This is a genomic window from Bordetella bronchiseptica (assembly GCF_900636925.1).
Taxonomy (GTDB): domain Bacteria; phylum Pseudomonadota; class Gammaproteobacteria; order Burkholderiales; family Burkholderiaceae_B; genus Bordetella; species Bordetella pertussis.
This window is the reverse complement of record NZ_LR134326.1, coordinates 2,166,299-2,220,044: the sequence shown is the minus strand read 5'-3', so window position 1 is coordinate 2,220,044 and position 53,746 is coordinate 2,166,299. Positions and strand designations below refer to the sequence as shown.

Annotated in this window: 57 protein-coding genes (2 of these 57 cut by a window edge); 33 read left to right on the top strand and 24 right to left on the bottom strand. The window is 70.8% G+C overall.

Annotated features, from left to right (window positions below):
* Together EL288_RS10325 and EL288_RS10320 are read left to right on the top strand one after the other, a co-directional pair.
* On the top strand, positions 1-31 hold the 3' end of the coding sequence (locus EL288_RS10325) for a TRAP transporter small permease (protein ID WP_003812139.1). The gene continues 461 nt to the left of window position 1, outside the view; the window shows 31 of its 492 coding nt (coding positions 462-492); its start codon lies off the left edge, out of view; the stop codon is at positions 29-31.
* Complete coding sequence (locus tag EL288_RS10320; RefSeq protein ID WP_003812141.1) at positions 24-1,316, top strand: TRAP transporter large permease; 1,293 nt, start codon at positions 24-26, stop codon at positions 1,314-1,316. Before EL288_RS10325 ends, EL288_RS10320 begins: the two co-directional genes overlap by 8 nt.
* Here EL288_RS10320 and EL288_RS10315 read toward each other — a convergent pair.
* Positions 1,240-2,241 carry a LysR family transcriptional regulator gene (locus tag EL288_RS10315; protein ID WP_003812144.1) on the bottom strand — a complete coding sequence of 334 codons (1,002 nt, stop codon included), beginning with the start codon at positions 2,239-2,241 and terminating at the stop codon, positions 1,240-1,242. The two genes, EL288_RS10320 and EL288_RS10315, sit on opposite strands and share 77 nt — an antisense overlap.
* A gap of 114 nt (positions 2,242-2,355) precedes the next feature.
* Here EL288_RS10315 and EL288_RS10310 point away from each other — a divergent pair, with 114 nt between their 5' ends.
* Both EL288_RS10310 and EL288_RS10305 read left to right on the top strand, forming a co-directional pair.
* Positions 2,356-3,318, top strand: a complete 963-nt coding sequence (locus tag EL288_RS10310; protein WP_003812148.1) for a 3-hydroxyacyl-CoA dehydrogenase family protein — start codon at positions 2,356-2,358, stop codon at positions 3,316-3,318.
* Positions 3,315-4,178 (top strand): BKACE family enzyme, encoded by an 864-nt coding sequence (locus EL288_RS10305; RefSeq protein WP_003812150.1) that lies wholly within the window; start codon positions 3,315-3,317, stop codon positions 4,176-4,178. Before EL288_RS10310 ends, EL288_RS10305 begins: the two co-directional genes overlap by 4 nt.
* A 132-nt stretch (positions 4,179-4,310) precedes the next feature.
* Here the strand turns inward: EL288_RS10305 and EL288_RS10300 are convergent, their stop codons facing one another.
* From EL288_RS10300 to EL288_RS10290, 3 genes are read right to left on the bottom strand one after another with little or no spacing between them, the layout of a single operon-like run.
* Positions 4,311-4,778: a DNA-deoxyinosine glycosylase gene (locus tag EL288_RS10300; protein ID WP_015063693.1), complete on the bottom strand. Its 468-nt coding sequence runs from the start codon at positions 4,776-4,778 to the stop codon at positions 4,311-4,313.
* A 53-nt stretch (positions 4,779-4,831) separates the two neighbouring features.
* Positions 4,832-5,455 (bottom strand): class I SAM-dependent DNA methyltransferase, encoded by a 624-nt coding sequence (locus EL288_RS10295; protein WP_003812158.1) that lies wholly within the window; start codon positions 5,453-5,455, stop codon positions 4,832-4,834.
* Positions 5,456-5,515: 60 nt separating this feature from the next.
* Complete coding sequence (locus tag EL288_RS10290; RefSeq protein ID WP_003817018.1) at positions 5,516-7,372, bottom strand: phosphoenolpyruvate carboxykinase (GTP); 1,857 nt, start codon at positions 7,370-7,372, stop codon at positions 5,516-5,518.
* Positions 7,373-7,559: 187 nt separating this feature from the next.
* Here EL288_RS10290 and EL288_RS10285 point away from each other — a divergent pair, with 187 nt between their 5' ends.
* The 4 genes from EL288_RS10285 to EL288_RS10270 are packed head-to-tail and all read left to right on the top strand — an operon-like array spanning position 7,560 to position 11,556.
* Positions 7,560-8,942 (top strand): MATE family efflux transporter, encoded by a 1,383-nt coding sequence (locus EL288_RS10285; RefSeq protein ID WP_033451420.1) that lies wholly within the window; start codon positions 7,560-7,562, stop codon positions 8,940-8,942.
* 29 nt (positions 8,943-8,971) lie between these two features.
* Complete coding sequence (locus EL288_RS10280) at positions 8,972-10,234, top strand: Zn-dependent hydrolase (RefSeq protein ID WP_010926512.1); 1,263 nt, start codon at positions 8,972-8,974, stop codon at positions 10,232-10,234.
* A 57-nt stretch (positions 10,235-10,291) separates the two neighbouring features.
* Positions 10,292-10,627 (top strand): YbbN family protein, encoded by a 336-nt coding sequence (locus tag EL288_RS10275; protein ID WP_003812166.1) that lies wholly within the window; start codon positions 10,292-10,294, stop codon positions 10,625-10,627.
* Positions 10,628-10,629: 2 nt separating this feature from the next.
* Positions 10,630-11,556, top strand: coding sequence for a DMT family transporter (locus tag EL288_RS10270; protein WP_003812167.1), 927 nt, complete (start codon positions 10,630-10,632; stop codon positions 11,554-11,556).
* 102 nt (positions 11,557-11,658) lie between these two features.
* On the opposite strand, the gene EL288_RS10265 is transcribed toward EL288_RS10270, so the two are convergent.
* Positions 11,659-12,369, bottom strand: a complete 711-nt coding sequence (locus tag EL288_RS10265) for a GNAT family N-acetyltransferase (RefSeq protein WP_003812168.1) — start codon at positions 12,367-12,369, stop codon at positions 11,659-11,661.
* A gap of 76 nt (positions 12,370-12,445) precedes the next feature.
* On the opposite strand from EL288_RS10265, the gene pdxR reads away from it, so the two are divergent.
* Positions 12,446-13,927 carry a MocR-like pyridoxine biosynthesis transcription factor PdxR gene (gene pdxR / locus EL288_RS10260; protein ID WP_033459669.1) on the top strand — a complete coding sequence of 494 codons (1,482 nt, stop codon included), beginning with the start codon at positions 12,446-12,448 and terminating at the stop codon, positions 13,925-13,927.
* A 10-nt stretch (positions 13,928-13,937) separates the two neighbouring features.
* Here the strand turns inward: pdxR and EL288_RS10255 are convergent, their stop codons facing one another.
* The 3 genes from EL288_RS10255 to EL288_RS10245 are packed head-to-tail and all read right to left on the bottom strand — an operon-like array spanning position 13,938 to position 15,372.
* Positions 13,938-14,633 (bottom strand): glutathione S-transferase N-terminal domain-containing protein, encoded by a 696-nt coding sequence (locus tag EL288_RS10255; RefSeq protein WP_003812170.1) that lies wholly within the window; start codon positions 14,631-14,633, stop codon positions 13,938-13,940.
* A gap of 40 nt (positions 14,634-14,673) precedes the next feature.
* Positions 14,674-15,051 carry a DUF2784 domain-containing protein gene (locus tag EL288_RS10250; RefSeq protein ID WP_003812171.1) on the bottom strand — a complete coding sequence of 126 codons (378 nt, stop codon included), beginning with the start codon at positions 15,049-15,051 and terminating at the stop codon, positions 14,674-14,676.
* 24 nt (positions 15,052-15,075) lie between these two features.
* Entirely contained in the window at positions 15,076-15,372 is a 297-nt protein-coding gene (locus EL288_RS10245; protein ID WP_003812172.1) for a hypothetical protein, read from the bottom strand.
* Between the two features lie 174 nt (positions 15,373-15,546).
* Here EL288_RS10245 and gorA point away from each other — a divergent pair, with 174 nt between their 5' ends.
* The 3 genes from gorA to EL288_RS10230 all read left to right on the top strand — a co-directional run bounded on the left by gorA (position 15,547) and on the right by EL288_RS10230 (position 18,986).
* Positions 15,547-16,899, top strand: coding sequence for a glutathione-disulfide reductase (gorA, locus tag EL288_RS10240; RefSeq protein ID WP_003812173.1), 1,353 nt, complete (start codon positions 15,547-15,549; stop codon positions 16,897-16,899).
* A 213-nt stretch (positions 16,900-17,112) separates the two neighbouring features.
* A complete protein-coding gene (locus EL288_RS10235; RefSeq protein ID WP_033448454.1) occupies positions 17,113-17,745 on the top strand; it encodes a LysE family translocator in 633 nt (210 codons plus the stop codon).
* Positions 17,746-17,867: 122 nt separating this feature from the next.
* The gene (locus tag EL288_RS10230) at positions 17,868-18,986 is read left to right on the top strand and encodes a 3-deoxy-7-phosphoheptulonate synthase (protein WP_003812176.1); all 1,119 of its coding nucleotides are present in this window, start codon (positions 17,868-17,870) and stop codon (positions 18,984-18,986) included.
* 7 nt (positions 18,987-18,993) lie between these two features.
* On the opposite strand, the gene EL288_RS10225 is transcribed toward EL288_RS10230, so the two are convergent.
* Positions 18,994-20,007: a pyridoxamine 5'-phosphate oxidase family protein gene (locus EL288_RS10225; RefSeq protein ID WP_033459677.1), complete on the bottom strand. Its 1,014-nt coding sequence runs from the start codon at positions 20,005-20,007 to the stop codon at positions 18,994-18,996.
* Positions 20,008-20,093: 86 nt separating this feature from the next.
* On the bottom strand, positions 20,094-20,999 hold the full coding sequence (locus EL288_RS10220; RefSeq protein WP_033459673.1) for a LysR family transcriptional regulator: 906 nt from the start codon (positions 20,997-20,999) through the stop codon (positions 20,094-20,096).
* Positions 21,000-21,155: 156 nt separating this feature from the next.
* On the opposite strand from EL288_RS10220, the gene EL288_RS10215 reads away from it, so the two are divergent.
* The 5 genes from EL288_RS10215 (at position 21,156) to EL288_RS10195 (ending at position 26,404) form a co-directional block, all read left to right on the top strand.
* On the top strand, positions 21,156-21,500 hold the full coding sequence (locus tag EL288_RS10215; protein WP_003812179.1) for an I78 family peptidase inhibitor: 345 nt from the start codon (positions 21,156-21,158) through the stop codon (positions 21,498-21,500).
* A 157-nt stretch (positions 21,501-21,657) separates the two neighbouring features.
* A complete protein-coding gene (locus EL288_RS10210; RefSeq protein ID WP_003812180.1) occupies positions 21,658-22,116 on the top strand; it encodes a (2Fe-2S)-binding protein in 459 nt (152 codons plus the stop codon).
* 13 nt (positions 22,117-22,129) lie between these two features.
* On the top strand, positions 22,130-24,343 hold the full coding sequence (locus EL288_RS10205; protein WP_033455093.1) for a xanthine dehydrogenase family protein molybdopterin-binding subunit: 2,214 nt from the start codon (positions 22,130-22,132) through the stop codon (positions 24,341-24,343).
* The gene (locus tag EL288_RS10200; protein WP_003812183.1) at positions 24,340-25,401 is read left to right on the top strand and encodes an XdhC family protein; all 1,062 of its coding nucleotides are present in this window, start codon (positions 24,340-24,342) and stop codon (positions 25,399-25,401) included. Before EL288_RS10205 ends, EL288_RS10200 begins: the two co-directional genes overlap by 4 nt.
* 28 nt (positions 25,402-25,429) lie before the next feature.
* A complete protein-coding gene (locus tag EL288_RS10195) occupies positions 25,430-26,404 on the top strand; it encodes an AraC family transcriptional regulator (protein WP_003812185.1) in 975 nt (324 codons plus the stop codon).
* Here EL288_RS10195 and EL288_RS10190 read toward each other — a convergent pair.
* Positions 26,356-27,174, bottom strand: coding sequence for a ParB N-terminal domain-containing protein (locus EL288_RS10190; RefSeq protein ID WP_010930753.1), 819 nt, complete (start codon positions 27,172-27,174; stop codon positions 26,356-26,358). The two genes, EL288_RS10195 and EL288_RS10190, sit on opposite strands and share 49 nt — an antisense overlap.
* Positions 27,175-27,186: 12 nt before the next feature.
* On the bottom strand, positions 27,187-27,795 hold the full coding sequence (locus EL288_RS10185; protein ID WP_003812191.1) for an LON peptidase substrate-binding domain-containing protein: 609 nt from the start codon (positions 27,793-27,795) through the stop codon (positions 27,187-27,189).
* A 150-nt stretch (positions 27,796-27,945) separates the two neighbouring features.
* On the opposite strand from EL288_RS10185, the gene EL288_RS10180 reads away from it, so the two are divergent.
* Genes EL288_RS10180 through EL288_RS10170 form a run of 3 tightly spaced genes read left to right on the top strand, consistent with a single transcriptional unit; the run spans position 27,946 to position 30,199 of the window.
* Positions 27,946-28,365, top strand: a complete 420-nt coding sequence (locus EL288_RS10180; RefSeq protein WP_010926507.1) for a VOC family protein — start codon at positions 27,946-27,948, stop codon at positions 28,363-28,365.
* A gap of 18 nt (positions 28,366-28,383) precedes the next feature.
* The gene (locus EL288_RS10175; protein ID WP_010926506.1) at positions 28,384-29,823 is read left to right on the top strand and encodes a DHA2 family efflux MFS transporter permease subunit; all 1,440 of its coding nucleotides are present in this window, start codon (positions 28,384-28,386) and stop codon (positions 29,821-29,823) included.
* 28 nt (positions 29,824-29,851) lie between these two features.
* Positions 29,852-30,199 (top strand): GFA family protein, encoded by a 348-nt coding sequence (locus EL288_RS10170; protein WP_010926505.1) that lies wholly within the window; start codon positions 29,852-29,854, stop codon positions 30,197-30,199.
* Between the two features lie 18 nt (positions 30,200-30,217).
* On the opposite strand, the gene EL288_RS10165 is transcribed toward EL288_RS10170, so the two are convergent.
* The gene (locus tag EL288_RS10165; protein WP_003812201.1) at positions 30,218-30,412 is read right to left on the bottom strand and encodes a YqaE/Pmp3 family membrane protein; all 195 of its coding nucleotides are present in this window, start codon (positions 30,410-30,412) and stop codon (positions 30,218-30,220) included.
* Between the two features lie 54 nt (positions 30,413-30,466).
* On the opposite strand from EL288_RS10165, the gene EL288_RS10160 reads away from it, so the two are divergent.
* From EL288_RS10160 to EL288_RS10150, 3 genes are all read left to right on the top strand, one after another.
* Complete coding sequence (locus EL288_RS10160) at positions 30,467-31,018, top strand: GNAT family N-acetyltransferase (protein WP_003812203.1); 552 nt, start codon at positions 30,467-30,469, stop codon at positions 31,016-31,018.
* Positions 31,019-31,101: 83 nt separating this feature from the next.
* Positions 31,102-32,919, top strand: coding sequence for an ABC transporter ATP-binding protein (locus tag EL288_RS10155; RefSeq protein WP_003812205.1), 1,818 nt, complete (start codon positions 31,102-31,104; stop codon positions 32,917-32,919).
* 73 nt (positions 32,920-32,992) lie between these two features.
* Entirely contained in the window at positions 32,993-33,625 is a 633-nt protein-coding gene (locus tag EL288_RS10150; RefSeq protein WP_050486048.1) for a hypothetical protein, read from the top strand.
* Positions 33,626-33,637: 12 nt separating this feature from the next.
* Here EL288_RS10150 and EL288_RS10145 read toward each other — a convergent pair whose 3' ends face one another.
* Complete coding sequence (locus tag EL288_RS10145; protein ID WP_015063687.1) at positions 33,638-34,567, bottom strand: ZIP family metal transporter; 930 nt, start codon at positions 34,565-34,567, stop codon at positions 33,638-33,640.
* Positions 34,568-34,736: 169 nt separating this feature from the next.
* Between EL288_RS10145 and EL288_RS10140 the strand changes: the two genes are divergently transcribed.
* From EL288_RS10140 to EL288_RS10130, 3 genes are all read left to right on the top strand, one after another.
* Entirely contained in the window at positions 34,737-35,195 is a 459-nt protein-coding gene (locus EL288_RS10140; protein ID WP_003812211.1) for a hypothetical protein, read from the top strand.
* 248 nt (positions 35,196-35,443) lie between these two features.
* Positions 35,444-36,124: a GntR family transcriptional regulator gene (locus tag EL288_RS10135; RefSeq protein WP_010927987.1), complete on the top strand. Its 681-nt coding sequence runs from the start codon at positions 35,444-35,446 to the stop codon at positions 36,122-36,124.
* 48 nt (positions 36,125-36,172) lie between these two features.
* Positions 36,173-37,864 (top strand): SulP family inorganic anion transporter, encoded by a 1,692-nt coding sequence (locus tag EL288_RS10130; protein ID WP_033459714.1) that lies wholly within the window; start codon positions 36,173-36,175, stop codon positions 37,862-37,864.
* Positions 37,865-37,879: 15 nt separating this feature from the next.
* On the opposite strand, the gene EL288_RS10125 is transcribed toward EL288_RS10130, so the two are convergent.
* Both EL288_RS10125 and EL288_RS10120 read right to left on the bottom strand, forming a co-directional pair.
* On the bottom strand, positions 37,880-38,431 hold the full coding sequence (locus EL288_RS10125; RefSeq protein WP_003812218.1) for an SRPBCC family protein: 552 nt from the start codon (positions 38,429-38,431) through the stop codon (positions 37,880-37,882).
* A complete protein-coding gene (locus EL288_RS10120) occupies positions 38,428-38,799 on the bottom strand; it encodes an ArsR/SmtB family transcription factor (RefSeq protein ID WP_003812220.1) in 372 nt (123 codons plus the stop codon). Before EL288_RS10120 ends, EL288_RS10125 begins: the two co-directional genes overlap by 4 nt.
* A 112-nt stretch (positions 38,800-38,911) precedes the next feature.
* Between EL288_RS10120 and EL288_RS10115 the strand changes: the two genes are divergently transcribed.
* Positions 38,912-39,748: an alpha/beta fold hydrolase gene (locus tag EL288_RS10115; RefSeq protein ID WP_003812222.1), complete on the top strand. Its 837-nt coding sequence runs from the start codon at positions 38,912-38,914 to the stop codon at positions 39,746-39,748.
* 10 nt (positions 39,749-39,758) lie between these two features.
* Here EL288_RS10115 and EL288_RS10110 read toward each other — a convergent pair whose 3' ends face one another.
* On the bottom strand, positions 39,759-40,283 hold the full coding sequence (locus EL288_RS10110; protein WP_003812224.1) for a DUF302 domain-containing protein: 525 nt from the start codon (positions 40,281-40,283) through the stop codon (positions 39,759-39,761).
* Between the two features lie 97 nt (positions 40,284-40,380).
* Here EL288_RS10110 and EL288_RS10105 point away from each other — a divergent pair, with 97 nt between their 5' ends.
* Positions 40,381-40,560, top strand: a complete 180-nt coding sequence (locus tag EL288_RS10105) for a DUF3008 family protein (RefSeq protein ID WP_003812228.1) — start codon at positions 40,381-40,383, stop codon at positions 40,558-40,560.
* Between the two features lie 124 nt (positions 40,561-40,684).
* Here the strand turns inward: EL288_RS10105 and EL288_RS10100 are convergent, their stop codons facing one another.
* Positions 40,685-41,659 carry a GlxA family transcriptional regulator gene (locus EL288_RS10100; protein ID WP_033448438.1) on the bottom strand — a complete coding sequence of 325 codons (975 nt, stop codon included), beginning with the start codon at positions 41,657-41,659 and terminating at the stop codon, positions 40,685-40,687.
* 130 nt (positions 41,660-41,789) lie between these two features.
* Between EL288_RS10100 and EL288_RS10095 the strand changes: the two genes are divergently transcribed.
* Positions 41,790-42,146: a DUF1428 domain-containing protein gene (locus tag EL288_RS10095; protein ID WP_003812232.1), complete on the top strand. Its 357-nt coding sequence runs from the start codon at positions 41,790-41,792 to the stop codon at positions 42,144-42,146.
* Here EL288_RS10095 and EL288_RS10090 read toward each other — a convergent pair.
* Positions 42,136-43,011 (bottom strand): PhzF family phenazine biosynthesis protein, encoded by an 876-nt coding sequence (locus tag EL288_RS10090; RefSeq protein WP_003812234.1) that lies wholly within the window; start codon positions 43,009-43,011, stop codon positions 42,136-42,138. The genes EL288_RS10095 and EL288_RS10090 overlap by 11 nt on opposite strands.
* Positions 43,012-43,109: 98 nt before the next feature.
* Here EL288_RS10090 and EL288_RS10085 point away from each other — a divergent pair, with 98 nt between their 5' ends.
* Positions 43,110-43,994 (top strand): LysR substrate-binding domain-containing protein, encoded by an 885-nt coding sequence (locus EL288_RS10085; RefSeq protein ID WP_003812237.1) that lies wholly within the window; start codon positions 43,110-43,112, stop codon positions 43,992-43,994.
* Between the two features lie 21 nt (positions 43,995-44,015).
* Here EL288_RS10085 and EL288_RS10080 read toward each other — a convergent pair whose 3' ends face one another.
* Both EL288_RS10080 and EL288_RS10075 read right to left on the bottom strand, forming a co-directional pair.
* Complete coding sequence (locus EL288_RS10080) at positions 44,016-45,311, bottom strand: DUF445 domain-containing protein (protein ID WP_003812238.1); 1,296 nt, start codon at positions 45,309-45,311, stop codon at positions 44,016-44,018.
* Positions 45,308-46,234 (bottom strand): LysR substrate-binding domain-containing protein, encoded by a 927-nt coding sequence (locus EL288_RS10075; protein ID WP_003812240.1) that lies wholly within the window; start codon positions 46,232-46,234, stop codon positions 45,308-45,310. The genes EL288_RS10080 and EL288_RS10075 overlap by 4 nt, the downstream gene beginning before the upstream one ends.
* Before the next feature lie 131 nt (positions 46,235-46,365).
* Here EL288_RS10075 and EL288_RS10070 point away from each other — a divergent pair, with 131 nt between their 5' ends.
* Positions 46,366-47,016: a flavodoxin family protein gene (locus tag EL288_RS10070; protein ID WP_003812242.1), complete on the top strand. Its 651-nt coding sequence runs from the start codon at positions 46,366-46,368 to the stop codon at positions 47,014-47,016.
* A 160-nt stretch (positions 47,017-47,176) separates the two neighbouring features.
* Here EL288_RS10070 and exaC read toward each other — a convergent pair whose 3' ends face one another.
* Positions 47,177-48,706 carry an acetaldehyde dehydrogenase ExaC gene (gene exaC / locus EL288_RS10065; RefSeq protein ID WP_010926498.1) on the bottom strand — a complete coding sequence of 510 codons (1,530 nt, stop codon included), beginning with the start codon at positions 48,704-48,706 and terminating at the stop codon, positions 47,177-47,179.
* A 257-nt stretch (positions 48,707-48,963) separates the two neighbouring features.
* On the opposite strand from exaC, the gene EL288_RS10060 reads away from it, so the two are divergent.
* Both EL288_RS10060 and EL288_RS10055 read left to right on the top strand, forming a co-directional pair.
* Positions 48,964-50,832 (top strand): sigma-54-dependent Fis family transcriptional regulator, encoded by a 1,869-nt coding sequence (locus EL288_RS10060; RefSeq protein ID WP_033471441.1) that lies wholly within the window; start codon positions 48,964-48,966, stop codon positions 50,830-50,832.
* Between the two features lie 42 nt (positions 50,833-50,874).
* Positions 50,875-51,720 carry an aldo/keto reductase gene (locus EL288_RS10055; RefSeq protein WP_003812250.1) on the top strand — a complete coding sequence of 282 codons (846 nt, stop codon included), beginning with the start codon at positions 50,875-50,877 and terminating at the stop codon, positions 51,718-51,720.
* On the opposite strand, the gene EL288_RS10050 is transcribed toward EL288_RS10055, so the two are convergent.
* Both EL288_RS10050 and EL288_RS10045 read right to left on the bottom strand, forming a co-directional pair.
* Entirely contained in the window at positions 51,721-53,481 is a 1,761-nt protein-coding gene (locus tag EL288_RS10050; protein ID WP_003812251.1) for an alkaline phosphatase D family protein, read from the bottom strand.
* Between the two features lie 59 nt (positions 53,482-53,540).
* Positions 53,541-53,746: the end of a CerR family C-terminal domain-containing protein gene (locus EL288_RS10045; protein WP_003812253.1), read on the bottom strand. Its footprint extends 442 nt past the window's final position; the window shows 206 of its 648 coding nt (coding positions 443-648); its start codon lies off the right edge, out of view; it ends in the stop codon at positions 53,541-53,543.

Below are 53,746 nucleotides of genomic sequence, written 5' to 3'. Positions count from 1 at the left end.
TACGCAGCCGGAACCGACCCAAGATGATTGAATCCCTGTCCGCCCTGGGCGCCATGCTGGCGCTGGTTTTCATGCGCGTGCCCGTGGCCTTCGCCATGGCGCTGGTCGGCTTCGTCGGCCTGGGCCTGCTGCGCGGCTGGCCGCCCGCCTACGCCATGGCCGGCTCGGTGATCTACGAAAGCGGCTTCCAGTACCTGCTGTCGGTGCTGCCGCTGTTCATCCTGATGGGCAACTTCGTCACCGAATCGCGCATGTCGCGCGAACTGTACGCCGCCGCCCACGCGCTGCTGGGCCACCGGCGCGGCGGCCTGGCGATGTCCACCATCGCCGCCTGCGGCGGTTTCGGCGCCATCTGCGGCTCCAGCCTGGCGACGGCCGCGACGATGGCCAAGGTCGCCTATCCGGAAATGCGCCGCATGGGCTACAGCGAGAAGCTGGCGGCCGGTTCGATCGCCGCCGGCGGCACGCTGGGCGTGCTGATTCCCCCCTCCATCATCATGGTGGTGTATTGCCTGCTGACCGAACAGAGCATCGGCAAGATGTTCGCCGCCGGCGTGCTGCCCGGCGTGCTGGCGATCCTGTGCTACATGGCGGCGGTGGCCTGGGTGGTGCGCCGCGATCCGGCCGCGGGGCCGCGCGGCCCGCGCAGCACCTGGCCGCATACCCTGCACGCGCTGCGGCAGGTCTGGATGGTGCTGGCGCTGATCGGCATGCTGCTGGGCGGCATCTACGGCGGCCTGTTCACGCCGGCCGAGGCCGCCGGCGTCGGCGCCTTCCTCAGCTTCCTGTTCGCCTGCAGCCGGCGCGCCATGACGTGGCGCCGCTTCCTGGACGTGGTGGTCGAATCGGCCAAGACCACCGGCATGATCTTCGTGGTGATGATAGGCGCGCTGATGCTGGCCAATTTCATCAACTTCACCTCGCTGCCGCAGGACTTGCTGGACGTGGTCGCCCGCCACCAACTCAGCCCGCTGACGGTGATCCTGGCCATCTGCGTCATCTACATCGTGCTGGGCTGCGTGCTGGAGAGCATGTCCATGATCCTGCTGACGGTGCCGGTGTTCTACCCGCTGGTGCAGAGCCTGGGCTTCGACCTGATCTGGTTCGGCGTCATCGTGGTGGTGGTCACCGAGATCAGCTTCATCACGCCGCCCTTCGGCATGAATGTGTTCGTGCTGCGCGGACTGCTGCCCGGCGTGTCCACGCCCACGATCTTCCGCGGCGTCATGCCGTTCGTGGTCAGCGACGTGGTGCGCCTGGCGATCCTGGTGCTGTTTCCCTCGATCTCGCTCTTGCTGCCGTCGTACGTGCGCTAGGGGCCGCCGGCGCGGGCTTGTACGCCGAGGCGGCCAGGTGCTCGCGCAGCTGCGCCACCAGCGCGGCCGCCGCCGGCGACAAGGTACGGTTGCGCGAGGTCACCAGGCCGATGGAGCGCTCGGCCACCGGCCCGGTCAGCGGGCGCTCGACGATGCCGCTGTGCGCCACCGCGGCGGCGGCGATCTCCGGCAGGGCCGCCACGCCGAAGCCGCACTCCACCATGGCGACGATGGTGGCCAGGTGCTCGGCCTCGAAGGCGGGCTGGAAACGGATGCGGTTCTGCAGGAAGGCCCACTCCGCGTACTGGCGCACGCTGCTCGGATGCACCATCGACACGTGCGGCGCGGCCAGCGTATCGGCCCAGCGCAGCGGCCCCTTGCCGCGCGCCAGCGCGTGGTCCTGCGGGATCAGCAGGATGAAGCTGTCGGACATCATGGGCACATAGTGCAGGTCCGCCTGCTGCGGATCGGCCGCGGTCAGCGCGAAGTCGACCTCGCCGGCGCGCACCAGGTCGAACGCCGGGCCCGACAGCGTGTCGTGCACTTTCAGCGCCACCCCGGGATGGGCCTGCCGGTACGCCATCAGCACGCGCGGCAGCAGGCGCGCGGCCAGCGACGGCAGCGCCGCCACCGCCACCTGGCCGTGCTCGGCGCTGGCGATGCCGCTGACCGCGTCGATGGCCTCGCGAAACGCCACCTGCAGCGAGGCGGCCTGCTGCATGAACACCTCGCCGGCGGCCGTCAGCCGCACGGTGCGCGTGGTGCGGTCGAACAGGCGCACGCCCAGCGCCTCCTCGATGCGCAGCACCTGGGTCGACAATGCCGATTGCGACAGGTGCAGCTGCGCCGCCGCCTGCCGGAAATTGAGCGTGCGGCCCAATACCAGGACGGTCTCGATATCGCGCATGGACAGATTGATCTTCACGGCGCCTCACTGATCTAATTTATCGATCATTCTATCCAAAAAATCTGATTCATCAATCAAAGCCGTTTCCCTACACTGGCTGGCATTGCGAACACTCCTGCGAGAAGGAACAACATGAGCTCTCCCGATTCCGCGCTGGGCCGTCCCGGCGCCAGCCATGCGGTCGTCATCGGCGGCGGCACCATGGGCGCCGACGTGGCGGTGGTGCTGGCGCGCGCGCTGTGCCGCACCACGGTGGTGGAACCCGACGCCGCGCGCGCCGCCGCGCTGCCGCGCCGCGCCGCCGACAACCTGGCGCAGGCCGGCCGCGCCGAGGGCGCCGCGCACATCGCGGTCGTGCCCGGCCTGGACGCGGTCGAATGGGACTCGGTCGGCCTGGTGATCGAATGCGTTCCCGAGCGCCTGGACATCAAGCAGGCGCTGTTCGCCGAGCTGGCGCGCCGCGCGCCGGCCCACGCCATCCTGGCCAGCAACAGCTCCAGCTTCCCGATCAGCGCCATCGGCGCCGGCCTGCCCACGCGCGAGCGCATGCTGGGCCTGCACTTCTTCATGCCGGCGCACCTGGTGCCGCTGGTCGAGGTGGTGCTGTGCGAGGCCAGCGACCCGGCCTGCGCCGACGTCCTGATCGCCTTCATGCGCCGCTGCGGCATGGTGCCGGTCAGGGTCGCGCAGGACCTGCCGGGCTTTCTGGCCAACCGCCTGCAGCACGCCCTGTCGCGCGAAGCCTTCGATCTCATCGACCGCGGCATCGCCTCGCCCGAGGACGTGGACGCGGCGGTGCGTTTCGGTTTCGGCTTCCGCTTCCTGGCCGCCGGCCCGGTCATGCAGCGCGACCATGCCGGCATCGACGTGCACGCGGCCGCCGGCGCGACCATGTACCCGACGTTCTGCAACGCCGATACGCCGGCGCGCTGCCTGACCGAGCGCGCCGCCGACGGCCGCCACGGCATGAAGGCCGGCACGGGCTTCTATGCATGGACGCCCGAGACCATCGCCGCCGAGCGCGCCCGCTACGACCGCCTGCTGCGCGCCGGGCTGGACCTGCTCGGCGCCGAGCTGCCGGAGATCCAGCCATGAGCCCGTCGCTGTTCGCCGCGGGCGCGCAGGCCGCGCTGGCCGACTCGCCCCTGATCGTCACGGTGGCGCCCAATGGCGCCTACAAAACCGCCGCCGACCACCCCGCCGTGCCGCTGACGGCGGCGGCGCTGGCGGCCGAGGCGCGCGCCTGCCTGGACGCCGGCGCGGCCATGATGCACATGCATGTGCGCACGCCCGAAGGCCGCCATTCGCTGGACGTGGCGGCCTACCGCGAGGCGCTGGCGGCGGTGCGCCAGGCCGTGGGCGAAGAACTGCTGGTGCAGGTCACCAGCGAAGCGGCCGGCGTCTACCGCGCCGCCGAGCAGATGGCCATGGTGCGCGAACTGCGCCCCGAAGCCGTTTCGATGGGCCTGCGCGAGATCGCCGTGCCCGAGATGCCGGAACGCGAGCTGGCCGACTTCCTGGCCTGGGTCGCAGCCGAACGCATCATGGCGCAGATCATCCTGTACGACGCCGCCGACGTGGCCAGGTGGCAGGCGCTGCGCGCGCGCGGCCTGGCGCCTGAAGGAGCCTGGTCGGTGCTGTTCGTGCTGGGCCGCTACTCGGCCGGCCAGGTGTCCTCGCCGCGCGACCTGCTGCCCTTTCTCGAGGTCTACGACGGATCGCTGCCCTGGGCCGTGTGCGCCTTCGGCCGCGAAGAGAACGCCTGCGTGGCCACCGCGGCCGCGTTCGGCGGCCATATGCGGGTGGGCTTCGAGAACAACCTCAAGCTGAGCGACGGCGCGACCGCGCCGGGCAACGCCGCCCTGGTGGCCCAGGCCGCGCAGGCTGGCCGCGTGCTGGGCCGGCCCATCGCCACCGCCGCGCAGGCGCGCGAGATCTACGGACGCCTGGCATAGCCAGCGGTGCCTGTCCCAGCGGGGACAGGCACACGCACGGACAGACGCCGTGAAATCTTGCAGGTGCCTGTCTCCGCAGGGTGCCTGTCCCCGCAGGGGGACAGGCACCCTGGCCGCAGGCGTCGTTCCCCCCTACGGGGACAGACACGCCGAAGGGTCGGATGACGCCGGCGCGATCGCGCGCCAGGCCCGCAGCTTGGCGGCGAAATCCATCGCTGCATGGGCCGGGCTGGTCGACGGCAGCGCCACGTAGCGCAGATGCGCCAGGCCGTGCAGGCGCGGCAGCACGTGGCGGCGATACAGCATCGCGGCGGCCGCGCCGTTCAAGCCCACGCAGGCGATGCCCGGATGCGCGGCGAAGAAGGCCTGGAAATCGTTCGGGCGCACGCTATCGGCGACGATGGCGGCGTCCAGGCTGCCCGGGCGCTCGCAGGCCTGCAGCACGTCCCACAGGGCCACGCCGGCCCGCTGCAGGGCCTGCACGCGGTGGGCATAGGGCTGCGCGGCGTCCAGGCCGAACAGCTCGGCGGCGATCGGCCAGAATGCATTGCGCGGATGCCCGTAGTACTGCTGCGCCCGCAGCGAAGCCACGCCCGGCATGCTGCCCAGCACCAGCACGCGCGCGTCGGCGCGCGCCAGGGCCGCGAACCCCGCTACCTGCGCCATACGCTGGCCAGCCATTGCTGCTGCTCGCGCGGCAGCCCGGCGGGCCGGTAATAGTGCTCCAGGGCCTGGAAGCCCGCCGCTTCCAGCAGCGCGCGCCACGACTCCCAGTCATGCCACACCCCATAGCGGCCGCGCGACCAGCCCTCTTCGTTGCCGCCGCGCGGGTTGGAGCAGAACAGCACGCCGCCCGGCTTGAGCGTGTCGCGCAGCTCGCCCAGCACGCGCGGCAATTCCTGCGTCGGCACGTGAAACAGCGACGCGTTGGCGAAGATGCCGTCGAAACGCCCGGCCGGCAGCGCCAGCCGCAGGAAATCCTGCTGCCACACTTCGCAGCCGGTGGCCTGATGCGCCATGGCCACGAAGTGCGCCGCGCCGTCCAGGCCGACGGCCGCGTGCCCCAGCGCCGCGAACGTCTTGAGGTCGCGGCCCGGGCCGCAGCCGAAGTCCAGGATGGCATACGGCGGATCGCCCTGTATATGGCGCAGCAGGGCCGCGATGTTCTGGCTTACGTCGTGGTCGCGCGTGCCGACCTCGAACGAGACAGCGTTGTCGTCGTAATGGGCCAGCGTCAGCGCCGCGATCTGGCGCAGGTCGTCGGAAGTCAAGGTCATGGCGCGATTGTGCCGCAAAGCGGCGCCGGCGCGGCGGCGAAACGCCGCGCCGCTCCGGCCTCAGGCCGCCATGCGCCGCTCGATGGCGGTACGCGTCAACGGCAGATCCTCGGGCAGGCGCGCGGCCAGCTGGGTGAACAGCTCGTCGTGCAGCGCCAGCTCGGCGCGCCATGCCGGCAGGTCCACCGAGATGACCTGCTCGAACTTGTCGGGGCTGAATTCCAGCCCGGTCCAGTCGATATCGCCGTAGGCCGGCGAGATGCCGAACACCTGGTCGACCCCGCCGGCCTGCCCATCCAGGCGGCCCAGCATCCAGCGCAGCACGCGCATGTTCTCGCCGAATCCCGGCCACACGAACTTGCCGTCCGGTCCCTTGCGGAACCAGTTGACGCAGTAGATGCGCGGCAGCGTGGCGCCGGTCTCTTCGAGACGGCGGCCCAGCTTGAGCCAGTGGTCGAAGTAGTCGCTCATGTTGTAGCCGCAGAACGGCAGCATGGCGAAGGGGTCGCGCCGCACCACGCCTTGCTGGCCAGCCGCGGCGGCGGTGGTTTCCGAGCCCATGGTGGCGGCCATGTAGACGCCCTCGACCCAGTTGCGCGCCTCGGTGACCAGCGGCACGGTGGTCGAGCGGCGCCCGCCGAAGATGAAGGCGTCGATCGCCACGCCCTTGGGGTTTTCCCATTCGGGGTCGATGGACGGGCACTGCGCGGCCGGCGCCGTGAAGCGGGCGTTCGGGTGCGCGGCCTTGCGGCCGGTCTCGGCGGCGATGGCCGGCGTCCAGTCCTGGCCCTGCCAGTCGATCAGGTGCGCCGGCGGCGTGTCGGTCATGCCTTCCCACCACACGTCGCCGTCGTCGGTCAGCGCCACGTTGGTGAAGATCACGTTGGCCTTGAGCGTGGCCATGGCATTGAAATTGGTCTTCTCGCTGGTGCCCGGCGCCACGCCGAAGTAACCCGCCTCGGGATTGATGGCATGCAGCCGGCCGTCCGGGCCGGGCTTGATCCAGGCGATATCGTCGCCGATGGTGGTGACCTTCCAGCCGTCCATGCCGTGCGGCGGGATCAGCATCGCGAAATTGGTCTTGCCGCAGGCCGACGGGAACGCCGCGGCCACGTGGTATTTGCGGCCCTTGGGCGAGGTCACGCCCAGGATCAGCATGTGCTCGGCCAGCCAGCCCTCGTCGCGGCCCATGGTCGAGGCGATGCGCAGCGCGAAGCACTTCTTGCCCAGCAGCGCGTTGCCGCCGTAGCCCGAACCGAAGCTCCAGATCTCGCGCGTCTCGGGGTAGTGCACGATGTACTTGGTGGGGTTGCACGGCCACGCCACGTCCTGCTGCCCTTCGGCCAGCGGCATGCCCACGCTGTGCACGCACGGCACGAAGGCGCCGTCGCTGCCCAGCACGTCAAAGACCTTGCGGCCCATGCGCGTCATGATGCGCATGTTCACCACCACATAGGGGCTGTCGCTCAGCTCCACGCCGATGTGGGCGATGGGCGAGCCCAGCGGCCCCATCGAGAACGGCACCACATACATGGTGCGGCCGCGCATGGCGCCGTCGAACAGGCCGCCGAGCGTCTCGCGCATGGCCTGCGGGGCGGCCCAGTTGTTGGTGGGGCCGGCGTCTTCCTCGCGCTCGGAACAGATGAAGGTGCGGTCTTCCACGCGCGCCACGTCCGAGGGATCGGAACACGCCAGGTACGAGTTGGCGCGCTTGGCCGGATTGAGGCGGCGCATCGTGCCGCCCTGGACCATCTGTTCGCACAGGCGGTCGTACTCCTCCTGCGAGCCGTCGCACCACACCACGCGGTCCGGCTTGGTCAGGGCAGCGATCCGTTCCACCCACGCGATCAACCCGCTGTGCTTGACATAGTCGGGCACGTTGAGCGCGACGGGTTTGACTTCGGATGGCTTGTTCATCGGTAGGGTCTCCTGCGGTGTAACAACGCTGGCCGGGGCATGGCCGGGCCAGCAGCATTGGAATGGGCCTCATCATACTTGCGACCTCCGGCCCCACCAACTCGGCCAGTTGCATGAGCCGGGGACAAACCCGGGTTTACCCTAGGAAAAAAGGTAATATCCCGATTCAAAATCAATGGGAGGGCGCATGCCCCGATCGACAGCCCGCGCCGCCTGGAAGCGCGAGCTCGCCGCCACGCTGGCGCTCGGCCTGCCGCTGGTGCTGACCAATCTGGCACAAATGGCCATGACTGTTACCGATGTGATCTTCATCGGACGGCTCGGATCACAGGCGCTGGCTGCCAGCGCCCTGGGCGCCAACCTGTTCACCGCCATCGAATTCTTCGGCCTGGGCCTGGTCGCGGCCACCGCGCCGATGGTCGCGCATGCGCTGGGCCGGCGCGGCAACGCCGTGCGCGACGTGCGCCGCACGGTGCGCCAGGGCCTGTGGACCGCGGTGATCTATTCGGTGCCGGGCTGCCTGCTGCTGTGGCACGGCGAAGCCATCCTGCTGGCCATCGACCAGCCCCCCGAGCTGGCCGCGCAGGCCGGCGCCTACCTGCGCGCGCTGATGTGGGCCATGCCGCCCTTCCTGGGATTCCTGGTGCTGCGCTCGTTCGTGGCGGCGCTGCAGCGCCCGCGCTCGGCCTTCCTGATCGCGCTGGCCGCGATCGTGCTGAACGTCTTCGGCAACTGGGTGCTGGTGTTCGGCAACCTGGGCGCGCCGGCGCTGGGCCTGGTGGGCGCCGGCCTGGCCAGCGCGCTGGCCACGCTGGGCCTGTTCCTGGGCATGGCCGGCGTGGTCTGCCTGGACCGCCGCTTCCGCCGCTACCATCTGTTCGGCGACGTCTGGCAGCCGGACTGGCAGCGCCTGGCCGAGTTCTGGAAACTCGGCCTGCCGATCGGCGCGGCCACCGCGTTCGAAGTCACCATCTTCAACGCCGCGGCCTTCCTGATGGGCTGGCTGGGCGAACCGGAGCTGGCCGCCCACGCGATCGCCATCCAGATCGCCAGCGTCACGTTCATGATTCCCTACGGCATTGCCCAGGCGGCCACGGTGCGCGTGGGACACGCGTACGGCGCGCGCCAGCCCGACCAGGTCGCGCGCGCCGGCTGGTGTGCCTTCTCGCTGGGCATCGGCAGCATGGCGATCGCCGCGGCGCTGATGCTGCTGGCGCCCGGCCTGCTGGTGTCGGCCTTCCTGGACATCGGCGACCCCGCCAATGCCCAGGTCCTGCGGCTGGCCACCGCCTACCTGGCGGTCGCCGCCCTCTTCCAGATCGTCGACGGCGCGCAGGTGCTGGGCGCCGGCATGCTGCGCGGCCTGCACGACACCCGCGTGCCCATGCTGTACGCGGCGCTCGGCTATTGGGGCGTGGGCCTGCCCAGCGGCGCGGCGCTGGCGTTCTGGGCCGGCTGGCGCGGCGTGGGCGTCTGGAGCGGGCTGGCCATCGGCCTGGCGCTGGTGGCCGTGCTCATGATGCAACGCTGGCTGCGCCGCGACCGCGTGGGGCTGCTGCGGCGCGCCTAGCCGCCCTTCTCTCTTTTCAGGACATTCCCATGACCACGACATTTCCTCCCCTGAACGCCGAGCGCCTCTGGTCGCGCGTCGAAACCCTGTCGCGCATGACCTTGCCGGACGTGCCCTGGACGCGACGCGCCTTCTCGCCGCTGTTCGAGCAATCGCGCCAATGGCTGCGCGCCGAATTCGAGGCGGCCGGCCTGGCGGTGCGCCTGGATGCCGGCGGCAACCTGGTGGGCACGCGCCCCGGCCGCGACGCCGCCCGCCGCCCCATCGCCACCGGCTCGCATTGCGACACCGTGATGGCCGGCGGCCGCTTCGACGGCATCATCGGCGTGCTGGCCGGCATCGAAGTGGCGCACACCCTGCACGAGCAGGGCGTGACGCTGGAGCACCCGTTCGAAGTCATCGACTTCCTGTCCGAAGAGCCGAGCGACTACGGCATCTCCTGCGTGGGCAGCCGCGCGCTGAGCGGCCAGTTGACGCCCGACATGCTGGCCGCGCGCAACGCCGATGGCGAGACGCTGGCCGAGGGGCTGCGCCGCATCGGCGGCGACCCGGACGCGCTGGGCGCCCCGCTGCGCGGCCCCGGCCAGACCGCCGCCTTCGTCGAGCTGCACATCGAACAGGGGCCCGTGCTCGAAAGCCGCGGCCTGCCGATCGGCGTGGTCACCAACATCGTCGGTATCCGGCGCGTGCTCATCACCGTGCACGGCCAGCCCGACCACGCCGGCACCACGCCCATGGATATCCGCCGCGACGCGCTGGTGGGCGCGGCGCGCGTCATCGACGCGGCGCACCGCCGCGCCAGCACGCAGAGCGGCAAGCCGCACTACGTGGTGGCCACCATCGGCCGCATCGCCATGACGCCCAACGCGCCCAACGCCGTGCCCGGCATGGTCGAACTGATGCTGGAAGTGCGCAGCGACAGCGACGCCGTGCTGGACGCGTTTCCCGAGGCCATCATGGCGGAAGTGGCGGACGCGCTGGCCGCGCTGCGCCTGTCGGCCGCAATGGCGCCGGTCAGCCGCGCCCACCCCACCGATTGCGCGCCGCTGGTGATGGATGCCGTCGAAGACGCCGCCACCCGCCTGGGCTATGCCTCGATGCGCCTGCCCAGCGGCGCCGGCCACGACGCCGTCTACATGGCGCCCACCGGCCCGATCGGCATGATCTTCGTGCCCTGCCTGAACGGCCGCAGCCACTGTCCCGAGGAGTGGCTGGAGCCGTCGCAGCTGCTCGACGGCACGCGCGTGCTGTACGAAACCGTGCTGGAACTCGATCGCCGCCTGTCGCGCTAGCTGCGGCCGGCGGGCCGGCGATGCGGTAGCATAGCCGGCCCGCCCCCGAGTTTCCCCATGGACCAGATCGAACTGACCGACGGCACCGCCGACCGCTACCTGCTGGATGCGCCGGGCCTGTCGCTGCTTGTCTTCCACAGCCGCACCTGCGCCACCTGCGGCGTGGCGCGCCAGCGCCTGCCCGAGTTCGACCTGCCGGTCGACCGCCTGTGCTGGATCGACGCCGGCGAGAACGGCGGGCTGGTGCAGCGCTATGAAGTCTTCCACCTGCCGGCGCTGTTCGTCACGCGCGACGGCGCCTACTACGGGCCGGTCAGCGCGCAACTGGCCGACTGGGACCTGCGCCAGCAGATCAGCCTGGCGCTGGACAGCTACCCGGCCGAACTGCCATGACCATGGCCGCCGCCGCGCCGCTGCGCCGTCCGCTGGACGGTTTCGCCACTTACGTCATGCTGGCGCTGTGCATCTGCTGGGGCTTCCAGCAGATCGCCATCAAGCTGGTGGCCGCCGATGTCTCCCCCACCCTGCAGATCGGCCTGCGCTCGGCCTTCGCCGCGGTGGTGCTGATCTGGGTGGTGCTGCGCCACGAAGGCCTGGGCGCGTTGCGCGACGGCACGCTGGGGCCCGGCCTGGCGGTGGGCGCGCTGTTCGCGCTGGAATTCCTGCTGGTCGGCGTGGGCCTGGAGTACACCACCGCCTCGCACATGGCGGTATTCCTCTACACCGCGCCCATCTTCACGGCGCTCGGGCTGCACCTGCTGCTGCCCGACGAACGCCTCAAGCCGCTGCAGTGGCTGGGCGTGGCGGTGGCCTTCGGCGGCATCGCCACCGCCTTCCTGGGCAAGGGCCACGCGGCCGTGCCCGGCATGCTGCTGGGCGACCTGCTCGGCGTGCTGGCCGGCGCGGCCTGGGGCGCCACCACGGTGGCGATCCGCAAATCCTCGCTGTCCGAGGCGGCGCCGGCCAAGACTCTGTTCTACCAGATGCTGATGGCCGGACTGGCCCTGCCCGCCTTTCATTTCGCCAGCGGCGGCGCCGCGCCCGTCTGGTCCGGCGCGGCCCTGGCCAGCCTGGGCTTCCAGTCGGTGGTCGTGGCGCTGTCGAGCTACCTGGCCTGGTTCTGGCTGCTACGCCGCTATCTCGCCACCCGCCTGGCGGTGCTGTCGTTCATGACGCCGCTGTTCGGCGTCACCTTCGGCGTGCTGATCCTCGACGAGCCGCTGGACTCGGGCTTCGTCATCGGCGCGGTGCTGGTGCTGGCCGGCATCACGCTGGTCAGCGGCGCCGAGCTGCTGCGCGAGAAGCTGCGGCGCCGGACATAAGGCTGCCCCCGCAGGAATGCCGGTGCCTGTCCCGGCATGGGGACTGGCGCCTGATTTCATGGCGTATGACGGGGTGCCTGTCCCGGCGGGGACAGGCACCGATTACGGCTGGCGGCAGGCATCCAGCCGCTTGCGCTGGCGGCCCGCCGCATCGAAGTTCTCCGGCGCCAGCCACCGCTCGAACGCCGCCCGCAGCGCCGGCCATTCGCTGTCTATGATGGAGAACCACGCGGTGTCGCGCGTACGCCCCTTGTAGACCAGCGCCTGGCGGAAAATGCCCTCGAACAGGAAACCCAGGCGCAGCGCGGCCGCGCGCGAGGGCGCGTTCAGGCTGTCGCACTTCCATTCGTAGCGGCGGTAGCCCAGTTCGTCGAAGGCGCGCCGCATCAGCAGGTACTGCGCCTCGGTCGAAGCCGGCGAGCGCCGCAGCGCCGGCGCGAAGTTCACATGCCCCACTTCGATCACGCCGTTGGCCGGATCGATGCGCATCAGCGACAGCGTGCCGATCGCGCGCCCGCTGGCCAGGTCGATCACCGCGTGGTGCAGGGGATCGGCGCTGTCGGCCGCCTTGCGCAGGTATTCATCGTAGCCGGCGCGGTCGGCGAACGGGCCAGCCGACAGATAGGTCCAGCCGCTGGCCGCGTCGGGCACCGCAAAGGCCGCGTACAGATCGTCGCCGTGGCGCGCGGCGTCGAGCGGTTCGAGCCGGCAATAGCGGCCCTCGGCGGGATCGCGCGGGGGACGCGGCCGCGCCTGCCATTGCGGCATGGCCTGGCCGATGGGTTGACCGAATTCGTTGACGCGGGCTGACATGGACGGCTTCCTTTGCGGGTGGGCGGCGCGCCACCACGGCGCGCCCGCCATGGCATCAAGATAGGCGATTCGTGGCATGATAAAAAGTGCCACGAACCGCCTTTTTGATAGAGCCATGGATTTTGCCGCGATCCTCCAGCAAGCGCCGCCGGCCGGCGCGCGCCTGCCCCTGCAGCGCCAGTTGCTGCAACGCTTCAAGAACGCCATCCTGGATGGCCGCCTGGCGCCGGGCAGCCGCCTGCCCGCTTCCCGCGCGCTGGCGCAGCAGCTGGGCATTTCGCGCAACACCGTGCTGCTGGCCTACGAACACCTGGCCGCCGAAGGCTATGTGCGGGCCGACCGCCAGGGCACGCGGGTAGCGGGGCTGGCCCGCGCGGGCATGCCGGCGCGCGCGTCCGCGGCGTCCAGCGCCGGCCCGACCGCGCGGCGCCTGGCCGCGCTGAAGGCCAGCGCGCCGCGCACCGACACCTACCTGCCGCTGCGGCCCGGCACGCCGGCCCTCAACCATTTTCCCGCCAGCGCCTGGCGCAACGCGCTGGAACGCGCCCTGCGCGAGGCGCCCGCGGCCTTGCTGGGCTACGGCGAACCCGCCGGCGAACCGCGCCTGCGCCAGGCCATCGCCACCTACCTGGCGGCCGCGCGCGGCGTGCGCTGCGAGGCGCGCCAGATCGTCATCACCGAAGGCGCCCAGGAAGGGCTGGCGCTGTGCGTGCGGCTGCTGGGCAACGCCGGCGACACCGCATGGGTCGAAGACCCCGGCTACCGCGGCGCCAAGACGGCGCTGCGCTGCGGCGACATGCGGGTGGTGCCGGTGCGGGTGGACGCCGCTGGCCTGCTGGCGCCGCCGCAGGCCTGGCGCGACGCGCCGCCGCGCCTGATCTATGTCACGCCGTCGCACCAGTACCCGACCGGCGCCGTGCTGCCCGTCACGCGCCGGCTGGCGCTGATCGAGCAGGCGCGCCGCGCCGGCGCCTGGATCATCGAAGACGACTACGACAGCGAATTCCGCCACCAGGGCGAGCCCATCGCGGCCATGCAGGGCCTGGTGCCCGATGCGCCCGTGCTGTACGTGGGCACCTACAGCAAGACCATGTTCCCGTCCTTGCGGCTGGGCTTCGTGGTGCTGCCCACGGGCGTGGCCGACGAGGCCGCCGAGGCGCTGGCCGAGATGCTGCGCGGCGGCCATCGCCACGAACAATGGGCCCTGGCCTCCTTCATCGAAAGCGGCCAGTTCACCCGCCACCTCAACCGCATGCGGCGGCTCTACCGCGAGCGCCAGCAGGCCCTGCGCGCCGCCCTGGCGCGCCACCTGCGCGTGCCGCACGAAGTGCTGGGCGGCCACTGCGGCCTGCACCTGACGCTGCGGCTGCCCGCGGCGCTGGACGACCGCGCCATCGCCGCCCAGGCGCTGCGCCTGGGCATGGCGCCGCAGGCGCTGTCCGGCTTCGCCATCGCGCCGCGGCCGGAGGACACCGGACTGGTGCTGGGCTACGGCAACACCTCGGCCGAGCTGTTCGAACCGCTGATCGAGCGGCTGGCCCGGCTGATCCAGGCCTAGCCCGCGCCGCCTAGCGCGGCGCGCCCGGCTGGCCGAACAGTACGGCCCGTTCCTCGTCCGACATGGGCGCCTTGGGCCGGTAGCTGTCGCCGGCCTCCTTATAGGCGCGCGCCGTGGCGGGCCGCGCGGCGATCGCCTCGAACCAGCGGCTCAGGTGCGGGAAATGGGCCATCTTCTGGCCGTGCGCCTCGTGCGGCACGACCCAGGGATAGCAGGCGATATCGGCGATCGAGTACTCGCCCGCCAGGAACTCGCGCTCGGCCAGGCGCCGGTCCATCACGTCGTACAGGCGCGCGGTTTCAGCCGTGTAGCGTTCGATGGCGTACGGCACCTTCTCGGGGGCATAGACGTTGAAATGCCCATTCTGGCCGGCCATGGGCCCCAGCCCGCCCATCTGCCAGAACAGCCACTGCAGGACTTCGGCGCGGCCGCGCACGTCGGCGGGGATGAAGCGGCCGATCTTCTCGGCCAGGTACAGCAGGATGGCGCCGGACTCGAACAGCGAGATCGGCGCGCCGCCGCCAGCCGGCGCCTGGTCGACGATGGCGGGAATGCGGTTGTTGGGCGCGATCGCGAGGAATTCGCGCTGGAACTGCTCGCCCTTGCCGATGTTGATCGGGTGCTCGGTATAGGGCAGGCCGGCCTCTTCCAGGAAGAGTTTTATTTTCAAACCATTGGGCGTGGCCCAGAAATACAGATCAATCATGAATGGGACTCGCCTGAGTTGCAAAACAGTCCAGCATAACTCATCGGCCGATTCCGCCGCGCCGCCGCCGGCGCCACAGCGCCGCATAGACGAGCGCATTGCCGGCCAGCGCCAGCGCGCCCAGCACGGTCTGCGCCGTCCGGCTCAGCCCCTCGGGATAGATCGCCGCCAGCAGATAATGGGCGATGAAACCGTCCTCGTAGCCCTGCTGGCCGGCCTGCGCGCGCCAATGGTTTTCCAGCGGGGTCAACGGGCAGACGGCGCCGGCCAGCATGATGCCCGCCCCCCACAGGGCCGCCGGCACATGCAGCCAGGCCAGCCGCGGCCAGCGCAGCGCCAGCAGCCCGCCCAGCACGGCGAAGGCCACGAACAGCGCATGCAGCGCCAGCACCAGATCGGCCAGGAAGCGGTAAAGCATGGCGCCGTCCCTGCCCTGGCCGCGCTAGCCGATCAGGCCGCCCAGCAGCAGCATCGCCAGCACCAGCCAGAAGATCCCGGCCACGATGGCGCGCCCCATGAAGGCGCGCACCGCGGTCCACAGCAGGAGCAGGCCCAGCACCAGCAAGGCAAAATTGAACACCGACGGGCTCATGCCCAGCGCCGAGGCCAGGCCACCGAAGAAATCGCCCAGCGCCCGCCCCAGCCCGCCGAACACATAGCGCAGGCCATCGACGATGGCGCGTATCACCGCGCCCAGCATGGCGCCCAGCGAGCCGAAAAAACTGTCTTCGTTCTGCATCTCGTTCCGTGACGCGTGCGTCGTGCATGGCGGCCGGCCATCCAGCCGCGCTGACTGCTGTTATATCCGATTCGGCGCGCCCGCCAAGCAGAGCGGCCCGGTTGGTTGTTTAATACGGCTTCCAGATGTTTACACGCGCGGCCGCCTCGGACGGCCGCGGAAGGACCGACAGACATGGCATTTGATTTCGATTTGTACGTCATCGGCGCCGGCTCCGGCGGCGTGCGCGCGGCGCGCTTCGCGGCCGGCTACGGGGCCCGCGTGGCGGTGGCGGAAAGCCGCTACCTGGGCGGCACCTGCGTCAACGTGGGCTGCGTGCCCAAGAAGCTGCTGGTCTACGGCGCGCATTTCCACGAAGACTTCGAGCAGGCGGCCGGCTTCGGCTGGAACCCGGGCCGCCCGGAGTTCGACTGGCCCACGCTGATCGCCAACAAGAACCGCGAAATCGAACGCCTGAACGGCATCTACCGCAACCTGCTGGTCAACAGCGGCGTCGCGCTGCACGAAGGCCACGCCCGCATCGTCGACCCGCACACCGTCGAAATCAACGGGCAGCGCCACAGCGCGCAACACATCCTGGTGGCCACCGGCGGCTGGCCGTTCGTGCCCGACATCCCGGGCAAGGAACACGCCATCACGTCCAACGACGCCTTCTTCCTGCCCGAGCTGCCGCGCCGGGTGCTGGTGGTGGGCGGCGGCTACATCGCGGTGGAATTCGCCTCCATTTTCAATGGCCTGGGCGCGCAGACCGTGCAGGTCTACCGGCGCGAACTGTTCCTGCGCGGCTTCGACGGCAGCGTGCGCGAGCACCTGCGCGACGAACTGGTCAAGAAAGGCCTGGACCTGCGCTTCAATACCGACGTCGAACGCATCGACAAGCGCGCCGACGGCGTGCTGGCGGTCACGCTGTCCGACGGCTCGGTGCTCGAAACCGATTGCGTCTTCTACGCCACCGGCCGGCGCGCCATGCTCGACGACCTGGGCCTGGAGAACACCGGCGTGCGGCTGGCCGAGTCCGGCTACATCGAGGTGGACGACGAATACCGCACCAGCGAGCCGTCCATCCTCGCCATCGGCGACGTGATCGGCCGCGTGCCGCTCACCCCCGTGGCGCTGGCCGAAGGCATGGCCGTGGCGCGCCGCCTGTTCCGCCCGCAGGAGTACCGCAAGGTCGACTACGACCTCATCCCCACCGCCGTCTTCAGCCTGCCCAACATCGGCACGGTCGGCCTGACCACCGAGCAGGCCCTCGAACGCGGATTTCGGGTCACCCGCTACGAAAGCCGCTTCCGGCCCATGAAACTGACCCTGACCCAGAGCCAGGAAAAGACCCTGATGAAGCTGGTGGTCGACGCCGACAGCCAGAAAGTGCTGGGCTGCCACATGGTAGGCCCGGACGCCGGCGAAATCGTCCAGGGGCTGGCCGTGGCTCTCAAGGCCGGCGCCACCAAGCAGGTCTTCGACGACACCATCGGCATCCACCCCACCGCCGCCGAGGAATTCGTCACGATGAGAACGGCAACCTAACCCCCGGGTGCCTGTCCCCACTGGGGGACTGGCACCCGCCAATTGCTTGCCAGTCCCCACTGCGGGGACAGGCACCTGCAAGATTTCATGGCGTCTGCCCGTGCGTGTGCCTGTCCCCGCCGGGACAGGCACCAAAAATTCCCCCTGTTACGCAACAGTTCTGCGCTAGAGTGATAACCGCGCGCCATCCGCGCGTCCACCTTGCGTGCCGCCATGCCCGAACCGACCCAACTGCTTGCCTTCGCCCTGATCTGCCTGGGCATGACGCTCACGCCCGGCCCCAACATGATGTACCTGGTGTCGCGCTCGCTGTCGCAGGGCTACCGCGCCGGGCTGGTTTCGCTGGCCGGCGTGGCGCTCGGGCTGGTGTTCTACGTGCTGTGCGCCGTGCTGGGCATCACGGCGCTGCTGATGGCGGTGCCGCTGGCCTACGAAGCGCTGTGCGTGGCCGGCGCCATCTACCTGATGTACATGGCCTGGCAGGCGCTGCGCCCGGGCGGGCAGTCGCCATTCCAGGTGCGCGCCCTGGCGCCCAGCCCGCCGCGCCGCCTGTTCGCCATGGGGCTGTTCACCGCCCTGCTCAATCCCAAGATCGCCGTGCTGTACCTGTCGCTGCTGCCGCAGTTCATCGACCCGCAGCAAGGCAGCGTCCTGACCCAGTCGCTGGCCCTGGGCTTCACCCAGGTCGGCATCAGCATCTGCGTCAACGCGCTGTTCACCGTCATGGCCGGCGCCATCGCGGTATTCCTGGCGCGCCGGCCCATGTGGATGGTGGCGCAGCGCTGGCTGATGGGTTCGGTGCTGGCCGGCCTGGCGGTGCGCATGGCCCTGGACGCCCGCCGCTGAGCCCCCCAACCGTGGCGCCGCGGCGCCGCCCGGCTGTCGCTGCCGGCCCGGCCCCCCTGGCGCCGCGCGGCAAAGTGCGATAATTGCCTGTTGCGCCGCCGGGGCGCACCGGAGAAATTGCCTTGACCCGTATCGATGACCCGCTGCACGATCGCGAGGCCGGCCAGGCCGACGCGACGCAAGACACCACCCGCATCGACGACGTGCGCATCGGCGCCGTGCGTCCCCTGATTTCGCCCGCCCTGCTGCAGGACGAACTGCCGGTATCGGCGCCGCTACAGGCGCTGGTCGAGGACAGCCGCGCGCGCATCGCCGACGTGCTGCACGGCCGCGACGACCGGCTGGTGGTGGTGGTCGGCCCCTGCTCCATCCACGACCACGAACAGGCCATGGAGTACGCGCGCCAGCTCAAGGAGGCGGCCGACACGCTGGCCGACGACCTGCTCATCGTCATGCGCGTGTACTTCGAGAAGCCGCGCACCACCGTGGGCTGGAAGGGCTACATCAACGATCCGCGCCTGGACGGCAGTTTCCGCATCAACGAAGGCCTGCGCCGCGCGCGCCACCTGCTGCTGGAAATCGGCGCCCTGGGACTGCCCATCGCCACCGAATTCCTGGACCTGCTCAGCCCGCAATACATCGCCGACCTGATCGCCTGGGGCGCGATCGGCGCGCGCACCACCGAAAGCCCCAGCCACCGGCAACTGGCCTCGGGCCTGAGCTGCCCGCTGGGTTTCAAGAACGGCACCGACGGCGGCATCCAGGTGGCGGCCGACGCCATCGTGGCCGCCAGCGCCCCGCATGCCTTCATGGGCATGACCAAGATGGGCACCGCCGCCATCTTCGAGACGCGCGGCAACGACGACACCCACGTCATCCTGCGCGGCGGCAAGCAAGGCCCCAACTACGACGCGGCCGCCATCGACGCCTGCTGTGCGGCGCTGGCCAAGGCCGGCCTGCGCGAGCAGGTCATGGTCGACTGCTCGCACGCCAATTCGAACAAGTCGCACGCGCGCCAGGTCGACGTGGCGCGCGACCTGGCCCGGCAGCTGGCCGGCGGCGACCGCCGCATCATCGGCATCATGATCGAAAGCAACCTCGAGGAAGGCCGCCAGGATCTCAAGCCCGGCGTGCCGCTCAAGCGCGGCGTGTCCATCACCGACGCCTGCCTGAGCTGGGCCCAGACCGAGCCGGTGCTGGCCGAGCTGGCCCAGGCCGTACGCCAGCGCCGCGAAGGCTGAGCCTGCCTCAGGCCGGCGGCTCGCCGGCCCATTGCCCCACGGCCGCCAGCTGCGCGGCATACTCGCCGAACCCGGCCCGCAGCCCCAGCGCCGCGGGCCGGCGCACCGCCCGCTCCACGTGGACGCGCCACAGGCGCTGGGCGCCCGGATACGCCGCGGGCGCCCCGGCCTCGGCCAGCACTTCGGCGCGCCCGCACAGCTGCAGCAAGTCGCCGCGCGCGAAATCCACGAACACCAGGCCGGCGCGCGGATTGGCCAGCAGATTGCCCAGGGTATTGAAGAAGCGATTGCCGGAGAAATCCGGCATCGTCAGCGTATCGCCGCGCAGGTGCACGAAGCCGGGCGGCCCGCCCCGATGCGACACGTCCACCGCGTGCGGGCCGGCCTGGCGCGCGTAGCTGGCCACGAACAGCGTATCAGCCTGCCCGACCAGCGTGCGCGCGGCCGCGTCCAGGCCCGCCAGCCAGCGCGCCGGCTGCGGCGCGGGCGCGGCCTGACGCGCATGGCGGGTCTGTATGTATTGCGGGCAGTTGCCGAACGACTGCGTCACCACCACGCAGAACCCCTGTCCGTCCAGCGCGGCGACATGGCCGTTGACGCGATTGCGCCGCCGCGTGGACAGCTCGATGCCCAACATGCCCACGCCGGCGCCATGCGCCAGGCCGGCGCGCGCGGGGTCGTCGCCGGCGGGCCAGGCATCCAGGCGCAAGGTGCGCTCGTCGGGGCTGTGCGCGAAACCCGGCGGCCCCTCCAGCACGCTGGCCCAGGGGTCGCCTTGCGCATCGACCGTGGCCAGCAGCATGAACGGCAGCTGGGCAAAGAAATCGCGATGTTGCTGCGGCATGTAGTCGCGGATGACGCGCGGCCCCAATTGCGCCATGCGTTCGCGCGCGCCGGCGCGCTCCTGCATGGCCAGCTCGCCGCCATGCCAGGGGCCGTCGGCCAGGCCAGGGAGATCGGTATGGAAAACCAGCGAATCGCTCATCAAGGCACCGGGAATGTCGTATCGAACAACCGCCATGATGCCCGCCGCGCGGCCCGCGCGGCGCCGGCGCAAAACAGTGTTGCAGCCGCCGCAATGCCGTGCCCGCTGGTACGGCAGCGCCGTCAGGCCGGCAGCTCGGCCAGTTCGGCGCGCAGGCGCTCCACGCAGAATTCCACGAAGCTGCGCACCTTGGCGGCGCCCTTGCGCCCTTCCGGATACACCACATGCACCGGCAGGGGCGGCGGCTCGAATTCGCGCAGAACCACCTGCAGCGCGCCCTCGCGCAGCGCACCGGCGGCCTGGTAGGACACCACCTGCGCCAGGCCCCAGCCCTGCACAGCGGCGCGCACCGCGGCCTGCGACGACGTCACGGTAAGTTGCGCCTGCACGTCCAGGTCGCGGGCATGGCCGTCGCAGACAAAGCGCCAGCGGTCCATTTGCCCTTCCATCACCACGCTGACCGTGCAATAGCGCGGCAGCATGTCCGGATGCGACGGCACGCCGGCGCGCGCCAGGAAATCCGGCGCCGCGCACACGATGCGGCGCACGTCGCCCACATGGATGGCGGTCAGGCTGGAGTCGGGCAGGCGGCCGATGCGCACCGCCACATCCACGCCTTCGTCGAGCAACCGCACCACGCGATCGACCAGCAAGGCGCGCAGCCGCACCCGCCGGTGCTGGCGCAGGTAATCGACGATGGCCGGCATCACGTGCAGTTCGCCGAACAGCGCCGGCGCCGTCACCGACAGTTCGCCGCGCGGCTGGACCCGCCCGCCGGCGGCCGCCTCCTCGGCCTGCGCCAGGCTGTCCAGCACCGCGCGGCAATCGTGCGCGAACTGTTCGCCGGCGTCGGTCAGGCGTACGTGGCGCGTGGTGCGCACCAGCAGCAGGATGCCCAGGCGCGCCTCCAGCGCCGCCACCGCGCGCGTCACGGTCGAGGCCGACAGGCCCAGCCGCCGGCCCGCGGCGGCGAAGCTGCGCGCCTCGGCCACGGCCAGGAACAGGCTTACCTCCTGGAATTTGTCCACTGCGCCTTCTCCGGCTGCGCCCCAAAGCGCGCATCATCCCGCGTCGGCGCCGCGCCGTCCAGCCGGCCCGGCGCCCGCGCGCGGCGCGCGCCCCAACCGTGCCCGGCCTCAACTATCATGGACATTCCGTCTGTTCCCAGTTTTAAGGAGTTGCCCATGATCTGGAAGTTGATCCCCATTGCACTGCTGGCCGGCCTGACCGCCTGCGCCTCCGGCACCCGGACGGACTCCAGCCCGCCGGCCTCCAGCCAGACTTCCTCCAGCGCCGCGCCCGGGTCGGCAACGACGCCCAGCGGCCCGGACTGCGACGCCCAGCCGGTGCAGAACCTGGTGGGGCAGAAATATTCGGACTCGGTCGGCAACGACGCGCTGCGGCGCTCGAACTCGGGGTCGATGCGCCTGCTCAAGCCCGGCCAGGTCATGACCATGGAATACAACGCGCGCCGCCTGAACATCATCCTGGAGGGCAACGGCAGCATCAGCGCCCTGCGCTGCGGCTGATGCCCGCTGGCCCCGGCGCCGCCGGGGCCGCACTCTCGCAGGATCAGGCAAGAATCCTGCAGCAATCGGCATTGCCGCCACGGGCCTCGGTTTCCTATTCTTTGCGGGTCGTGCGCGCCGCCAGGGCGCGCCCCCGCTCATCGGAAGGAAACCCCCAATGCCGACGCTCAATATCAATGGCAAGGACACCGTACTGGACGCCCCCGGCGAAATGCCGCTGCTGTGGGCCCTGCGCGATGTGGCCGACCTGACCGGCACCAAGTACGGTTGCGGCATGGCGCTATGCGGCGCCTGCACCGTGCACGCCGACGGCCAGCCCATCCGCGCCTGTATCACGCCCGTGCAGGCGGTCGCCGGCCGCCGCATCGTCACCATCGAAGGCGTGGCCGCCGACCGCGCCGGCCAGGCCGTGCAGCAGGCCTGGCGCGAACTGGATGTGGCCCAGTGCGGCTACTGCCAGTCGGGCCAGATCATGTCCGCCGCCGCCCTGCTGCGCGCCAATCCCGCCCCCACCGACCGCGACATCGACGACGCCATGAACGGCAATATCTGCCGTTGCGCCACGTACGTGCGCATCCGCGCCGCCATCCACGCCGCCGCCGCGGCCCTGGCCTGAGGGAGCAAGCATCATGCGCATCGCCATCCAGAACCTGAGCCGGCGCCGTTTCGTGCAAGGCGCCGGCGGCCTGCTGCTGGGCCTGTCGCTGCCGCCGCTGGCCCGCCGCGCCATGGCCGCCGGCCCGCAGGCGGGCGACGGTTTCGCCGCCAACGCCTTCGTGCGCATCGGCGCCGACGGCCGGATCACCGTCCTGGCCAAGCACCTGGAGATGGGCCAGGGGGCCTATACCGGCCTGGCCACGCTGCTGGCCGAGGAGCTCGACGCCGATTGGCGCCAGGTGCGCGTCGAGGGCGCCCCGGCCGACAGCGCGCGCTACGGCAACCAGGCGCTGGGCGGCCTGCAGGGCACCGGCGGCAGCACCGCCATGTTCGACTCGTGGGAACCCATGCGGCGCGCCGGCGCCACCGCGCGCGCCATGCTGGTGCAAGCCGCCGCGCAGCGCTGGCAAGTGCCGGCCGACACGATCGAGGTGGCCGAGGGCGTGCTCAGCCACCCGGCCTCGGGACGCCGCGCCGGCTTCGGCGAGCTGGCCGAGGCCGCCGCGCGCTCGCCCGTGCCCGAGGACGTGCCGCTCAAGGACCCGGCCCGCTTCCGGCTGATCGGCAAGCATCGCCTGCCGCGCGTCGACAGCGCCGCCAAGAGCGACGGCAGCGCCCTCTACACGCAGGACATGAAGCTGCCCGGCATGCTGGTGGCGGTGGTGGCGCATGCGCCGCGCCTGGGCGCGGCGGTGGCGCGCGTCGATGACGCCGCCGCCCGGGCGGTGCCCGGCGTGCGCGCCGTGGTCCGCTTCGGCGGCGCTGCGCTGCGCCACGCCGGCGTGGCCGTGCTGGCCACCAATACCTGGGCCGCGCGGGCCGGGCGCGATGCGCTGCGGATCGAGTGGGACGAGGGCCTGGCCTACCGCCAGGGCAGCGCCGACATCCTGGCCCGGTACCGCGAGGCCGTCGGCCGGCCCGGCAGCATGGCGGCGCGCAAGGGCGACATCGACGCCGCCTTCGCGGGCGCGGCCAAGGTCATCGAGGCCGAATACACGTATCCGTATCTTGCGCATGCGGCCATGGAGCCGCTGAACTGCCTGGTGCGGCTGGACGACGAACGCTGCGAGATCTGGAACGGCGAGCAGTTCCAGACGGCCGACCAGCGCGCCATCGCGCAGTATCTCGGCATGCCGGCCGAGCGCATCACCTTGACCCAGCTGTACGCCGGCGGCAGCTTCGGCCGCCGCGCCAGCTCGCATGCCGACTACCTGCTGGAGGCGGTCGCCATCGCGCGCACCGCGCGCGCCCAGGGCCTGAACGCGCCGGTCAAGCTGGTGTGGATGCGCGAGGACGACATGCGCGCCGGCTACTACCGGCCGCTCAACCTGCACCGCGCGCGGCTGGCGCTCGGCGCCGACGGCGCGCTGCAGGCGGTGCACGTGCGCATGGCCGGCCAATCGATCCTGCTGGGCACGCCGCTGGCGGACTGGGTGCGCGACGGCGTCGACCCGGTCTCGGTCGAGGGCCTGTCCGACCTCGCCTACGCGGTGCCCAACCTGCAGGTGGAGCTGCATACGCCCACCGATGTGCCCGTGCCGGTCCTGTGGTACCGCTCGGTGGGGCACACGCATACGGCGTTCTCCGCCGAAACCCTGATCGACGAGGCCGCCGTGGCGGCCGGCCAGGACCCGGTGGCCTATCGCCTGGCCCTGCTGGCCGCGCACCCGCGCCACCGCGAAGTGCTGCAACTGGCGGCCGCCCGCGCCGGCTGGCGCGAACCGCTGGCGGCCGGCGCGCCAGGCACGCGCCGCGGCCGCGGCGTGGCGGTGCATGAATCGTTCCGCTCGGTGGTGGCGCAGGTGGTCGAAGTGACCATTGCCGCCGACGGCGCGCTCAAGGTGGACCGGGTCGTATGCGCCGTGCATTGCGGCCTGGCCGTCAATCCGGACGTGGTGCGCGCGCAGATGGAAGGCGGCATCGGCTTTGCCCTGTCCACCGCCCTGCACGGCGCCATCACGCTGAAGGACGGCGCGGTCGAGCAGAGCAACTTCCACGACTACCCGGTGCTGCGCCTGGCCGAAATGCCGGCCGTCGAAGTGCATATCGCGCCGTCCACGCAGCCGCCCACCGGCGTGGGCGAGCCGGGCGTGCCGCCGCTGGCGCCGGCCCTGGCCAACGCCATCGCCCAGGCCACCGGCCAGCGCCTGCGCACGCTGCCGCTGGGCACCACCGTCAAGGCATGAGGAGCATCGCCATGCAAGCCGCCGACCTGTACGTGCTGCAGACCGCCCAGTCCTGGCTGGACGCCGGCCAGGCCGCCGTGCTGCTGACCGTGGCGCGCACCTGGGGCTCATCGCCGCGCCCGCCCGGTGCCATGATGGCCATCCGCGCCGATGGCGCGGTGGCCGGCTCGGTGTCGGGCGGCTGCATCGAGGACGACCTGATCGACCAGATCCGCCAGCGCGGCATCGCCGCGCTGTGCCCCGGCGCCCGCCCGGCGCTGGCCACCTACGGCGTGGACGGCGAGCAGGCGCGCCGCTTCGGGCTGCCCTGCGGGGGCACGCTGCAGCTGGTGCTCGAGCCGCTGGGCGCGCACAGCCGGCTCGCGGACCTGCTGGCCCGACTGCGCGCGCACCAGACCGTGCGGCGCAGCGTGCGCCTGGCCGACGGCGCGGTCACGCTGGAGCCTGCCGCCGCCGACGCCGAGCCGCGCCTGGACGGCGCGGGCTTTGCCAGCGTGCTCGGGCCGCGCCACCGGCTGCTGGTCGTCGGCGCCGGCCAGCTGTCGCGCTACCTGTGCGAAATGGCGATCGCGCTGGACTTCGACGTCACGGTCAGCGATCCGCGCCAGGAGTACCGCGCCGGATGGCAGGTCGAGGGCGTGGCGCTGACCACGGCGATGCCCGACGACATGGTGATCGCCGCGCGGCCCGACGCGCGCACCGCCGTCATCGCGCTGACCCATGACCCCAAGCTGGACGACCTGGCGCTGATCGACGCCCTGCAGACGCCGGCCTTCTACGTCGGCGCGCTGGGCTCGCGCGCCAACCATGCGCGGCGCGTGGCGCGCCTGCGCGAACATTTCGGGCTGACGCCGGCGCAACTGGCGCGCCTGCGCGGCCCGGCCGGCATCTACATCGGCAGCCGCACGCCGCCGGAGATCGCCCTGTCCATCATGGCCGAGATCGTCGCCGGCAAGAACGGCGCGCCGCTGCCGCCCGCCGCCAGCGTGGCCGCCGGCAAGGCCCGCCAGCCCGGCGGCGCCGGCGTGATCCAGGCGGGCCTGTGCGCTACGCTATAGGCATGCCAGTCCAGCCCGCCCCCCACCGATGAGCGCCCTGCCCGACTCCCCATCCGCCAGCCCGCCGCCGCGCCACGACGAACTGGCCAGCCTGATCGAACGGCATACGCCGGCCGACGGCAGCACCGCGACCGCCCTGCCGGGCCTGAACTTCTACCGTTCGTCCAGCCCGACCGAACTGAACGTCAGCTTCTACCGGCCGTCGCTGGCGCTGCTGGCGCAGGGCGCCAAGCGCGTGCAGCTGGGCGACGACGTCTACGAATACGACACCTCGCACTACCTGCTGACCTCGTTCGACCTGCCGGTGGCCTCGCGCGTCACGCTGGCCACCCCGGGCACGCCCTACCTGTGCTTTGCGCTCGACCTGGATCCGCACCGCATCGCCGGCCTGATCAGCGAGCTGGGCGCCCCGCCGGCCGGCCAGCCGCTGCGCCGCGGCCTGACGCTCGCGCGCCTGACCGAGCCCTTGCTCGACGCCGTGCTGCGCCTGGCGCGCCTGCTCGACACGCCGGCCGACATCCCGGTGCTGGCCCCGTTGATCGAGCGCGAAATCCACTACCGCCTGCTGTCCGGTCCGATGGGCGGGCGGCTGCGCCACATCGCGCGCGCCGAGGGCACGGCGCTGCAGATCGCGCGCGCCATCGACTGGCTGCGCCGGCACTACGCGCAGCCGCTGCGCGTGGAACACCTGGCCACGACCGTCAACATGAGCGTGTCGTCGCTGCATCACCATTTCAAGGCCGTCACCGCGCTCAGCCCGCTGCAATACCAGAAGCAGCTGCGCCTGCACGAGGCGCGCCGGCTGATGGTGGCCGAAACCCTGGACGCCGGCGCGGCCGCCCACCGGGTCGGCTACGAAAGCGCGTCGCAATTCAGCCGCGAATACAGCCGCCTGTACGGCGCGCCGCCGCTGCGCGACGCGGCGCGCTTGCGCGGCACGGCCCCGGCCGACGCTCAGTCGCCCGGCTTGGCGCGCGCCTCGGCCAGCGCCACGGTCAGCTGAACCACTTTCTTCTTCAGAGCGTCGCGCTCTTCGGCCAGTTGCGCCACCAGGCGGTCCAGCCGCGCCACCTCGGCGGGATAGTCGTCCACCACGCGCAGCTCGGCCGCGGGCGCCGGTTCGGCTTCGGGCGCCCGGCGTACCGGCAGGCGCGCCTCGCGCACCTGGCGCGCGGCGGCGCGCAGCTCGCCGCGCCCGCCCGCGGCCGCGGCCGCCTGCTGCGGCGCCGGCAAGGTCGCCACCGCCGCGGCGGCATTGATGGAAATCTCGCCGCTTTGCACCGCGCGCACCAGTTCGGGCGCGGCCTGCTGGCGGATTTTCTCGATCTGGCCCAGGGTCGCGCTGCTCAGGCGCGCCTGGCGCGCCAGCGTCTGGCGCGTCAGCGGCGCAGGCCCGTCGCCGCCGGCCGGCGCGGCGTCCCCTTCGCCGGCCTGGCGCCGGCTTTCCAGGATCTCCTTCTTGCGCAGGGCCAGCACCCCGCGCTGGAAGTCCGACACACTGCGCCGCCCCAGGTGGTTGTCTATCATCCATAGCCGTACATCGTCCATGGACTGCAGGCGCGTGTTCTGCACCGTATTGAAAGCGATACCGTGCTTGCTGCAAATGGCGTGGCGGTTGTGGCCGTCGACCAGCAGGTCGCCCCACAGCACCAGCGCGTCGCGGCAGCCCTCGGCCAGCAGGCTTTGCTCCAGCGCCGCGTATTCGTCAGGCGTCAGCGGGTCGATGTAGGCCCGCAGTTCTTCGTCGATCCGGATGGTCATGGTTCCCGTCATGTTGGGCCTGGCTCAGGCGTGCCCGTCGGCGGCCAGCACCGCGTCGATCTCGCGCAGCCTGTCCAGCGGCGGCAACAATAGCAGACGCGCCTTGTCGGCCGGCGGCAGCGACAGCATCTCGGCCCAGCGGTCGGCCACCCAGCCGCAGTCGTCGAGCCGGAACGGCGCGGCCATGGGCATGATGTGAGGCGGCACGCCCTCGCGCTGCAGGCGGGCGATCAGGCGCCCCAGCGCCGAGGCGCTGCGCGCCAGTTCCGGCGGCACTTCCAGCGGCGCATCGTCGGGCACCGGCTCGGCCTGGCCGGTCCACAGGCCGTACTTGCCCTGGGTACAAGCGTGCAGCCGGAATCGCCCGGTACCGGTGCAGGCCAGTTCCAGCAGCGCCGGCATGGGCGCTTCCCAATGGTCGATGCGCGCCATGGTGCCGGCGCGCGCCAGCACCTCGCGGCCATCGGGGCGGCGCACTTCGGTGCCCTGCTCCAGCACCACGACGCCGAACTCGGAGCCGTCGGCGATGCAGCGCCTGACCATGTCGAGATAACGGATCTCGAACACCCGCAGGCGCAGCACGCCCGCAGGAAACAAGGCGTTGCTCAATGGAAATAATGGAATCTCGGCCATGGGCCTATGATGACACGATCGCCCCGCCACGTGCGCCGCGGCGCCGCTTGCCGTCCTGAAATTACTAGCAATTTAGGACTAACCTGTATTAAATTAGCACTTCAAAAGGCCCGCCCCACGAGACGTGGCCACCTTCCGGAGGATGACACCATGCCGCAAATTTCCGCGTATCTCATGTTCGACGGCGATTGCGCCGAGGCCATGCGCCTGTACGAGCGCATCCTGGGCGGCAAGCTGGACGCCTTGATCACCTACGGCGAAAGCCCGCCCGAGATGCCCTGCGAGCCGCAGGACCGCGATCTGATCATGCACGCGCGCCTGCGCCTCGATGACCAGCTGCTGATGGCCTCCGACAGCAACAGCCAATGCCCGTACGAAGGCAAGAAAGGCTTTTCGCTGTCGCTCGTCTACCCGACCGTCTCCGACGCGCAGCGCATCTTCAACGCGCTGGCCGAGGGCGGCCAGGTCACCATGCCGCTGCAGAAAACCTTCTGGGCCGAAATCTTCGGCGTGCTGGTCGACCGCCACGGCACGGCGTGGATGATCAGCGGCGGCCAGATGAACAGCTGACCTCCAGGAATCGCATCCATGCCCCACACTCTCGACGAACGCAAGCGCTGGCTGGCCCTCATGGTGCTGTGCCTGGGCGTGCTGATGATCGTGCTGGACACGACCATCGTCAACGTCGCCCTGCCGTCCATCAAGGCCGACCTGGGCTTTACCGAAGCGTCGCTGGTGTGGGTGGTCAACGCCTATATGCTGACCTTCGGCGGCTTCCTGCTGCTGGGCGGACGGCTGGGCGATCTGCTGGGCCAGCGCCGCATGTTCCTCGCCGGCCTGACGCTGTTCACGCTGGCCTCGCTGGCCTGCGGGATGGCCCAGGGGCAGGCCATGCTGGTGGCCGCGCGCGCGGTGCAGGGCCTGGGCGGCGCGGTCGTCTCGGCCGTGGCCCTGTCGCTGATCATGACGCTGTTCACCGAGCCGGCCGAGCGCGCCCGCGCCATGGGCGTCTACGGTTTCGTCTGCGCCGGCGGCGGCAGCATCGGCGTGTTGCTGGGCGGCCTGCTGACCAGCTCGCTGAGCTGGCACTGGATCTTCCTGGTCAACCTGCCCATCGGGGCGCTGGTCTACGCGCTGTGCCTGCCGCTGCTGCCGGCCAGCCAGGGCCCGACGGGCCATCCACGGCTGGACCTGGCCGGCGCGGCAGCCATCACCGCCTCGCTGATGCTGGCCGTCTACGCGGTGGTCAACGGCAACGAGGCCGGCTGGACCTCGCCCCAATCGCTCGGGCTGCTGGCGCTGGCGGTCGCGCTGCTGGCGCTGTTCCTGCGCATCGAGGCGCGCGTGCCGGCGCCGTTGATGCCGCTGTCGCTGTTCGCGCTGCGCAACGTCGCCACCGCCAACATCGTCGGCGTGCTGTGGGCCGCGGCCATGTTCGCCTGGTTCTTCATCTCGGCGCTCTACATGCAGCTGGTGCTGGGCTACACGGCCATGCAGGTGGGGCTGGGCTTCCTGCCGGCCAATATCATCATGGCGGCGTTCTCGCTGGGGCTGTCGGCCAGGCTGGTGATGCGCTTCGGCATCCGCGCGCCGCTGGTGTGCGGCCTGCTGGTGGCGGCGCTGGGGCTGGCGCTGTTCGCGCGCGCGCCGGTCGCGGGCTCGTTCGCCGTCGACGTGCTGCCGGGCATGCTGCTGCTGGGCCTGGGCGCGGGCATCGCGTTCAACCCCGTGCTGCTGGCCGCCATGAGCGATGTGGACCCCAGCGAAGCGGGCCTGGCATCCGGCGTGGTCAACACTTCGTTCATGATGGGCGGCGCCCTGGGCCTGGCGGTGCTGGCCAGCCTGGCGGCGGGCCGCAGCGCCAGCCTGCGCGCCGGCGGCGCCGACGTGCTGACGGCGCTCAACGGCGGCTATCACGCTGCCTTCGCGGTGGGCGCCGTGTTCGCCGCCCTGGCCGCGCTGCTGGCCGGCGTGCTGCTGCGCCGCCCGCAGCCCGGCGCGAGCGCCCCGGCCGCCGACGCGCATTGATCCCTTACCCGCACAGGAGCCCCGCACCATGCACTATCACGGCAGTTGCCATTGCGGCACCATCCGATTCGACGTGGAAGGCGAACTGACAGGCGCCATGTCCTGCAATTGCTCGATATGCCGGCGCAAGGGCGCGCTGCTGTGGTTCGTGCCGCGCGACCACCTGCGGCTGGCCACGCCCGACGAACAGATCGCCACCTATACCTTCAACCGCCACCTGATCAAGCACCGCTTCTGTCCCACGTGCGGCATCCACACCCATGGCGAAGGCGTCGACCAGCAAGGCCGGGCGATGGCGGCGATCAATATCCGCTGCCTGGACGACGTGGACCTGGACGCGGTCGCCGTGCATCAGTACGACGGCCGCGCGGCATAGCGCCGGCGCCTGGCGGCGCTAGCCGCGGCCGCCCACGGCGTCGCGGATCTTGCGGTCGGTATGGAACTGGCTCAATGCGTAGACCGCCCACAGCGCGGCCGGAATCCAGCCGATCAGGGTGATTTGCAGCAGCAGGCAGATGATGCCGGCGATGGGGCGGCCGATGGTGAAGAACACCGTGAACGGCAGGAAGATGGCAAGCAACAGGCGCATGGCGCAATCCGGATCTGGAAAACCGCCATGATAGCCGGGTTTACACTGCGCCCCATGCCATCCGCCCCCGCCACGCCCTCCGTCGCCGTGCGCCGCGCCCAGGCGCCCGACGCCGCCCTGCTGCCGGCCATCGAACGCAGCGCCGGACAGCGCTTCCTGGACGCCCCGGGGCTGGCCTGGATCGCCGCCGACGAAGTCATGAGCGAGCAGGACCACCGGGCCTGGATCGCGGCCGGCACCAGCTGGGTGGCCGAATGCCCCGGCGCCGGATTGGCGGGCTTCCTGGTCGCGGAGCGCACCGCCGATGCGCTGCATGTCTGGGAGCTGGCGGTGCGGCGCGAAATGCAGGGCCGCGGCATCGGCGGGCGGCTGGTGCGGGCCGCCATCGACGCCGCGGCGGCGGCCGGCCTGCCCGCCATCACGCTGACCACCTTCCGCGACCTGCCCTGGAACCAGCCCTTCTACGCGCGCCTGGGTTTCGCCACGCTGCAAGCGGACGGCCTCAACGTGCGCCTGCAGGCCATCCTGGCGCGCGAGGCCAGCCTGGGCCTGCCGGCGGCGCGCCGCTGCGCCATGCGGCGCGAGATCGCGGCGGCGCGCCGCTAGCCGCGCCGCCGCGCGCCCGCCGTTGCGCCGCGCCCCGCTTGCCGGGATACTGGGGGCCCGCTTTCGCCCGCGAGACCCCGACAATGCGCATGCTCTGGACCTACCTGCGGCCCCATGGCGGCCTGGCGCTGCTGGCCTTGCTGCTGGCCGCCGCCAGCCAGGTGCTGGCGCTGATCGACCCCATCATCTTCGGCCGCATCATCGACGAATACGCCATCGGCCGCGCCGGCAAGACCGGCGACCAGTTGCTCGCCGGCGTGCTGGGCCTGCTGGCGCTGGCGCTGGCCGTGGCGATACTGTCGCGGCTGGCCAAGGCATTGCAGGAATACGTCACGCGCCTGGTGGTGCAGAAACTGGGCACGCAGATCTTCAATGATGGCCTGCGCCAGGTCATGCGGCTGCGCTTCCAGGAATTCGAGGAGCTGCGCAGCGGCGAAACGCTGTCGCTGCTGCAGAAAGTGCGCAGCGACAGCGAACGCTTCATCAATGCCTTCATCAACACGGCGTTCGCCGCCGGCGTCGGCGTGGCCTTCCTGTGCTGGTACTCGGTCACGCGCCACTGGCTGCTGGTACCGGTGTTCTTCGTCGGCGTGCTGCTGCTGGGCGGGCTGACCGGGCTGCTCAGCCGCCAGATCCGCAGCCAGCAACGCTCCATCATGCGCGAAACCAACCGCAACTCGGGCTTCATCACCGAGTCGCTGCGCAACATCGAGCTGATCAAGAGCCTGGGCCTGACCTACCCCGAGATCCGCCGCCTGCAGGCGCAGACCCAGCAGATCTTCGCGCTCGAAATGCAGAAGGTCAAACGCATCCGCCTGCTGTCGTTCCTGCAGGGCATGATACTCAGCGTGCTCAAGCTGTCGGTGCTGTTCGCCCTCCTGTGGCTGATCTTGCGCGACGTGCTGAGCACCGGGGAACTGATCGCCATGCAGTTCATCTCGGTCGCGATCTTCGCGCCCTTGCAGGAACTGGGCAACCTCATCCTCGCGTACCGCGAGGCCGACGCCTCGCTGAACCACTACGCCGCCCTGATGGCCCGGCCGGTCGAACGCAATCCCGAATCGGCGCAGGACAGCGGACCGATCCAGCGCGTGCGCTTCGGCGAGGTGCGGTTCCGCCACCAGGGCGCCACCGAGAACGCGCTGGACGGCGTGTCGTTCGAGGCGCGCCTGGGCGACACCGTGGCCTTCGTGGGGCCGTCGGGCTCGGGCAAATCCACCCTGGTCAAGCTGCTGGTGGGCCTGTATGCGCCCGACCACGGCGAGGTCTATTACAACGACGTCTCGACGCGCGACCTGCGCTTCAATCCGACCCGGCGCCAGATCGGCTTCGTCACGCAGGAAACCCATCTTTTCTCCGGCACGCTGCGCGAGAACATGCAGCTGGTCAAGCCCGATGTCACCGACGAGGAAATCGTCGCCGCCATGCGCCAGGCGTCCTGCGCCAACGTGCTGGCGCGCTCGCCCGCCGGACTGGACACGACCATCGGCGAAGGCGGCGTCAAACTGTCGGGCGGGGAACGGCAGCGCCTGTCCATCGCCCGCGCGCTGGTGCGCCAGCCCCGGCTGCTGATCTTCGACGAAGCCACCTCGGCGCTGGACTCGCTGACCGAAGAGCAGATCACCCAGACGATCCGCGACGTGTCCCGGCGCGCCGGCCAGATCACCATCCTGATCGCCCACCGGCTGTCCACCATCATGCACGCCGACACCATCTTCGTCCTGGAGAAAGGCCGCGTGGTCGAGCAAGGCAGCCACGCCGAACTGCTGGCCGGCAAGGGCCTGTATTACGCCATGTGGCGCCAGCAGATCGGCGAACGGCCGGCCGTGCGCGCCCCCGAACCGCAGTCCGAGCCCGATACCGCCGGCGGCGGCCCCGAAGCCGGCGTATCGCTGCTGTGACCGGCTGAAACCGGCCTAACGTCTGGACACCACTTTCGTGCGCACCGCCCGCGCGCCAGCCGTTACAGTATCAATGCCGTTCCTGCGCGCGCCGTTGCGCGCCCACCGGGCGGTTCGGGAGCAAGACATGAAGTCCAGACGTTTACAGTTGGCCGGCGTCGCGCTGATGATGGCGGCGGCCTGCGGCCAGGCGGTGGCCGGCGGCGGCCACCACGGCCACCATGGGTACTACGGCGGCTACGGCCACTCGCACGGCAGTTCATCCGATGGCTGGTGGATCGCCGGCGCGCTGGCGCTGGTGGCGGCCGGCACCTACCTGGCCGTCAGTTCGCAGCCCAGCTACGCGCCAGCCGCGCAATACAGCGCCGGCGGCATCACCTACACCACCCCCGGCGGTTACGCGGCCAGCCCCTACGACAGCACGGTGTACGACCCGCCCACGGCCTACGAAGACGCCGGTTACGCGCCGGCCGGCCATGGCCAGCCCGCCTACGATGATGGCACGGTGGCCGGCTACCCGGTGGCCCCGCAAGGCGCCGGCATCGCACGCACCGCCACCCGCCAGCCGGCCGGCGAGGCGGCCTGCCGGCGCGAAGCCATGAATCAGAGCGGCTACGATCCGGCCACGCCCTCGGCCTGGACCACCGGCGTCTCGGTCGATTCGTACCAGCGCGCCCTGTCGGCCTGCCTGGCCGGGCGCGGCTGACGCCCCGCGGCTTCAGCCCAGCGCGGTATCCAGGAACATCATCAGCGCGAAACCGGCCATCAGGCCCACCGTGGCGGTGGTCTCATGCCCGTTGCGATGCGTCTCGGGAATCACTTCGTGCGAGACCACGAAGATCATCGCCCCGGCGGCCAGGCCCATGCTGATCGGATACGCCAGCGCAAAGCCGCTGGAAATGCCCACGCCCACCAGCGCGCCCAGCGGCTCCATCAGCCCCGACGCCACCGCCACCAGCACGGCGCGCCCGATGGGCAGGCCGACCGCGCGCAGCGCCAGCGCGACCGCCAGCCCTTCGGGGATGTCCTGGATGGCAATGGCGGAGGTCAGCGGCAGGCCGATGCGCAGATCGCCGGTGGCGAAGCTGACGCCGATGGCCATGCCCTCGGGCAGGTTGTGCAGGATGATGGTCAGCACGAACAGCCAGACGCGATTGACGCGCGCCGCCTCGGGCCCCTGGTGGCCGGTGCGTTCGTGCTCGTGCGGCGTGAAGTAGTCCAGGCCCAGCATCAGCAGCACGCCCAGCCCCAGGCCCAGCGCCACTACCGCCGCGGCGGCCGGCCCCGGGCCCACGATGGTCCCGGCCGCGTCCAGGCCGGGCAGGATCAGCGAGAACGCGCTGGCCGCCAGCATCATGCCGGCGGCAAAACCCAGCATCGCGTCCTGCGTGCGGGCCGAGATCGCGCGCAGCCCCAGGGCCATCAGCGCGCCCAGCGCCGTGGCGGCGAAGCCCGCCGCGCCGCCCAGCACCGCGTAGCCCACGTGGACGCGGTTCTCGCCGGTCAGCGCGTTGACGATGCCCGCCACCAGCAGCAAGACCACGCCGGCGGCCGAGGCGGCCAATCCGAGGGTGATCAGAGGATGCGACTGCGCCTGCGCGTGCCAGGCGCCGCGCAGGTCGGCGGCAAGCGACGAGGGTTGATTCATGGCGATGGCCCGTGACGAAGGTATGGGTATATTGCCAGACCCCCGCGGCCGGTCCCAAGGCATGCTTTTCAATCGCGCCGATTGAGCCGCGGTATCGGCGCGCCGCGCAGGCAGGGATATTTCCACCGACAACCATTGAGAATGGCCGCTGGATGGCGGTGCGGGCCTGTTGCACACTCGTGCCCGTCACGCCACTTCCCCGCTGCCTGCCATGCCGACCTCGCTGCCTGCCCGGGCGTACGCCCTGCCCCTGATCCTGCCCCTGCTGCTTGCCGCCTGCTCCGATGCCGTGCAAACGCAATACCGCGACCTCGACGAGGCGCGCGCGGCCGGCGCGATACAGCGCGGCTGGCTGCCGGCATGGCTGCCCGCGCGCACCGGCGCCATCGCCGAGGCGCACGACCTCGACACCAACCGCCGCGCGGCCCGCTTCGTGCTGCCCGACGGCGCCCGCATCGAGCCGCCCGGCTGCGCGCCGGCCAGCGGCCGGCTGCCGCCGCCGGCCCTGGCCTTGCCGGGCTGGCCGGCTTCCTTGCACCAGGACGGTGCGGCCGGCCGCTACCGGCTGTACCGCTGCGCCGACGGCTACGCCGCTTTCGATGCCAGCCACGGCTACCTGTGGAATTAGCGGGCGCGCCACACTCCGGGCCGGCGCACGATCAAATTTGTACACAAATTTTGGGCTATCACGTTTAATAGCAACATCCTTCGTCCTTCGGCCCCCCGCCCGGCCCATGCCGGGCGGGGGGCCGGGCGATGGCGGCTTTCCTGGCGGCGCGGGCCGCTCGCCGAGCGCGAGCCCCCGGGCCCCGGGTGTCCAGGCCCATTCCTGATGCGCAAACGCCTCGCGCGCCGCGCATGTGAGGAGCAACGACGATGCGCAGCTCCACCGACCTCAGCGCCGAGGGCATCTCCCAGGCGATCGCCACGGCCATCGTGTCGCACCGCCTGCCGCCGGGCACGCGCCTGCGCGAGGAAGCGCTGGCCAGCGTGTACAAGGTCAGCCGCACCAAGATCCGGGCGGCCTTGCTGATGCTGTCCAAGGACAAGCTGATCCAGATCGTGCCCGACAAGGGCGCCTTCGTCAGCAAGCCGGACGCCCACGAAGCGCGCGAGGTCTATGCCGTGCGGCGCATCCTGGAGGCCGCGCTGGCGCGCGAGTTCGTCGCCTGCGCCGCACCGCAGGACTACGAACGGCTCGAACAGCATCTGCACCAGGAACGCGAAGCCATCCACGAGGGCGACGTGCAGCGGCGCAATCAGCTGCTGGCCGGCTTTCACCTGCAGCTGGCCGAGATCGTCGGCAACTCGGTGCTCACCGCCATGCTGCACGAACTGCTGGCGCGCACCGCCGTCATCACGGTGATGTACCAGAGCGCCCACGACGCCAGTTGCTCGTCGCAGGAACACTACGCCTTCCTGGCGGCCGCGCGCGACGGCGACGCCGAGCGCGCCTGCGCCCTGATGGACGAACACCTGCTGCATCTGCAGACCGCGCTGGACTTCGACGGCGCGCCCGCGCCCAACCGCGATCTGGTGGCCGCCCTGCTCAGTTGAGCGGCCATTTGCGCCGGATCATGGCCCAAGCGCGCGCGAAAGGCTACTATGCCGCATTCTGTTGCCTGCCTGGACCTTCGTGTGATCGCCCTGCTCGAAGCCAAGCGCGCCGGCCTGCTGCGACGCGCCCATTGGCTGCCCAATATTGTCTCCGGCCTGATCGTGGGGGTCGTGGCGCTGCCGCTGGCCATGGCCTTTGCCATCGCCAGCGGCGCCAAGCCCGAACAAGGCCTGTATACCGCCATCGTGGCGGGCCTGCTGGTCTCGCTGTGCGGCGGCAGCCGCGTACAGATTGCCGGCCCCACCGGCGCCTTCATCGTCATCCTGGCCGGCATCACCGCCCAGCATGGCGTGGCGGGCCTGCAGCTGGCCACCCTGATGGCCGGCTGCATCCTGCTGGCGCTGGGCGCGGCCCGGCTGGGGGCCATCATCAAGTACATCCCCGCGCCGGTCATCGTGGGCTTCACCGCCGGGATCGGCGTCATCATCTGGGTAGGCCAGTGGAAGGACTTCTTCGGCCTGCCCTCCCCGGCCGGCACGCACTTCCATGAAAAACTGTGGCAGCTCGTGCACAGCCTGCCGCAGCTGCACCTGGCCACCACCGCGCTGGCCGCGCTGTCGCTGGCGCTGCTGCTGCTGAACAATCGCTTGCCCTACCTGCGCCGCGTGCCCGGCCCGCTGGTGGCGCTCGTGGTGGCCACCACGCTGCAGGCCGTACTGGGCCTGGACGGCGTGGCCACCATAGGCAGCGCTTTCGGCGGCATTCCGCAGGGCCTGCCCAGCTGGCAGTGGCCCGAGATCACCGTGTCGCGCGTCATCGAATTGATCGGCCCGGCTTTCGCCATTGCCATGCTGGGCGCCATCGAATCCCTGCTGTCGGCCGTGGTGGCCGACGGCATGGCCGGCACCCGCCACGATTCCAACCAGGAACTGGTCGGCCAGGGCCTGGCCAATATCGTCGCGCCGCTGTTCGGCGGTTTTGCCGCCACCGGCGCCATCGCGCGCACGGCCACCAACATCCGCAACGGCGGCACCAGCCCGCTGGCCGGGATCGTGCATTGCATCACCCTGCTGCTGATGGTGCTGCTGCTGGCGCCGCTGGCCGAAAACGTGCCGCTGGCCGCGCTGGCCGCCATCCTGTTCGTGGTGGCCTGGAACATGAGCGACGCGCCTCACTTCGTCAGGATGATCAAGCGCGCGCCGCGCGCCGACGTCGCCATCCTGCTGGTCACCTTCGTGCTGACCGTGTTCGCCGACCTGGTGGTGGCGGTCAACATCGGCGTGGTGATCGCCATCCTGCACTTCCTGCGGCGCATGGCGTCCAGCGTGCAAGTGCAGGCGCAGAGCCCGGCCGAGCTGGGCGACGAGCTGGGCCACCGCGGCTACGGGCCGCTGCCGGACGACGTGCTGGTCTACGCGGTCGAAGGGCCGCTGTTCTTCGGCGCCGCCGAGAACTTCGAGCGCGCCCTGGCGGCCACGCACACCGATCCGCGCACGCTCATCATCCGCCTGCGCTGGGTGCCGTTCATCGACATCACCGGCCTGCAGGCGCTCGAAGAGGTGATCACCGACCTGCAGCGCCGCGGCGTGCGGGTCATCCTCAGCGGCGCCAACCCGCGGGTCAAGGCCAAGCTGCATCGGGCCGGCCTGGTGGGCCTGGCCGGCGCCGACAATGTATTCGACCGCTTCGAGGACGCGGTGCTGTCCTGCCGCGCGCCAGCCGCCCCGGCCACGGCCTGAACGGCGCGCCGGCCGCTACAGGCGCTGCTCGTAGTCCTGCTCGGCCTGCGCCAGCGTGGTCCAGAACGGCGGCGGCGCCTGTCCGGCCAGCTTGCCGGCCAGCACCGCCAGGTGCGCATGCCAGCCGCCCGCCACATCCAGCATCGCGGCGCGGTCAGCCAGCCGGGTGTGGGTCAGCACCAGGCGCACCTGCTCGCCGGCCTCGCTCAGCTCGAACAACACCTCGGACGGCGCCTCGCCGGCGCCGCCGCCCCACGTCAGCGCCAGCACGCGCGGCGGCTCGCAACGCAGCAGCGTGTGGCGCGCGACGATGGGCCGGTCGTATTGCGCGTAGCGCGCCGGCGCGGTCTCGGCCGTCAGCGCGGCGTGATTGAAATGCAGCTCGAAGGTCTGCCCGGGCTGCCGCGGCAATTCGCCGCCGGCCAGCCAGCGCGCGCGCTTGTCGGCGTCGGCCAGCCAGGCCCAGACGCGTTCGATGGGCCCGGGCAGCAGCCGCTCGAAGCGGATGCTTTGCGCGTCCAGGCGCGCGCCGTGGCCATCGGGGGAAGCAGAAGATGGGGAGGTCATGGAGTCGGGTCCTGGTCGGGGTGGGAGGGAACGGACGATGCCGCGTCGGCGCGCAGCAAGGTCTCCAGCATGTCCAGCCTGGTATGCCAGAAGCGCTCGTAGAACTTCAGCCACTCGTCGATGGCGGCCAGCGGCGCGGCATCGATGCGGCACAGGTGCGAGCGCCCCTGCACGCGGCGGCTGACCAGCCCGGCGCTTTCCAGCACCTTCAGGTGCTTGGAGGCAGCCGTGAACGACATGGCGAACGGCGCGGCCAGCGCGCGGATATTGTGTTCCCCGTCGGCCAGGCGGCGCAGCATCGCGCGGCGCGTGGGGTCGGACAGGGCGTGAAAGACGCGGTCCAGGGCGGGAGCTTGATATTCAACCATTTGGTTATATTAGAGAAGACCGCCGTCTTATTCAACCAAATGGTTATATTTTTTGTAACCGCGGCGGCACTGGCACAATGGAGCGCAAGCCTCAGCACCGGAAAACCCTGCCATGACGCCGCCCGCCCGCTCTTCCGCCGCCGTGCCCGCGCAATACGCCGACGTGCATTACGCCGACCGTCCCATGCGCATCGAGTATGCGCTGCTCGCGCCTGAGCGGCGCGATGCGCCCCTGCTGGTATTCCTGCACGAAGGGCTGGGGTCGCTGGCCATGTGGCGCGACTGGCCGCGGCGCGTCTGCGATGCGGCCGGATGCCGCGGGCTGGTCTATTCGCGCTACGGCTACGGCCGCTCGACCGTCCGTCCGCTGGATGAGAGCCGGCCCATCGACTACCTGCACCAGCAGGCCGCGCAAGCCCTGCCCGCGCTGTTCGCGGCGCTGGGCATCGATGCGCGGCGCGACAAGCCGGTCCTGTTCGGCCACAGCGACGGCGCCAGCATCGCGCTGCTCTATGCCGCCTTGTGCCCGGACGCCGTGGCCGGGATCGCGGTAGCCGCGCCGCATATCTACGTCGAGGACATTACCGTCGCCAACATCGCGGTGGCGCTGCGCGCCTACCGCGAAACCACGCTGCGCGACCGCCTGGCCCGCTACCACGACGATGTCGATTCGACCTTCGCATCGTGGACCGACACCTGGCTGGACCCGGCCTTCCGGCAATGGAACATCGAGGCCTACCTGCCGGCCATCACCTGCCCGGTGCTGGCCATGCAGGGCGTGGACGACGAATACGGCACGCTGGAGCAGATCCGCGGCATCCGCCGCCTGGCGCCGCAGACCCGCCTGCTGGAAATCCAGGACTGCGGCCACTCGCCGCACAAGGACCAGCCCGAGCTGGTGACGCGCGCGCTGGCCGGATTCGTGGGCGCGCTGCCGCGCCCGGCGTAACGCGCCCGGCTCAGTCGGCCGGCGCGCGCCGCACCGCGGCGTCGACGATGCGCTCGGCGCCGGCCAGTTGCTGCGCCATCCCGGCGGGCAGGCCCAGCATGCCCTCGCGCGTGCCGGCCGGATGGTAGACCACCAGCACCTCGCCCGACGCGGTCTCGCGCACCAGCACTTTCAAGGGCAGCTCCAGCGCGAAATCGGGCGCGGCCAGCATGAGCGGCGTGCCGGCCTTGGGATTGCCGTACACCACCACCTGGGTCGGCGGCATGTCCAGCCCCGCCTGCTTCGCGGCGGCCTGGTGGTCGATGACCGCGAAGATCGTCATTCCCTTGGCGCGCAAGGCATCCTGCAGGCGCGCCACGGTGGCGGCAAAGGGATAGTCGCTCTTGCGTTGCACGGCGGCCTCCTGGGCATGGACCTGGGCGGCGCCGGCCAGGCATAGCGCCAGAGCGGCGCGGCGGGCCAGGCGCGGAAAATGGCGGGAAATCTGCATGCGGGAACTCCTGAGGAAACGACCCGGAAACGCGGGACATTGCATCTTGCACGCTGCTACCCCTCGTAGCAGCTCCCCTTGCTCGGAGTTGCTACGCTGAAATCACCGTTCCCGTATCGACATTTCTGGAAGGAGGTACATCATGCCAGCCAAATCCAAAGCCCAGCAAATGGCCGCCGGCGCGGCGCTCGCGGCCAAGCGCGGCGAATCCAGGGTGAGCGACCTCAAGGGCGCCTCGCGCGACATGTACGACTCGATGAGCGAGCGCGAGCTCGAACACATGGCCGGCACCGCCCGCAAGGGCAAGCCGTACCATAAGTGACCCTCCGGGAGGCCGTCCCCGCATGGGCAGCGAAACCTGCGGCAAGGGTGCCTGTCCCCGCCGGGACAGGCACCCCGGCATAGGATTCAGCAGGAGCCTGTCCCCGCCGGGACAGGCTCCTGTGTCATAGGTATCTTTCCTTGTACATCAGCGGCGACATGCCGCAGTACTTGTTGAAGATGTCGCGAAAGGCCTTGGTGTCGTTGTAGCCAACCTCGTACATCACTTCGGCGACCGATTTGCGCGAGCTTTCGAGCTGCTTCTTGGCCGCCTCGATGCGGATGCGCTGCACGTACTCGACGATGCTGTTGCCGGTGGCATGGCGAAAGCGCCGCTCCAGCGTGCGCCGCCCCAGCGCCACGCGCTGCGCCAGCTGCTCGACGGTCAGGCGCTCGGTGTAGTTGGCCTCGATGTGCTCCTGCACTTGCCGCACCACCCCATCGCCATGCGTTTTCTGCCCCACGAACACCACGAACGGCAATTGGCTCTGGCGGCTCCAGTCCAGCTGGAACAGCTTGGCGCACCAGATCGCCGTCTCGCGATCGGTGTACTTGTCGACCAGGTGCAGCACCAGGTGCGCGGCCGAGAACGCGCCGCCGCTGGTGTAGATGCCGTTGGCCTCCAGCACGACCCGGTCGCTGACCCAGCGCACCGCCGGAAACAGGCGGCCGAAGTCGCTCTGCGCCGCCCAGTGCACCACCGCGCGCTGTCCGTCGAGCACGCCGCCGGCGGCCAGCAGCGCGGCGCCCACGCACAGGCTGGCGACCTCGCCGCCGTTCTTGTAGTAGCCGGCCAGCCAGTCGATCAATGCGCCGTTTTCCTGCAGCGCCGGCTGCGGATCGCCCTGGATGGGCGGCACGACGCACAGGTCGACCTCGCCCACCGCCTCCAGCACGGTGTCGGCCTGCACGGTGATGCGGCCGTGATCCAGCCGCACCTGCGGCGTGGCCGCCACCAGGCGCACGTCGAAGCGCGGCGCGCGGCCGCGCTCGCGCAAGAAGCCGTTGGCCGCCAGGAAGCCCTGGCGGGCGTTCTCGAGCGATGCGATGTTGGCCCGTTCGGGCACCAGCAGGGCGAGACGTTTCATAGCGCCCAGCATACTGCGGCCAGCCTGTCGCGATCCACCCGCAACAATGTCGCAATCCCCCGTCGGCAACCCCCTGCTTTCCCGCTACAGTGCCAATTCCAACCAGGGGGCCGCGGGGCCCCTGCCACCCAGGAGCAATGCCATGGATCAGTACGTAGACGGTTTCCTGCTGTCGGTGCCCAACGACAAGCTGGACACCTACCGGCAGATGGCCACCAAGGCCGGCGCGATCTGGAAAGAGCATGGCGCGCTGGCCTATTGCGAATGCACGGGCGACGACCTGGACATCGAAGGCATGGTGTCGTTCAAGACCTCGGCCGCGGCGCGCGAGGGCGAAACCGTGGTGTTCGCCTGGATCGTCTACCCGAACCGGGCCGAGCGCGACCGCATCAATGCGGCGGTCATGGCCGACCCGCGCCTGAAGGAACAGTGCGTCGAGGGCGTGTTCGATTTCAAGCGCATGGCCTACGGCGGGTTCAAGACGCTGGTCAATCTATGAGGGCGGGCTGGCGCGCCAGCGCACGCGCCGTGCCGGCCACCCGCACCGAACTGCCCGGCTCGGGGCCGTACTCGGCCCTTAGCCGCGCCGGCACGCCCATGTCGAAGCCCTGCAGGATCTCGATGGCCCCGGCGCGCAGCCAGCCGCTGTCGCGCAGATGTCCGGCCAGCGCGGCGGCGGCCGCCCCGGTTGCCGGATCCTCGTACACGCCGCCGGCCGCAAACGCATTGCGCGCGTGCAGCAGCGTGGCCGACTCGGCGTGGACCCAGGCGATCGTCACCACGCCCGTGCGCTTCATGAAAGCGCGGCCGGCGGCCAGGTCGTAGCGCATCGCCGCCAGGCGCTCGCGGCTGTTCAGCGGCAGGATCAGGTGGGCGGCGCCGGCCTCGGCGTAGGCTGGCGGCAGCCGGCTGTCGAGGTCGGCGGGCGTGTAGCCGAACAGGGCCAGCGCCTCGTCGCGCACGGCCGCCTCCAAGGGTGCGCTGCGCGTGCGCGGCGATTGCAGCGCGGCGCTGTAGAGGCCGCCCTGGCGGCGCCCTTCGACCGTTATGTTGGCATGGTTGGTCGTCAGGGCGAACACGCCGTCGCCCTCCTGCTCGGCCAGCACGGCGCCCAGCGCGATCGTGGCGTGGCCGCAGAATGGCACTTCCGCTTCCGGCGCGAAATAGCGTACCCGCCAGCCGCCATAGGCCGGCGCGGCGAACACGGTTTCGGAATAGCCGATCTCGGCGGCCATCTGCTGCATGGTCATGGCGTCGGGCAGCACCTCGGCCACATGGACGCCGGCCGGGTTGCCGCCGCGCGCGCCGTCGGAAAAGGCGGCGATGCGCCGCACCGAGGCAATCAGGGATGTCGTGGTTTGCATGGCTATCTCCACAAAGCGATGAGAGGTACGATAGCCACACGCATCAATTTAGGATATCGAATTCTTATAATCCTCAGTATTACGAATCCTAATAAATCATGAGCCGCAATATCGACACCGCGCTGCTGCGCGCCTTCCTGGCCGTCCACGATACCGGCAGCCTGACCGCCGCCGCCGCCCTGCTGCACCTGACCCAGGGCGCGGTCAGCCAGCAATTGCAGCGGCTGGAGGCCCTGTTCGGCCGCACCTTGCTGGAACGGCGCCGCAGCGGCGCGGCGCTGACCGGCGACGGCGCGCGCCTGCTGGGCCGCGCGCGCGAGATGGTGCGCATCAACGACGAACTGATGCAGCACATGACCGGCGCCGGCTGCGTCGGCGCGGTGCGGCTGGGGGTGCCGCACGACCTGATCGGCACGCACTTGCCGGGCCTGCTGCGCGCCTATTCGCTGCGCTATCCCGATGTGGACATTTCGCTGATCTCGGCGACCTCGCCCGAACTGCTGGAGCAGGTGCGGCGCCGCAAGCTGGACTTGACGCTGGCCGAAGAGCCCATCGGCGCGGCGGCGGGCGGCGAGCGCCTGGCCGTCGACCGCGTGGTGTGGCTGGCCGCCCCGGGCGGCCAGGCGTGGCGCAAGAACCCGTTGCCGGTGTCGCTGGTCAGCGATGCCTGCGCCTTCCGGCCGGTGCTGGCCGACGCGCTGGACGGCGGACGCATTCCCTGGCGCAGCGTATTCGAGAACGGCAATGCCGACGCCACGTTGACCACCGTGCGCCTGGACCTGGCGGTCACGGCCAGCCTGTTGTCGGTGGCCCCCGCCGACCTGCAAGTGCTCGACGCGGCCAGCGGCCTGCCGGCCCTGCCCGACTACGCCATCAATCTGTACATCGCGCCCGGCGAGCGCTCGCAGGCCGTCGAGGAAATGGCGCACCATATCCGCCAGGCCTACCAGGAGCGCCGGCCGGCTTACGCGGCCGCCGCCTGAGCGCGCCCGCGTCGCGCCGGCTCAGCCGCCGGCCCGCTGCACCAGCAGCACGCCGGCATGCAGGGCCAGGCCGATCAACCCGCCCACCAGCGTCCCGTTGAAGCGGATGTACTGCAGGTCACGGCCCACGCTCAGTTCGAGTTCGCGCACCAGGTGGCGCTCGTCCCAGTTCTTGACGGTACGCGAGATATGCTCGGTCACGCCGCTGCGCAGGCTGTCGGTCAGCTTGCGCGCGCTGTCCAGCACATGCTCGTTGACCGCCCGGCGCAGCTCGGGGTCGCGCGACAGCCGTTGGCCCAGCGCCTGCAGGGCATCCTCCAGGTGACGCGCCAGCGCCGAATCCTCGGCCTGCAGGTCGCGCCGCAATACCGCATGGATGTCGCGCCATAGCCCCAGCGCGTACTCCTGTACGCGCGGGTCGTCGATCAGGCGCTGCTTCAGGGCCTCGACCTGGCCGGCCAGCTCGGGGTCGTCGCGCAGCCGCGCAATATAGTCGGCCACCCACGCCTCGTAGTTGCGCCGCACGGGATGATCCGGGCGAGACAGCACATCGCGCAGTTCGTCGACCAGGGCGCGCGCCATGCGATCGGCCAGGTTGTCGGCAATGCCCTCCACCGAGCCGATGACATCCACCGCGGCGATGATGCGCGGCCATTCCTTGCGGGCGAACTTCACCAGCAGCGCGCAGGCGCGCTGGCGGATATCCTCTTCGCCGAGGTAGTCGCCCAGCCGGCGCAGCGCGGCGTCCAGCAATTCCTGGTGGCGGCCGTCGCGGGTCAGGAGCGCCAGCACTTCGCCGGCCGTGCGCGCCGCGTCCCAGCGGCGCAACTGCGCCACGGCGAAGCCCTGGATGGCGCGGCTGACAGCCTGCTCATCGAGCAGGTCCAGCGCCTGCAGCGCCACCTGGCGCGCGCCCTGGCCCAGGCTGCGGGTCTGGCGCGGGTCGGCCAGCCAATGGCCCAGGCGCGCGGCCGGATCGAACACGCGCAGCTTTTCCAGCAGCGTCGCGGGATCGAGGAAATGATCGCGCACGAACACCGCAAGGTTGTCGCCGATACGCGCCTTGTTGGCCGGGATGATGGCGGTATGGGGAATCGGCAGCCCCAGCGGGCGGCGAAACAGCGCCACCACGGCAAACCAGTCGGCCAGCGCGCCGACCGTGGCGGCCTCGCAGAACGCCCGTACCCAGGCCCAGGCGCCCTGTCCGCCCATCAGGTGGCTGGCGACGAAGCCGGCGATCATGGCCGCCAGCAGCGCCAGCGCCCAACGCTGCATGCGGCGCAATTGCGCCAGGCGCGGATCGGCCGGCGCGCTCATGGGGCCAGCCCCGGGCGCCCGCGCGCCGCCGCGGTCTCGAACTCGCCGGCCAGCCAGTCCAGGAAGGCGCGCACCGGCGGGTGCCGCTGGCGGCCCGGCGCCGACAGCGCGGTATAGCGCAGCCCGGGCACGCTGATGTCGGGACGAAAGCACGCCAGCAGGCCGCGCGCCTCGCTGTCGGACACCATGGCCGAGCTGGCCAGCACCAGCCCCTGGCCGGCGATGGCGGCCTGCAGGGCGTAGTTTTCCTCTTCATAGCTGCGCGGCGCGGCGCGCGCCAGCCAGCTCACGCCGGCCGCCTCGCACCATTGCCGCCAGCCGGTCTCGTACACGGTGGAATCGCGCCATTGCACCGAGATCAGCGCGGGCCGCCGCCGCGCCGCGCTGGCCACCGCGGCGGGCGCGCCGTAGACGGCGAAGCGCTCGGGCAGCACGGCCGCGGCCTGCAGGCCGCGGTGGCGGCCCGAGCGGTCGCCGCCGCCATAGCGGATCGCCACGTCCACGCTGGCGTCCTGCAGCAGATCCACCAGGCGGCTGGTCGCGTCCAGCCGCACCTCGTAGCCGGGATGCGCCTGGTAGAAGCGCCCCAGCCGCGGCACCAGCCACAGCGCGGCAAACGAATGCGTGGTCGACACCGTCAGGCCGCCCGTGCTCGGCCGCGGACGCAGCGCGTCCAGCGTCTGCGCCAGATCCAGCAGCATGCCATGCACCCGCTGGAACAGGCGCCCGCCCTTGGGAGTGAGCAGCACCCCGCGCGGCAGGCGCTCGAACAGCGCAAAGCCCAGCCGCTGCTCGAGCGCGCGGATCTGGTGCGACACGGCGGTGGGCGTGACATGCAGCTCGGCGGCGGCGCCCTTGAAGCTGAGCAGGCGCGCCGCGGCCTCGAAGGCGCGCAGCGCGCCCAGCGGTAGATCATGAAACATGCGGGGTCACGACAGAGATGAATTCAATTCATCTTAATGCAGGCATCGTCACTCGCCAAGCCAGGCAATCAAGCCGTAAATTTTCCATGCGCCAACGCTCACCCCACCCAAACGCTTAGCGAGGAATGAAAATGGATTCATCTCAAGTCCCCAACCCCGTGCTGGTGCTGGTCGGCAGTCCGCGCCGCGACGGCAACAGCGCCCTGCTCGCCCAGGCCGTGGCCGAGGGCGCGCGCCAGTCCGGCGCCGCCGCCACGCTGCTGTTTCTCGACGACTACATCGCGGGCTTCCTGACCGACGAGAAAGAGGCCGATGCACGGCGCCCCGACGACCGCTACGGCGAACTCTTCTTCGACCACTTCCTGCCCGCGCGCGCCGTGGTGCTCTGCACGCCGGTGTACTGGTACGGCATGTCGGCCCAGGCCAAGGCCTTCTTCGACCGCTCTTTCACCTATTACTCGGCCAGCCATCCCCGCCACGCCGAGGTACTGCGGCGCATGACGGGCAAGCGGCTGGCGCTGGCCGTGTCCTCCGAGGAAACCTACCCTGGCGCGGCCCTGGGCATCGTGCATCAGTTGCAGGAGTTCACGCGTTACACCCACTCGCAGTTCGTCGGCATGGTGCACGGGGCGGGCAACCGCAGAGGCGAAGTGGCGCACGATCCGCGCCGTCCGCTGCAAGCCGCGCACCGGCTGGGCCACGGCCTGTTGTCGCTGCCCTACTCCGACTATCGCATCGACAGCCCGCGCGACCACCAGGTCTGGCCCGGCGCGCCGGCGTGAGCGCGGCGCCTGGGGTGCCAGTCCCTGCGGGAATTCTGGTGTCTGTCCCCGTGGGGATCCTGGTGCCTGTCCCCGTCGGGATCCTGGTGCCTGTCCCCGCGGGGACAGGCACCCCGGGAGTCGGCGGGTGCCAGTCCCCTGGCGGGGACAGGCACCCGGGTTAGAAGAAGCCCAGGGCCTTGGCGCTGTAGCTCACCAGCAGGCACTTGGTCTGCTGGTAATTCGACAGCGCCGCCTTGTGCGTCTCGCGCCCGATGCCGGACTGCTTGTAGCCGCCGAAGGCGGCATGCGCCGGATACAGGTGATAGCAATTGGTCCACACCCGGCCGGCCTCGATGCCGCGGCCCACGCGGTAGGCCCGCGCGCCGTCGCGGCTCCAGACGCCCGCGCCCAGGCCGTAGAACGTGTCGTTGGCCATGGCGATGGCCTCCTCCTCGTCCTTGAAGGTGGCCACCGCCGCGACCGGCCCGAAGATTTCCTCCTGGAAGATGCGCATGCTGTTCTTGCCCAGCAGCATGGTCGGCTGGACATAGAAACCCTGGTCCAGCCCGCCCGGCAGCATGTCGTTGCGCGCGCCGCCGGTCAGGCATTGCGCGCCCTCCTGGCGGCCGATATCGATATAGGACAGGATCTTGTCCATCTGCACCTGCGAGACCTGCGCGCCCACCATGGTGCCGGCATCGAGCGGATGGCCGGTCTTGATGGACTGCACCCGCGCGATGGCCTTCTCGATGAAGCGCTCGTAGATCGACTCCTGGATCAGGATGCGCGACGGGCAGGTGCAGACCTCGCCCTGGTTGAGCGCGAACATGGCCAGCCCCTCGAGCGCCTTGTCCAGGAACTCGTCGTCGTGGTCCATCACGTCGTCGAAGAAGATGTTGGGGCTCTTGCCGCCCAGCTCCACCGTGGCGGGGATCAGGTTGTCGGCCGCCGCGTGCAGGATGTGCTTGCCCACCGGCGTCGACCCGGTGAAGGCGATCTTGGCGATGCGCTTGCTGGTGGCCAGCGCCTGGCCGGCCTCCTTGCCATAGCCGTTGACCACGTTGAGCACGCCCGGCGGCAGCAGGTCGCCGATCAGTTCGGCCAGCACCAGGATCGAGGCCGGCGTCTGTTCGGCCGGCTTGAGCACCACCACGCAGCCCGCCGCCAGCGCCGGCGCCAGCTTCCAGGCCGCCATCAGCAGCGGGAAGTTCCAGGGAATGATCTGCCCCACCACGCCGATGGGTTCGTGGAAGTGGTAGGCCACGGTGTTGGCGTCGATCTCCGAGATGGCGCCCTCCTGCGCCCGGATGCAGCCCGCGAAATAGCGGAAATGGTCGATCGCCAGCGGCAGGTCGGCCGCGGTGGTCTCGCGCAGCGGCTTGCCGTTGTCGATCGACTCGGCCACCGCCAGCATCGGCAACTGTCCCTCGATGCGGTCGGCGATGCGCAGCAGGATGTTGGCCCGCTCGGCGGGCGAGGTGCGCGCCCACGCGGCGCGCGCGCGATGCGCCGCGTCCAGCGCCAGTTCGATGTCGGCCGCGCCCGAGCGCGGCACGCGGCAAAACGGCTGGCCGGTAATGGGCGACAGATTGTCGAAGTACTCCGCGCCTACCGGAGGCACCCATTGGCCGCCGATGTAGTTCTCGTACTGTTCCTTGAACGGGTAGGCCACATCCAGGCCCAATTTTTTCAGGTCGGATAGATCCATGGCTTGTCTCCTGATGTCGTTGTGGCGCCGTGACGATTGCTTGCCGTCGCGCGGCGGGCGCATGGGGCGCCGTTCAGGCTCATGCAAACGCCGTGCCAGCCCGCGGCGACGAGCTGTTACCTCTGGACGGCCAGCGCGCACGCGCTTTTCATGCATAATTTCCCTATAAAAAACAGCGGTCTGTCGCATCTTGCGACAGGCCGGCGTTGCCGGCGGCGACATCGCGTCGCGGCGCGCGACACGCAAGGAGACACCGCATGCCCGGCTACCAGCTTTCCGCATCCGGCCAGCACCTGCCGTCCACGCAGGCCGCCGCTCCCATCGTGCGCTCCTGGGAGCGCTGCGCCAGCGCCACCGCCGACCTGCACGACGACCCCGTCGCCCTGCGTCACGGCGACCTGCAGGAACGCCTCGAGCAGCACGCCTGCGTGCTGCGCGCCGCCCAGCCCGAAATCGAAACCCTGGCCGGCATGGTGGCCAGCGCCTCCAGCCTGGTGCTGCTGGCCGACGCCAGCGGCGTGATCCTGCAGGCAAGCGGCAATACCGGTTTCCTGCAGCGCGCCGACCACGTGGCGCTGCGGCCCGGGGTCAGCTGGGCCGAAAACCATCGCGGCACCAACGCCATCGGCACGGCGCTGATCGAAGCCGCCGCGCTGCGCGTGCACGGCGCCGAACACTTCCTGCGGCGCAACCAGATCCTCAGTTGCCACGCGGCGCCGATCCGTTCGCCGCGCGGCGACATCCTCGGCGTGCTGGATATCTCGGGCGACGCCGGGCGCATGCACGCCTATGCGCTGAGCCTGGCCAGCATGTGCGCGCGCCAGGTTGCCAACCGCGTCATCGAGCAGGCCGGCGAGCGCTGCCTGTACCTGGTCTTCCACAAGCAGGCCTCGCTGCTCGATTCGGTCGAACGCGGGCTGCTGCTGATCGAGGACGAACGCATCGTCGGCGCCAACGATGCCGCCGTCGCGCTGCTGGGCGCCACCTGGCCCGCGCTGCTGGACCAGCCGCTGGACGGCTGGCTGGTCGATTGGCGCGCCGTCGCGCGCACGCCCGGCCGCGTCCATACGCCGCAAGGCGCTCCCTTCCATGCCGTGCTGCGCCAGGGCGGGCATGCGCGCTCGCTGCCCGCGCCCCCACGCCCGCCGCGCGCCGTGCCGGCGCAGGCGCCCGAGGAAACGCTGCCGGCGCTGGCGCCGGCGCTGCAGGCCGGCTTCGAACGCGCCCGGCGCGCGCTCGACGGCGGCCTGTCGGTGCTGCTGCAAGGCGAAACCGGCGCCGGCAAGGAAGTCTACGCACAGCACCTGTACCGCCGCAGCATCTGGCGCGACGGTCCGTTCGTCGCGGTCAATTGCGGCGCCCTGCCCGAAAGCCTGATCGAGGCCGAACTGTTCGGCTACGAGCCGGGCGCCTATACCGGCGCGCGGCGGCTGGGCGCGCGCGGCCGGCTGCGCGAAGCCGACGGCGGCGTGCTGTTCCTGGACGAAATCGGCGACATGCCGCTGGCCCTGCAGACCCGCCTGCTGCGCGCCCTGCAGGAGCGCATGGTGCAGCCGCTGGGCGCCGACAAGGCGGTGCCGGTCAACTTCGGCCTGGTCAGCGCCACCCACCGCGACCTGGACGCCATGATCGCCGCCGGCGAGTTCCGCGCCGACCTCTATTACCGCCTGCACGACTATGCGGTCCCCTTGCCGCGGCTGCGCGAGCGCGACGACCTGCGCCCCTTTATCTGCGCCGCCTTGCGCGCGCTGGACGACACGCCCGCCGGCCTGACGCTGGCCGACGACGCCCTCGACGCGCTGGCCGCCTATGCGTGGCCGGGCAACTACCGGCAGCTGCGCTCGGTGCTGCGCACGCTGGCGCTGTTCCATCCGCCCGGCAGCCTGATCCATCGCCACCACCTGCCCGCCGCCATCGCCGCGCCCGCCGTCCACGCGGCCGACGGCGCCGCGCCGCGCCCGGGCGTGGCGGCCCCGCCCGCGGCGCCCGCCTCGCTGCGCGACGCCAGCCTGCACCGGATCGACCAGGCCCTGGCCCGCCACGGCGGCAATATCGCCGGGGCCGCGCACGAACTCGGCATCCATCGCAGCACGCTGTACCGGCACCTGGCGCGCCAGCGCGGCTAGCGCCGGCCTGCTACGCTTGGGGCTTGCCCGCGGGGAGTCACCATGAAACAGCATCGCTTCGGCGCCACCGACCGCATGGTCGCGGCCATCGGCCAGGGCACCTGGAACCTCGACAACAGCGCGCGCGCCAGCGCGGTCGATGCCCTGCGCAACGGGCTGGACCTGGGCATGGCCCACATCGATACCGCCGAGATGTATGGCGCGGGCGCGGCCGAACGCCTGGTGGGCGAGGCCATCGCGGGCCGCCGCGACCAGGTTTTCCTGGTGTCCAAGGTGCTACCGGAAAACGCCTCGCGCGCCGGCACGCGCGCGGCCTGCGAACGCTCGCTGCGCCGCCTGGGCACCGACCATCTCGATTGCTACCTGCTGCACTGGCGCGGCGCCCATCCGCTGGAAGAAACCTTCGCGGCATTCGACGCGCTGCAGCGCGAAGGCAAGATCCGCAGCTACGGGGTCAGCAATTTCGACGTCGACGACCTGCAGGAAACCCTGGACATCGTCGGCCCCGGCAAGCTGGCCTGCAACCAGGTGCTCTACCACCTGCGCGAGCGCGCCATCGAGCATGCGGTCATGCCTTGGTGCGCGGCGCATGGCGTGGCCGTGGTGGCCTACAGCCCGTTCGGCCACGACGACTTCCCGGCGCCAGCCAGCGCCGGCGGGCGCGTGCTGGCGCGCATCGCGCAGGCCCACGGCGCGACGCCGCGCCAGATCGCGCTGGCCTTTCTCACCCGCCAGCCCGGCGTGTTCGCGATTCCCAAGGCGGCCGACCCGGCCCACGTGGCGGCCAACGCCGCCGCCGGCCGCCTGGCGCTGAGCGAACAGGACTGCGCCGACCTGGACGCCGCGTTCGAGCGCGGCCCCCGCCCGGCCAGCCTGCCGATGATCTGATCAGCCCTGCGCGGGCTGCACCGCCTGCAGATGGTTGGAGAAGCCCGTCTCGGTCTCGCAGCGCCAGCTCGCCCACAGCTTGCCGGCCTTGCCGGCGTCGAGCTCGAAGGCCAGCCAGTTGCGCGCCGGCATCACATAGCGATTGTGGCCAGGAAACAGCATCATCTCCACGCTCAGGTTCACGTCGATGGGCTGCGCCTGGGCCGCCGTGCCGTTGAGCATGAACAGGAACAGGCGCTCGGCCACGCCGAGCAGCGACGGGTGCACCACCGCCGACGAGGTGAACTGCTGGATCTGCGCCCAGTTCGACGTGGGCGGGATGTCGCGCCGGTAGGCATTGCCCCACGCCGCCACGTGCACGTCGCCCGAGGCGATCGACACGCGCAGCAGCTTCTCGTTGGCGACCTGCATCAGCGTCTCCAGCAGGCGCTTGCGTTCGCCCTCGTGGTCGTCGTGCGACCAATGATCTTTCAGGTCGTCGGCATTGCTGTCGAGCACATGGTCCTGGCCAAAGGTGTCGAGCAGGCCTTCGGCCAGCGACAGCTTGGGATGCGCCACCGGCACCGAGGACATGAAGATCAGATGCCGGCAGCCGCCCGTGGCCGAAGCCGGCCGGTTGCCCTTGAGCCCATGCAGCCAGCCCTGCAGCGCGGTCCACGCCTGCGTGCCCAGGATCTGCGTGCGCGATCGCTCGGTGCGCAGGTCGGCGGCCACCAGCGCCAGCGGCCCCAGCCGATAGGCCGAGGTGAAGCCGGGCTGGCCGTCGAGCAGCGGCAGCGCCAGCCGGTCGCGCTTGAGCTGGCGGCTCCAGGCGATGCCCTCGTACTGCGGATCCTGCGGCAGCACATTGGCGCGCGCGATCGCCTGCAGGGGCGGCAGGTCGGCCAGCGCGTGCTGCATCTGGAAGACCCAGAAGGCGCGCCGCGCATGCCTGAACAGGGTCTGGAACAGTTCGCAGCGCTGCATGGCCGGGCTGTACGAACCCCAGCCGTCGAAGATGTCGTGGTCGTCCCACATCATGATGGTGGGCACGCGGGCCATGGCGTCGGCGGCGTCCAGGCTGGGCTGCGCGCCCGCCCATGGCGCGCGCGACGGCGGCAGCCAGCGGCGGCTGTACAGGCCGAAGTAGTACGCCTCGATCTCGTCTTCCAGCGCCTGGCTGACCTTGAATTCCAGCTGCTGCGCGCGCGCCAGGCCCACCCACTGCTTGAGCGCCGCGATGTCCTCCCAGATCGAATCGAAATAGATCTGGTCGCCGCCCATCAGCAGCAGGTGGAAGCGCTGCAGGCCTTCGTCATGGGTACGCGTTTCGTGCCACAACTGTTCCTTGTCCAGCAGATAGTCCGCCGGCCGCAAGTCGCGATCGTGGTTGCACAGCAGGTCCGCCCATACGGCGTTTTCCGGGCGCACCAGCTTGCGCATGCCGCTGGGGTCGGAAAAGCCGTTGCACGACACATAGGCCAGGCGCGGCGCGGCGCCCTTCGCGGGCACGGTGAAATGCCAGGCCGGTCCGCCCCTGGGGCCGAACTCGACCTTGCGCTCGCGCGCCTGCATGTCGCAGCTGAGGTCGTAGCGCAGGAAGGTTTCGCGCGCGGTCTGGTGCAGCACCACGGGCGCGGCACAGGCCCGCCCTTCCACGCGCAGCGCGGGCGCCTTCGCGGTGCGCGGGACGCCGATCAGCGCGCTCACGCGCCACTGGCGCGCGCCTCCCACGCCGCGAAACGACAAGACGGGCCCGACGGTGTACGCCTCTTTTGCCATAGTCCCCTCCAGGCGGCCGCCCGGAGCGGGGCCGCGGTGGCGTCAATGTAGCAGAGGCGTCAGCGGCGCGGCGCGGCGGCGCTGACCGCGTCCAGGCCGGCCAGCGCGAAGCGCTTGAGATGCTCGGCCAGGTCGGCCGCCGGCTGCGCCAGCACCTGCTGCGGCGGGCTGGGCGCATTGCGGTCGACCACCATCAGCATCATGCATGGCGCCACGATGCTCACGGCGCAACGCGCCAGCGCCGGATCGCCCGGCGCAAAGCCCG

Excerpts from the sequence above, each read along its gene's own strand:
- EL288_RS10200 (WP_003812183.1), top strand. The coding sequence starts at position 24,340 with ATGAGGAGCATCGCCATGCAAGCCGCCGACCTGTACGTGCTGCAGACC.
- EL288_RS10055 (WP_003812250.1), top strand. The coding sequence starts at position 50,875 with ATGAAACAGCATCGCTTCGGCGCCACCGACCGCATGGTCGCGGCCATC.
- EL288_RS10215 (WP_003812179.1), top strand. The coding sequence starts at position 21,156 with ATGATCTGGAAGTTGATCCCCATTGCACTGCTGGCCGGCCTGACCGCC.
- EL288_RS10145 (WP_015063687.1), bottom strand. The coding sequence starts at position 34,567 with ATGAATCAACCCTCGTCGCTTGCCGCCGACCTGCGCGGCGCCTGGCAC.
- EL288_RS10190 (WP_010930753.1), bottom strand. The coding sequence starts at position 27,174 with ATGACGGGAACCATGACCATCCGGATCGACGAAGAACTGCGGGCCTAC.
- exaC (WP_010926498.1), bottom strand. The coding sequence starts at position 48,706 with ATGGATCTATCCGACCTGAAAAAATTGGGCCTGGATGTGGCCTACCCG.
- EL288_RS10295 (WP_003812158.1), bottom strand. The coding sequence starts at position 5,455 with ATGACCTTGACTTCCGACGACCTGCGCCAGATCGCGGCGCTGACGCTG.
- EL288_RS10255 (WP_003812170.1), bottom strand. The coding sequence starts at position 14,633 with ATGATTGATCTGTATTTCTGGGCCACGCCCAATGGTTTGAAAATAAAA.
- EL288_RS10300 (WP_015063693.1), bottom strand. The coding sequence starts at position 4,778 with ATGCCGGGCGTGGCTTCGCTGCGGGCGCAGCAGTACTACGGGCATCCG.
- EL288_RS10130 (WP_033459714.1), top strand. The coding sequence starts at position 36,173 with ATGCCGCATTCTGTTGCCTGCCTGGACCTTCGTGTGATCGCCCTGCTC.
- EL288_RS10275 (WP_003812166.1), top strand. The coding sequence starts at position 10,292 with ATGGACCAGATCGAACTGACCGACGGCACCGCCGACCGCTACCTGCTG.
- EL288_RS10165 (WP_003812201.1), bottom strand. The coding sequence starts at position 30,412 with ATGCGCCTGTTGCTTGCCATCTTCCTGCCGTTCACGGTGTTCTTCACC.
- EL288_RS10100 (WP_033448438.1), bottom strand. The coding sequence starts at position 41,659 with ATGCTGGGCGCTATGAAACGTCTCGCCCTGCTGGTGCCCGAACGGGCC.
- EL288_RS10075 (WP_003812240.1), bottom strand. The coding sequence starts at position 46,234 with ATGTTTCATGATCTACCGCTGGGCGCGCTGCGCGCCTTCGAGGCCGCG.
- EL288_RS10225 (WP_033459677.1), bottom strand. The coding sequence starts at position 20,007 with ATGGCGGTTGTTCGATACGACATTCCCGGTGCCTTGATGAGCGATTCG.
- EL288_RS10050 (WP_003812251.1), bottom strand. The coding sequence starts at position 53,481 with ATGGCAAAAGAGGCGTACACCGTCGGGCCCGTCTTGTCGTTTCGCGGC.
- EL288_RS10070 (WP_003812242.1), top strand. The coding sequence starts at position 46,366 with ATGGATTCATCTCAAGTCCCCAACCCCGTGCTGGTGCTGGTCGGCAGT.
- EL288_RS10095 (WP_003812232.1), top strand. The coding sequence starts at position 41,790 with ATGGATCAGTACGTAGACGGTTTCCTGCTGTCGGTGCCCAACGACAAG.
- EL288_RS10210 (WP_003812180.1), top strand. The coding sequence starts at position 21,658 with ATGCCGACGCTCAATATCAATGGCAAGGACACCGTACTGGACGCCCCC.
- EL288_RS10170 (WP_010926505.1), top strand. The coding sequence starts at position 29,852 with ATGCACTATCACGGCAGTTGCCATTGCGGCACCATCCGATTCGACGTG.
- EL288_RS10205 (WP_033455093.1), top strand. The coding sequence starts at position 22,130 with ATGCGCATCGCCATCCAGAACCTGAGCCGGCGCCGTTTCGTGCAAGGC.
- pdxR (WP_033459669.1), top strand. The coding sequence starts at position 12,446 with ATGATAAAAAGTGCCACGAACCGCCTTTTTGATAGAGCCATGGATTTT.
- EL288_RS10120 (WP_003812220.1), bottom strand. The coding sequence starts at position 38,799 with ATGGTTGAATATCAAGCTCCCGCCCTGGACCGCGTCTTTCACGCCCTG.
- EL288_RS10280 (WP_010926512.1), top strand. The coding sequence starts at position 8,972 with ATGACCACGACATTTCCTCCCCTGAACGCCGAGCGCCTCTGGTCGCGC.
- EL288_RS10110 (WP_003812224.1), bottom strand. The coding sequence starts at position 40,283 with ATGCAATGTCCCGCGTTTCCGGGTCGTTTCCTCAGGAGTTCCCGCATG.
- EL288_RS10080 (WP_003812238.1), bottom strand. The coding sequence starts at position 45,311 with ATGAGCGCGCCGGCCGATCCGCGCCTGGCGCAATTGCGCCGCATGCAG.
- gorA (WP_003812173.1), top strand. The coding sequence starts at position 15,547 with ATGGCATTTGATTTCGATTTGTACGTCATCGGCGCCGGCTCCGGCGGC.
- EL288_RS10115 (WP_003812222.1), top strand. The coding sequence starts at position 38,912 with ATGACGCCGCCCGCCCGCTCTTCCGCCGCCGTGCCCGCGCAATACGCC.
- EL288_RS10310 (WP_003812148.1), top strand. The coding sequence starts at position 2,356 with ATGAGCTCTCCCGATTCCGCGCTGGGCCGTCCCGGCGCCAGCCATGCG.
- EL288_RS10135 (WP_010927987.1), top strand. The coding sequence starts at position 35,444 with ATGCGCAGCTCCACCGACCTCAGCGCCGAGGGCATCTCCCAGGCGATC.
- EL288_RS10160 (WP_003812203.1), top strand. The coding sequence starts at position 30,467 with ATGCCATCCGCCCCCGCCACGCCCTCCGTCGCCGTGCGCCGCGCCCAG.
- EL288_RS10195 (WP_003812185.1), top strand. The coding sequence starts at position 25,430 with ATGAGCGCCCTGCCCGACTCCCCATCCGCCAGCCCGCCGCCGCGCCAC.
- EL288_RS10125 (WP_003812218.1), bottom strand. The coding sequence starts at position 38,431 with ATGACCTCCCCATCTTCTGCTTCCCCCGATGGCCACGGCGCGCGCCTG.
- EL288_RS10290 (WP_003817018.1), bottom strand. The coding sequence starts at position 7,372 with ATGAACAAGCCATCCGAAGTCAAACCCGTCGCGCTCAACGTGCCCGAC.
- EL288_RS10185 (WP_003812191.1), bottom strand. The coding sequence starts at position 27,795 with ATGGCCGAGATTCCATTATTTCCATTGAGCAACGCCTTGTTTCCTGCG.
- EL288_RS10105 (WP_003812228.1), top strand. The coding sequence starts at position 40,381 with ATGCCAGCCAAATCCAAAGCCCAGCAAATGGCCGCCGGCGCGGCGCTC.
- EL288_RS10060 (WP_033471441.1), top strand. The coding sequence starts at position 48,964 with ATGCCCGGCTACCAGCTTTCCGCATCCGGCCAGCACCTGCCGTCCACG.
- EL288_RS10180 (WP_010926507.1), top strand. The coding sequence starts at position 27,946 with ATGCCGCAAATTTCCGCGTATCTCATGTTCGACGGCGATTGCGCCGAG.
- EL288_RS10285 (WP_033451420.1), top strand. The coding sequence starts at position 7,560 with ATGCCCCGATCGACAGCCCGCGCCGCCTGGAAGCGCGAGCTCGCCGCC.
- EL288_RS10175 (WP_010926506.1), top strand. The coding sequence starts at position 28,384 with ATGCCCCACACTCTCGACGAACGCAAGCGCTGGCTGGCCCTCATGGTG.
- EL288_RS10085 (WP_003812237.1), top strand. The coding sequence starts at position 43,110 with ATGAGCCGCAATATCGACACCGCGCTGCTGCGCGCCTTCCTGGCCGTC.
- EL288_RS10155 (WP_003812205.1), top strand. The coding sequence starts at position 31,102 with ATGCGCATGCTCTGGACCTACCTGCGGCCCCATGGCGGCCTGGCGCTG.
- EL288_RS10305 (WP_003812150.1), top strand. The coding sequence starts at position 3,315 with ATGAGCCCGTCGCTGTTCGCCGCGGGCGCGCAGGCCGCGCTGGCCGAC.
- EL288_RS10320 (WP_003812141.1), top strand. The coding sequence starts at position 24 with ATGATTGAATCCCTGTCCGCCCTGGGCGCCATGCTGGCGCTGGTTTTC.
- EL288_RS10245 (WP_003812172.1), bottom strand. The coding sequence starts at position 15,372 with ATGCAGAACGAAGACAGTTTTTTCGGCTCGCTGGGCGCCATGCTGGGC.
- EL288_RS10270 (WP_003812167.1), top strand. The coding sequence starts at position 10,630 with ATGGCCGCCGCCGCGCCGCTGCGCCGTCCGCTGGACGGTTTCGCCACT.
- EL288_RS10090 (WP_003812234.1), bottom strand. The coding sequence starts at position 43,011 with ATGCAAACCACGACATCCCTGATTGCCTCGGTGCGGCGCATCGCCGCC.
- EL288_RS10235 (WP_033448454.1), top strand. The coding sequence starts at position 17,113 with ATGCCCGAACCGACCCAACTGCTTGCCTTCGCCCTGATCTGCCTGGGC.
- EL288_RS10250 (WP_003812171.1), bottom strand. The coding sequence starts at position 15,051 with ATGCTTTACCGCTTCCTGGCCGATCTGGTGCTGGCGCTGCATGCGCTG.
- EL288_RS10150 (WP_050486048.1), top strand. The coding sequence starts at position 32,993 with ATGCCGTTCCTGCGCGCGCCGTTGCGCGCCCACCGGGCGGTTCGGGAG.
- EL288_RS10265 (WP_003812168.1), bottom strand. The coding sequence starts at position 12,369 with ATGTCAGCCCGCGTCAACGAATTCGGTCAACCCATCGGCCAGGCCATG.